The organism is Roseomonas gilardii, from assembly GCF_001941945.1.
GTDB lineage: Bacteria > Pseudomonadota > Alphaproteobacteria > Acetobacterales > Acetobacteraceae > Roseomonas.
Window position 1 is genome coordinate 2,457,062 of sequence record NZ_CP015583.1, and the last position, 55,605, is coordinate 2,512,666.

Sequence of the window (55,605 nt, forward strand, 5' to 3'; positions counted from 1 at the left end):
GGTCTGCAACATCGACCTGGTGAAGGAGCAGATCCGCATCGCGGCCGGCGAGAAGCTCGGCTACGGGCAGGAGGAGATCCGCTTCCAGGGCCATGCCATCGAGTGCCGCATCACGGCGGAGGACCCGCTGACCTTCGCGCCGAGCCCTGGCCGGGTCACGACCTTCCACGCGCCGGGCGGGCTGGGCGTGCGGATGGATAGCGCGCTCTATGCCGGCTACAACGTGCCGCCTTATTACGACAGCCTGGTGGCCAAGCTGATCGTCTATGGCGCGAACCGGCAGGAGGCGATTGCCCGCGCCCGCCGCGCCCTGGACGAGACGGTGGTGGACGGCATCAACACGACGTTGACCCTGCACCAGAAGATCATGGACGACCCGGAATTCCAGTCGGGCGACTACACGATCCACTGGCTGGAGAAGTTCGTGGCCCGCGAGTCCGAGGGGGCCTGACCGTTCCGCTTCCGGGTGGGCCGCACGCGGTGCCGCCCGGAAGGGTGAGCCAAGGTCGGTTCGCGGAAACGGGAAGCACGGCGGGTGGTGCAGTGCGGCGCCGGGCATGGCAGGATGGGCGCCGATGAGCCGGCGCGGGATCGCGATCACCCCAGACCTCGTCCTGCGTGCCTATGCCGCGGGGCTTTTCCCGATGGCGGAGGGCCGGGCTTCCGACCGGCTCTTCTGGCTGGACCCGGAGCAGCGGGGCATCCTGCCGCTGGAGGGTTTCCATCTTTCCAAGCGTTTGGCGCGTACGGTGCTGTCCGGCCGCTTCACGGTGACGGCGGACCGGGCCTTCGCCGAGGTTCTGGCGGGCTGCGCCGCCCCGGCGCCTGGGCGCGAGGATTCCTGGATCAATCCCGAGGTGGAGGCGCTCTTCAACGAGTTGCACCGGCTCGGACACGCCCATTCCATCGAGACCTGGCGGGAGGGGCGGCTGGTGGGCGGCCTCTATGGCATCCGGCTCGGCGGGGCCTTCTTCGGGGAAAGCATGTTTTCCCGCGAGACGGATGCCTCCAAGACTGCCCTGGTGCATCTGGTGATCCGCCTGCGGCGGGGCGGCTTCACCCTGCTGGACACGCAGTTCCTGACCTCGCACCTCGCCCGCTTCGGCGCGGTCGAGGTGCCGCAGGCCGACTACAAGGCGCGGCTGGCCAGTTCGCTGCGGGTGCTGGCGCGATGGGAGCGCGAACTGCCCGCCGAGGAGGTCGAGTACTGGGTCCGCACCCTGAGGTCCGGCTCCGGCTGAGACGCGGCCGGGGCAGCGTCGGGGAGTTCCAGGGCTTCCAGGAAGGCCTTGGCCCAGACGCCGACATTCTGGGTTTCCAGCCTGCGGTACATGGCGGCATGCCGCTCCCGCCGCTCCTCCAGCGGCATCTCCAGCGCATTGTGGATGGCCGAGGCGACTCCCACGGGATCGAGCGGGTTGACCTGCAGGGCTTCCGGCATGTTCTCGGCCGCACCGGCGAAGCGGGACAGCACGAGGACGCCGGGACTCTCTGGGTCCTGTGCCGCCACATACTCCTTGGCGACGAGGTTCATGCCGTCGCGCAGCGGTGTCACCAGTCCCACCTTGGAGACCCGATAGAAGCCGGCGAGGCAGTCGCGCGACAGGGCGCGGGCGACGTAGCGCACGGGCGTCCAGTCCGGATCGGCATAGTCGCCGTTGATCGTGCCCGCGAGGCGGTCGATCTCCCGCCGCAGGTCACGGTAGCTCTCGATGTCGTCGCGGGACTTGGCGGCGATCTGGAGATAGGTGACGTGGCCGCGATGCTGCGGGTATTCCGCCAGCAGGGCGGCGAAGGCGCGCAACCGCTCCGGCAGGCCCTTGGTGTAGTCCAGCCGCTCCACGCCGATCACGAGATCCCGGTGCCCCAGGCTGGCGACAAGGCGGCGGGTTTCCGAGCCACGTGCGGCCCGGGCGGCGGTCTCGTTGAACTCCCGGGTGGCGATGCCGATGGGATGGGCCTGCAATCGGGTCTCGCGGCCACGGAAGCGCACCGTCTCATCCGCCGGCACCTGCATGCCGGTGCCCTGGTTCATGCAGTCGATCAGGCCCTGAAGGTCGCGGCGCGACTGCACGCCCACGAGGTCATAGGCCAGCAGGTCGTGCAGGATCTGGTCGGAATCCGGGAGGGCGGAGAAGAGGGCCCAGGGCGGGAAGGGAATGTGGTGGAAATAGCCGATGCGCTGCTTCGCCCCCAGGGCCCTTAACTCCGCGCCCAGAGGGATGAGCTGATAGTCATGCACCCAGATCGTATCGTCGGGACGCAGATGCGGCAGAAGGCGGCGGGCGAATTCGCGGTTCACGTCCCGGTACACCTCCGCCTGCTGGCGGTCATAGGTCAGGAGGCCGAGGCGGAAGTGGAAGAGCGGCCAGAGCACGCCATTGGCATGGCCGACATAGAAGCCGCGATACTGGTCGTCGGTCAGGTCGAAGACGGTGTAGTCAACGCCGGAGCGCCGGACCGTCTTGGCCGGGCCGGGCTCCTCGCCGACGACATGGCCACTCCAGCCGAACCACATGCCGCCGCGAGCCTTGAAGGCTTCCTTGAGAGCAACAGCGAGGCCGCCCGCCGCAGGGGGGTCGTCCCGCTTCGGCACGGCCACACGGTTGGATACGACGACTAGGCGTCCCACAGCCCCTCCTCCCAGATCTTCTTGATCGTCCCGATCGGTGAAATGAACCGCTTCCCCAGGGAAAGAACGACGCGCGGACAGGCTCGGTTTCGCAACGGGGGCTGCATGGGGATGCCTCAGCCCCCGCCGGGCCGACGTGGCCCCTGCCCCGCCTCCAGCGCATCGGCGGCCCGGGCGAGCCAGGCGCGGAAACGGGCGGGCTGGCCGGAGAAGTCCTCCGGGATGCGGTAGCCGATGCCGTCCATGGCATAGGCGGCGGTGATGCCGTCCTCGTCCGTCACGTCGTCGCCCACGAAGATCGGCTTGCGCCCGGCGAAGGCGGCCCGGGCCATGAGCCGGTGGACGGCCTTGCCCTTGTCGGCGAAGCGCGGGCGGACCTCGTAGGCAGCATGGGCCGGGACGACGCGGAAGTCGTCCGGCAGCTCGGCCGCCATGGCTTCCGCCAGGGCATGGGCCGCCTCGCCAGCCTCGGGCGCCAGGCGGTAGTGCAGCACGAGGCCATGGCGCTTGTGCTCGGCCAGGGCGCCGGGATGGGCGGCGGCGAAGCGGTCGGCGGCCTCCCGCCACGCGGCGGGTGGGGATGGCAGCGGCGGCGAGGCCGCGTCCGGCGGGTCGAGCACCGCCCCGTGCTCGGTGGCCACGACGAGGCCGGGCACGGGCAGGAAGCCGCGCACGACCTCCAGCCCCCGGCCCGTCACGATCGCCAGCGCGCCGCCCAGCGCGTTGGACAGGCGCTGGAGCACCGAGGGCAGGTCGGGCGGCACCACCACGAGATCCGGGCGCGCCGCGATCTCGACCAGCGTGCCGTCGAAATCGAGGAAGAGGGCGGATTCGGGACCGGGGAGAGGCGGCAGGCCAGCCTCTGGAATCACGTCAGCCATGAGGCGTCCCTCTTCCGGGGGAAGTGTGGCGGGCGCAAGGCGAATGAGGCGGGAATGACAGATTCTTGTAGGGTCAGACCGTGAATTGTTCCGCGACGATGCGCTCGCTGAGACCGTGATCAGGATCGAAGAGCATGGTCAGCGCCACGCTCCTGTCCTCGCGCACCTCGACACGGGTCACGTCGCGGACCTCGGTGTAGTCGGCCACCGCGGCGACGGGCCGCTTCTCGTGTTCCAGGATGTCGAAGATCACCACGGACTCGGAAGGCAGCAGCGCACCACGCCAGCGGCGCGGACGGAAGGCGCTGATCGGCGTGAGCGGCAGGAGGTTGGCGCCGAGCGGGACGATGGGGCCATGCGCGGACAGGTTGTAGGCGGTGCTGCCGGCCGGGGTGGAGACAAGGATACCGTCGCAGATCAGCTCGGCGAGGCGGATCTTGCCGTCCACGGTGATGCGGATCTTGGCCGCCTGACGTGTCTCGCGCAGCAGGTTCACGTCGTTGATGGCGAGGCCGGTCTGGACCTCGCCCCTGGCATCGGTGGCCAGCATGCGCAGCGGGTGCAGCACCGCCGCCTGCGCGGCAGCGAGACGCTCCGGCAGGTCGTCCTCGCGGAACTCGTTCATCAGGAAGCCGACGCTGCCGCAGTTCATGCCATAGACGGGCAGGTTGCGGCCCAGCAGCTTGTGCTGCGTTTCCAGCATGCAGCCGTCGCCGCCCATCGCCACCACCACCGCGGCCTCGTCCGGCTGCGCGTCGCCATAGCGCGAGATCAGGCGCGCGCGGGCAGCGACGGCCTTCTCCGATCCGGCGCAGAGGAAGGAAATCCGGCCCCGCAGGTCCGGCGGCAGGGGAGACGTGGATTCGGCGCCGTGTGGGCCGGGATTCGGCAGGCCATGGTCGGGGCCCATGTCAGAGGCCCCGGAGATCCAGGCGGAAGCGGCATCCGGGCGACGGCGATCGGCGCATGGTCGGGGTCCTTCGCTCCTGCGGGAGGGACATAGGACGCTGCCCGGACGGCGCCCGCAAGCCCGGCTGGCGGAGCGGGTGCCTCAGAGGGCCTTCCAGAAGAGGGTGGTGCCGTGCGGGACGCCCTGGGCGTCGAGCGCGTAGCCAGGGATGCGACCCGCCTCGGTCCAGCCCATCTCGCGGTAGAGGGCCTCGGCCGGGCCGTCGCTCAGGGTGTCGAGGGTCAGCAGCCTGCGGCCGACGCCGCGTGCCGCCTGCTCGGCCTTGCGCATCAGGGCGCGGGCAATGCCGCGACGGCGGAAGGCCGGGTCCACCAGCAGCTTCGCGATCTCGGCCCGGTGCGGCTGATTGGGCGGCGTGTCGAGGACGAGCTGCACCGTGCCGGCGATCTGCCCCTCCGACCAGGCGGCGAGGAGGAGGCGCTTGCCGGTGGCGACGTCGGAGGAAATGTTGCGCCAAAAGGACCGCGCCGCCTCCCTGGACAGGGGCGGCAGGAAGGAGACAGAGGCGCCGGCATCCACGCAGTCCACCAGGATGGCGGCGAGGCGGCGCTCCGCACTGGCGGCGGCGGCGGCATCCAGCGCCTCCACGACCAGGCCGCGCGCCGGCTTGGCGTAGCGGAATTCCAGCGACTTGGAGATGTCGTCCAGGATGCGGATCGAGCCGGAGCGGACATAGCCCCGCTTCTCGTAGAAGGCATGCGCCGCGTCGAAGCGCGTGTCCGTCCAGAGCACAAGGCGCTCCGCACCGGCATCGAGGCCGCGCTTCTCGCCGATGTCGAGCAGCCTGTGCGCCAGCCCGGTGCCGCGCTGGTCGCGGCGGACATAAACGCGGCAGATCTCCCAGGCATTGTCGGAGCCGAGGGGACGGACGGCGACCATGCCGACCACCTCGCCGCCCTGCTCCGCCGTCCAGACGGCGCCGCCCACCTTGTCGAAATGCGTAACCAGGGCGCGGAGCTCGGGATTCTCGCCATCCACGTCCAGGATGCAGTTCGGGTACTCCGCCCAGGCATCGCCGATCAGGCGGATGAAGCCCTCCGCGTCGCTGTCGGCGCCCTCGCGGATCTGGACGGGCGGAATGGCGGCGGTGCCGTCGCTCACGAAAGTCCCCGGCAGAAACGGTCGATGCGGGCGCAGGCTTCGGCGAGCTGTTCCATGCCCGTGGCGTAGGACAGGCGCAGATAGGGGCTCATGCCATAGGCCGCGCCGGCGACAGTGGCGACGTGCTGTTCCTCCAACAGGGCCATGGCGAAGTCGGTGTCCGTCTCCAGCACCCTGCCGCCCGCCGTGGTGCGGCCCAGGCAGCCACCAATATTGGGGAAGAGGTAGAAGGCGCCCTCGGGCTTGTGGCAGGCGATGCCGGGGATCGTGTTCAGCCGCTCGACGAGGAAGTCGCGGCGCTCGCGATAGGCATGCGCGCGCTCGGCCACCAGTTCCTGCGGCCCCTCCAGCGCCGCGGTGGCGGCCGCCTGGCCGACGGTGGAGACGCCGCCGGTGAGATGGCCCTGCATCGTCACCATGGCCTTGATCAGCGGCGCGGGGCCGCCGGCATAGCCGATGCGCCAGCCGGTCATCGCATAGGTCTTGGAAACGCCGTTCAGCGTCAGCACGCGGTCCTTCAGGCGGGGCTCGACCTCGGCGATGGTGCAGAACTCGAAGCCGTCATAGACGAGGTGCTCGTACATATCGTCGGACATGATCCAGACATGCGGATGGCGCAGCAGCACCTCGGCCAGGGCCTGCATCTCCGCGCGGGAGCAGGCGGCGCCGGTCGGGTTGTTCGGGAAGTTGAGGACCAGCCACTTGGTCTTCGGCGTGATCGCCGCCTCCAGATCCTCCGGCCGCAGCTTGAAACCGTTGTTCTGCGGGCAGGAAACGAAACTCGCGTCGGCGCCGGCCAGCTTCGCCTGCATGGCGTAGCTGATCCAGTAGGGCGAGGGGATCAGCACCTCGTCGCCCACATCGCAGGTGGCGAGGAAGGCGTTGGTGATGATCTGCTTGCCGCCATTGGCGACCATGATCTCGTTCAGCGCGTAGTCGAGCTTGTTCTCGCGGCGGAACTTGCGCTGGATCGCTTCCTTCAGCGCGCGGACGCCGTCCTGCGGCGGGTACTTGGTCAGCCCTTCGAGCGCGGCGCGGTTCGCGGCCTCGATGGCATGCGGGGGCGTGGCGAAATCGGGCTCGCCGACGGTGAGGCTGATGACCTGATGGCCCTGGGCCTTCATCTCGCGCGCCTTGATGGACATGGCCACGGAAGGGGCGACCGGGATTTCCGTCAGGCGGGTGGCAAGGGCGGGCATGGTCGGATCAGTCTCGGCAGGAACGTTGTGGACGGACGGCGCATCGCATCCGGGCGGTGAGGATGCGGCGCGGGTTCCGGGGAAAAGCGGGCGCGATCCGCCACCGGGCGGGGCGGATCGCGCCGGGCATGGGGCTACTTCAGCCCTTCGCAGAACCGCTTGATGCGGTTGCAGGCATCTTCCAGGACCGCGTCCGAAGTCGCGTAGGAGACACGGAAATGGCCGGGGAACATGAAGGCCGAGCCGTGCACGGCGGCGACGCCTTCATCCTCCAGCAGCGCGGTGACGAAATCCTCGTCCGTCTCGATCTTCTTGCCCGAGGCAGTGGTCTTGCCGATGCAGCCGGCGATGTCGGGGAAGACGTAGAAGGCGCCGTCGGGGGTCGCGCAGCGGATGCCGGGGGCCTGGTTCAGCAGGCGCACCACGAGGTCGCGGCGGCGCTCGAAAGCCTGGCGCATGGTCTCCACGCTCTCCTGCGGGCCGTTCAGCGCCTCCACGGCGGCGGCCTGGGAGATGGAGGAGGTGTTGGAGGTGCTCTGCCCCTGCAGCTTGTCCATCGCCTTGATCAGCGCGATCGGCGCGCCGGCGAAGCCGATGCGCCAGCCGGTCATGGCATAGCCCTTGGAGCAGCCGTTCATGGTGACGGTGCGCTCCTTCAGGCGGGGCTCCACCTGGGCGATCGTCTTGAAGGCGAAACCGCCATAGACGAGCTTCTCGTAGATGTCGTCGGTGAAGATCCAGACCTGCGGGTGGCGCAGCAGCACCTCGGCCAGCCCCTTCAGCTCCGCCTCGGAATAGGCGGCGCCGGTCGGGTTGGAGGGGTTGTTCAGGATCAGCCACTTGGTCTTGGGCGTGATCGCGGCCTCAAGCTGCTCCGGCGTGATCTTGAAGCCCTGGTTCTGCCCGGCCGGGACGATCACCGGCTTGCCGCCGGCGAGCGCGATGATGTCGGGGTAGCTGACCCAGCAGGGGGCGGGGACGATGGCCTCGTCGCCATCGTCGATCGTGGCGAGCATGGCGTTGAAGATCACCTGCTTGCCGCCGGTGGAGACGACGATCTCCTCGGGCTTGTAGGTCAGGCCGTTGTCACGCTCGAACTTCGCCGCCACCGCCTTGCGCAGCGTCATGGTGCCGGCGACGTCGGTGTAGCGGGTGTCGCCATCCTGGATCGCCCGGATCGCGGCGTCCTTGATGTTCTGCGGGGTCTCGAAATCCGGCTCGCCGACGCTGAGGCTGATCACGTCACGCCCGGCGGCCTTCAGGGCGCGCGCCTTCTGCGTGACGACGATGGTCTGGGAGGGGGAGATGCGGTCCATCCGCTCGGCGGTCAGCGTCATGGGTCTTCCAGGGCTTTCGAGGTCGGGGATAAGGCGGCGGAACCCTAGTCGCCGCCCCTGCCCCGGGCAACCCGCCCGCGCGTCAGGGCTGCCGCGAGCAGCAAAGCAAGGCCGACGGCGGCCAGGATCAGCACGGCCAGGGCGTTGACCTTCGGCGTCATGCCCAGGCGCAGCATGGAGAACAGAGCCACCGGCAGGGTGGTCGAGGCCGGGCCGGACAGGAAGCTGGCCAGCACGACGTCATCCAGCGACAGGGTGAAGGCGAGCAGCCAGGAGGCCGCCAGGGCGGGCGCCATCAGCGGCAACGTGACGGTGCGGAAGACCGTGGCGGGCGTGGCGCCGAGATCGGCGGCGGCTTCCTCCAGCTCGCGCCCGCCCCGGGCGAGGCGGGCCTGGACCACGACGGCGGCATAGGCGGCGCCCAGCGTGGCATGGGCCAGGAGGATGGTGCCGGCGCCCCTGCCCCGCGGCCAGCCGGTGGCGGCCTCCAGCATGACGAAGAGCAGGAGAAGCGAGAGGCCGGTGACGACCTCCGGCAGCACCAGCGGCGCGCCGGACAGGGCGCCGAGCAGGGCACGGCCCCGGAAGGCGCCGCCGCGCGCCAGGAGCCAGCCTGTGGCGCCGCCCAGCAGCATGGCCAGGGTGGCGGCGCCGGCGGCGATGCGGAGCGAGAGGAAGGCGGCCTCCAGCAGCCGCTCGTCGGCGGCGAGCTCGCGGAACCAGCGCAGGGAGAAGCCGCTCCAGCGGAAGGGCACGGGATCGGCGCTGAAGGCGTAGAAAACCAGCAGCAGGACCGGCAGCCAGAGGAAGGCCAGGCCCAGCCAGAGACCGATGCGCGCCCAGGCGGGCAGCAGGCCCGAGGGCGTCATTCGCCCCGCCCCAGCCGCTGGAAAAGCAGGATGGGCAGCAGAAGGAGCGCCAGCAGGGCGCAGGCCAGGGCGGCGGCCACGGGCCAGTCGCGGTTCTGGAAGAACTCGGTGAAGAGGGCGCGGCCCAGCGGCAGGGCCCCGGGCGGGCCGAGCAGTTCCGGGACGACGTATTCGCCGGCGGCGGGGATGAAGACCAGCAGGAAGGCCGCCAGCGCCCCGGGCAGGACCAGTGGCAGGGTCACGGTGAGGAAGGCGCGTGTCGGCCCGGCACCGAGATCGGCGGCCGCTTCCTCCAGCGACGGGTCCAGGCGGGCGAAGGCGGCATAGAGCGGCAGCACCGCGAAGGGCAGGTAGGCGTGGACCATGCCGAGATAGAGGGCGAGCGGGGTATAGAGCAGGGCCAGGGGCTGCTCGATCAGCCCGAGGCCGCGCAGCAGGCCGTTGATCCAGCCCTCGTCCCGCAGCAGCCCGATCCAGGCGCCGACGCGCAGCAGGAAGCCCGTCCAGAGCGGCAGGAGCACGAGGCCCAGCAGCAGGCGCGACCGGCGGGCGCGGGCGATGGCGAGCGCCATGGGCAGGGCGACCAGCAGGCAGAGCGTGGCGGTGACGGCGGCCAGTTCCAGCGATTGCCAGAAGGCGGCGCGGTAATAGGGATCGCCCAGGATCAGGGCGAAGTTGTCCGTATTGATGCCCTGGTCGTTCCAGGGCGGGTCGAAAGGTGGCAGGCCCTCGCTCTGCCAGGACAAAGCCAGCGCCAGCAGGAGAAGCAGCGGCGCCGCCACCAGCAGGGCGAGCCAGAGCGCGACGGGGGGCAGGAAGAGGCGGCGCATCACTCGGCCAGCGGGACCACGGCGGTGGCATCCCAGCCCAGGCGCAGGATCATGCCGCGTTCCGGCGGCAGGCCGGGCAGCGCGGCGCGGAGCGTGGCGCCGCCGGGCAGGCGGAGCAGGACCAGGCTGTCGCCGCCGCGGAAGGCGGCCTCCTCGACCCGGCCGGTGGCAGTGTTCTCGCCCTCCCGCTCGGTCGGACGCAGGCTTTCCGGCCGCAGGGCGCAGGCGGCGGTGCCTTCCGGCAGCGGCGCCGGGGCACGCAGGGTCGCGGCGGCGGCGGCGCAATCCAGCGCGCCATCGGGGGTGCGGCGGCCTTCCAGGATATTGGCGGCCCCGAGGAAGCCCGCGACGAAGCGCGTGGCCGGGCGGGCATAGATTTCGGCGGGCGGGCCGATCTGCGCGATGCGGCCCTGGGCCAGGACGGCGACCCGATCCGCGAGGGACAGGGCCTCCGCCTGATCGTGCGTGACCATGATGAAGCCCGCGCCGGTCTCGCGCTGCAGGGCGCGGAGTTCGAAGCCGGTGCGCTCCCGCAGATTGGCGTCGAGGGCGGCCAGGGGCTCGTCGAGCAGCAGCAGGCGCGGGCGGCGGGCCAGGGCACGGGCCAAGGCGACGCGCTGGCGCTGGCCGCCGGAAAGCACGTCGGGGCGCCGCCTTTCCAGCCCCTGAAGGTGCAGCAGGGCGACGAGGCGCTCCACGCGCCCCGCGATGGCGGCGCGCCCCTGCCCTTCCCGCCGCAGCCCATAGGCGATGTTGTCGAAGACACTCAGATGCGGGAACAGCGCGTAGGACTGGAACATCATGTTCACCGGGCGCCGGTGCGGCGGCAGCGGAGCGAGATCCTCGCCGTCCAGCAGCACGCGGCCGGAATCCACGCGCTCGAATCCGGCGATCACGCGCAGCAGCGTGGATTTCCCGGAGCCGGAGCCGCCCAGCAGGGTCAGGAACTCCCCCGCCGGCATGGCGAGGTCCAGCCCGTCCAGTGCCGCCAGCGCGCCGAAGCGGCGGGTGACGCCGGACAGGCGCAGCAGCGGTGGTGCGCTCAACCTGGCCTCTCTCAGCGTCCGGCCTTGAAGCGGGTCCAGAGCCGGGCGCGGGCACGCTCGGCGGCGGGGGGCGGGGCGGTGACGGTGAAGGTGCGGGCGATCATCTCCGGCGTCGGGATGACGTTGGGATCGTCCAGCACCGCCTGGCTGAGATGCGCGCGCGAGGCGGGCACGGCATTGGGGTAGCGTACCTGGTTGGTGACGCCGGCGATGACCTCGGGCCGCAGCAGGAAGTCGATGAAGCGCTGCGCATCCTCCGGATGCGGCGCATCGGCGGGAATGGCCAGCATGTCGAACCAGAGCTGCGCGCCCTGCTTCGGTTGCACATAGGTCAGGCCGTCGGCACGCCCGCCGGCCTCGGCCCGGACGCGCGCCTGGATGACGTCGCCGGAATAGCCGAAGACGGCGCAGTACTCGCCATTCGCCAGCGCGTCGGCGAGGGCACCGGAGGAGATGATGGCGCGCACATGCGGGCGGATGGCCAGCAGCGCCTTCTCCGCCGCCGCGAGATCCTCCGCCGCGCCGGAATTCGGGTCCTTCCCGAGCCAGTGCAGCACGGAGGGGATGACGTCGATGCCGCTGTCCATGAAGGCGATGCCGCAGCCGGCGATGCGCTTCGCGTTCTCCGGCTTCAGCAGCAGGTCGAGGCTGTCGAGCGGCGCGTCGGGGGCCAGGGCGCGGATCCTGTCCGGGCGCAGGCCCATGCCGATCGTGCCCCAGAGATAGATAGCGCCATGCGCGTTGCCGGGATCGCTGCTGGCGACGCGCTGGAGCAGCGCCGGGTCCTGGTTGGCGAAGTTCGGGATCTGCGCGCGGTCGAGCGCGCGCAGTGCCTTGGCGCGGACGAGGCGGGCGAAGCTCGGTTCCGAGGTCGGGACCACCACGTCATAGCCGGAGCGGCCGGCGGAGAGCTTGGCCTCCAGCGTTTCCAGGCTGTCGAAGACGTCGTAGCGGACGGTGATGCCGGTCTCCGCCTGGAAGCGCTCGATGGCCTTGGGGTCGATGTAGTCGGTCCAGTTGTAGACGTTGATCACGCGTTCCTGGGCCTGGACTGCCGCAGGAAGGGCCAGGAGGGACAGGAAGAGGCCGAGGGCGAGGCGGCGCACGGGCAGGCGCATGAGGCGGGAAGGCTCCGTGGTCGGGGGATGCGGAAGCAAGCCTAGAACAGCGCCGGGCCGGGCGGAACAGTGCGGATAATAGGAATAAATTCGTTGACATGAGGATACGGTTCCTCTAGGGAGAAACAGCCAACGGGCGAGCCATGTCCGCCCGGTATCCCCCCACATGCCGCAGCCCACCCTCCCCCGGCCGGAGCGCCCCCGCGCCCCGGCCGGCGCGTGGCCGCGCGGCTTTCCACCCAGGGAGCGCCGATGTCCTTCGATGCCAGTTCGCTCACCGCACTGGTCAGTGCGGGTTCCTTCTCGATCTGGGACTACCGCACCGGCGACAGCCGGGCCGCCGTGCTGGCGAGCGGGTATTTCGCGGCCGCCGCGGACCGGCTGCTGCCGGGGCATGTGGTGATCCTGCATTCGGCGGATGGGATGTCCTTCCTGCCGATGCGCGACGGGGGAGCCGTGGGCAACGGGCTGGTGCTGGATTCGGTCTCCGCGCCCCTGCGGCTGAGCCGCACGGCGGCTGGGCGCTTCGGCATCGCCGTCACCGCCCGCCTGTCCTGACCCTTCCCGCCTGATCACCGGTGGGCCGCCCCCGGCGGAGGCCCATCCCATCCCGCATGTCCGGGCGCATGGCCATCCACGGCGCGCCCCGCCTCGCCGCGCCGCAAGAGGAGATCGCATGGCCTTCGCGAGCCCCAGCCTGCTCACGCTCGCCAGCACGGGCAGCATGACGCTCTGGTACTACAGGACCGCCGACACGCGGAGCGCGGTGCTGGCCACCGGCTATTTCGCCGCGGCCGCCGGGCTGCGGAGCGGCGACGTGATCCTGCTCCAGGGCGCCGACGGGCTTTCGCTGCTGCCGGTCCGGAGCGGTAATGCGGTGGGCGCCGGCCTGGTGCTGGGCACGGGCACCGCGCCGCTGGCCCTGTCGCTCCAGGCGACGATGCACTTCGGCATTGGCACCAGCGCGACGCCGGTGCCGCGCGCGATCCGGATCGATGCCGTCACCTCTCCCCTTCCCTGGGGCACGGCGATGAGCCTGGGCGCGAGCGTGGAGGGGCCAGTCGCCCGCCTGTCCTTCCGGATCGTCGATGCGGGCGGCGGCACGGTCTCCGGCCCCGTCACCTCGGCGGTCAGCGGCGGCCGGGCCACGGCGATCCTGGACAGCCCGCCGATCGGCACGGGCTATCGCATCCGTGCCGAGGATGCCGCGGACCCCACGCTGTTCCTGCTCTCTCCGGCCTTCTCCGTGAGCCTGGGCTCCGGACTGCTCGCCGAGGCCAGCGGCACGCTCCTGACCGAGAGCGGCAGCCGCCTGCTGCTCTGACCCCCCCCGCCCCTTCCATCCCACGAAGCCTCCCCGCACAGCACAGGACCCTCCATGCCCGACGCGAAGATCAGCCAGCTCCCCGCCGCCGCCATCTTCTCCGACAGCGATCTCAGCCCGGTGGTACAGGGCGCGACACCGGAAACGCGGCGCGCGACGGTCGCGCAGTGGCGCAGCGCCATGCAGGCGGACCGGCCGCTGCATGTCCGCGACTATGGCGCCAAGGGCGATGGTGCGACCGATGATGCCGCCGCGATACAGGCGGCGATCGATGCCGCCGCCGCCCAGGGTGGCGGCACGGTGCTGCTGGGCCCCCGGCGCTACCTGCTCGCCGCCGCCGGGCTGGACATCAAGCCGAATGTAGTGCTCTCGGGCGCGCTCTCCACGGGCGCGCAACGCGCGGCAGGCGATTACGGCAGCGTTCCCTACGCCTTCCTGCTCGATCCGGCGCAGACCATCCGGCTGCGCCGCAATGCCGGGTTGAAGGGCGTGGCGATCCTGCGCACGGGCCTCGCCGCGCCGGTCGACATGCGCGCCGGCATCAACCTCGTGGCGGGCTTCGCCGGCATCGCGGTCACGGTCGGCGACGGCACGAACGGCAACGGTTCCGACGTGCGCCTGTCGAACCTGCTGATCCTGGGCTTCGACCTCGCGGTGCTCAGCGACTACAACGCGCGGCTGCGGATCGACGATATCGCGGGCGACAATCGCAACGGGCTGCGGCTGCGGCATTCCTACGACATCACCCGCGTGCACAACGTGCATTTCTGGCCCTTCCTGACGGGCAACATCGACGGCGTGGCGCTGAACAGCCGCGACGTATCGGCCGTCGCCGGCAATGCCTCGGGCGCGATCCGCGTCACCACCGCCACGGCGCATGGGCTGGTGACGGGCGACATGGTGAACCTGACCGGGTGCCTGGGCCTGGCCGCCGCGAACGGGCGCTTCACCGTGACCGTCGTCTCGACGAATGCTTTCGACCTCAACGGCACGGCCTATGCCAGCGGCTATGCCGGCGGCGGCAAGGTCTGGATCTGGAACAACCGCCGCACCGGCACCGCCTTCCATCTCGAATACGCCGATGTGGCGGAATTCACCAACTGCTTCGCCTATGGCTACGACACGGGTTTCAACCTGGGCCACAACGTGCAGGCGACGCAGTGCATCGACTGCTCGGTGGACAACCACCTGGACGTGGCCGATCCGCTGACGGTGGGGCTGCGCATCACGGGCGGCGGCGGCACCGCCCCCGATGGCAGCAGCACGATCGGCGCCTTCCGCACCAAATGGATCGGCGGCTTCCTGTCCTCGCAGGGGCGGACGGTGCTGCTGGACCCGGTTTCCTCCACCGAGCAGCACCACATCGTCGGCGCGGTGGTGAACGGCGGCACGCTGCGGACCATCGACCTGCAGCGCGGCGCCCTGACGCTGGAGGCCTGCGACCTCACTACCGGCGGCAACCTGTACGGCACGGGCAATCCGAATGTCGTGTATCTCGGCAGCGAGGCGCAGAACCTGACGCTGCTGGGCTGCGACCTGCGGAGCGCGACCTTCCAGGCGGCCAGCGACGCGGCGATGCAGCGGCTGAGCATGAGCGGCAACCGCGACTCCTCCGGCGTGGCGAAGCTCGCGGGCGGCAGCCTGGAGCTGCACACCGTGCCGAGCGCGAGCGCGGGGCCGACCCGGCGGCTGGACATCGCCGCCGATGGCACGGTGACGGTGCGCCGCCGCTCCGGCAGCCTCGGGGCGCGCGTCAACCTCGCCAACCCCTCGGACCAGGCGGCCTATTTCATCTCCGCCGGGCAGGCGGGGGGCAATCTCGGCCTGGGCGGCGATCCGGGCGTGAACCCGAATGGCGGCATCGACCTGGGCACCACCGGCAACGCCACCGCGCCGATGGTGGTGCAGATCCGGCGGATCTCGGCCAGCCCGGCGGCCAGCGACCGGCTAGGCTACCTCCACTTCAACGGCATGAACAGCGGCGCGGTGGAGACCACCTATGCCCGGCTGGCGGGCATCTCGGACAGCATCGCCGCCGGCACGGAATCCGGCACGCTGGTGCTGGAGCTGCGCCAGGGCGCGAACATGGTCGAGCGGCTGCGCCTTTCGGCCGACGGCACGCTGCTCCTGACCGCGGCGCCGACCGCGGCGATGCACGCGGCCACCAAGAGCTATGTGGACGGGCAGTTCACCGAAAGGCGGCTGCCGCAGGTGGTGCTCTCCGCCGCCACGGCGCTGGGCTTCGCCGCGCACAACAACCGGCTGCTGCTGGCCAATGCCGGGGCCGGGCTGAGCATCGACTACAACGCGGTCGGGCTCGGCTTCTCCTGCATGGTGGTCAACCGCAGCGGCGCCGACCTGGCGCTGGCACTCAGCAACTTCACCGGCAGCGCGCCGGTCAGTTCGGAGGGCTACACGAAGATCAAGGCGAATGGGGTGGCGAGCCTGCTGACCTATTCGCCCGATGGCGGCACCACCCGGTACTGCCATCTCAGCGGGGCGGGCGCGGCCTGATGCTGGGGATCGTCGCCGCCGCGCTGGGGATGGAGGCGGGCGGAAGCGCCTCCTGGCTCACCCTGGTTGGTCCGCGCAGCCTGCACGGCTCGCTCGCCGTCACGCGCGCCTCCACCGCCGGCGGCTACGATGCCGCCGGCAACTACCTGGAGCTAGCCGCCGGCCAGCCACGCTTCGACACGGCGGGCGGGCTGATCGTGGAGGAGGCACGCACCAATGCGATCCGCAACCCACGGATCGAGGGCGCCGCGGCGGGCTCGCCCGGGACGGTGCCGGCCTACTGGACCGTCACCGCCGTGGCGGGGCTGACCCGGACCCTGTCCGCCGGGGTGGAGGCAGGGGCTCCCTATCTGGACTGCAACTTCGCCGGCACCAGCACGGCGGCGGGCTATTGCGTCGTCATGCCGGAACAGGTGGGCGCCGCGGCGGCGGCGGCGGGCCAGAGCTGGACCTGCGGCGTCAACGTCGCCCTTGTGGCGGGCAGCATCCCGAGCGGCGGCAACTGCCGCCTGAGGATGCAGGAGCGTGGCGACAGCAGCTCGCCCGCCACGGATGTCGGCTTCAGCGCGGCAGTGGCGGCGCAGCGCGTCGTCTGCACCCGTCTCCTCACAGCCGCCGGCACGACCAGCATCGTCCCCTCGGTGCTGGCCTATGTGCCGAGCGGGGTCGCCATGAACTTCACGCTGCGGATCTCCCTGCCTCAGCTGGAGCAAGCGACCTTCGCCACCACGCCGGTCCTGCCGCCGGCGGGCAGCCGGGTGGCGCAGGCCCGGGCGGCGGACCAGATCCTGTGCCAGCCAAGTGGTGGCTATGGCGGCAGCGGCACGCTGCTGGTCGCGGCCACTCTGCCGCAGGCCGCGCCCGCTGGGCAGCCGCAGGGGCTGTGGCAGGTCGATGACGGCACGGATGCGAACCGGCTGATCCTGCGCAACACCGGCACGACGCTCACCGCCGAGATCGAGCGCGGCGGCGCCAGCGGCGCGGTGATGACGCTGGGCAGCATCGTGCCTGGCGCCGCCTTCCGGGCAGCCTTCGCCTGGGCGGCCGGAAGCCAGGCAGCCTGCATGACCGGCGGCGCCATTCAGACGGCAGCGGCCACCCTGCCCGCCGGGCTGACGCGGCTGCTGCCCGGGCATGGATCGGGGGGCTGGAACCGGGCGCTGAACGGCTCGGTCCGGCTGCTCCAGTACCTCCCCGCGCGGCTGCCGGACACGCAGTTGCAGGGTCTCGTCAACCAGAGCTGAGAAAGGGCTTCCTCATGAGCGACCTGACCAACTATGCCCGCGACATGCTGGCCCGGACCCTGTGCGGCCGGGCGCCGACCCCGCCGGGTGCGGTCTATGCCGCGCTGGGCAGCGCCGGCAGCGCGACGGGCGGTGTGACCGGGGAGCCGGCGGGCACCGGCTATGCCCGGCAGCGCGTCACCTTCAATGGCACCGGCAGCCAGGCGAATGCGGAGGCGCTGCGCTTCACCTTCACCGCCGCCGCCGGCACGCTGGGCTATCTCGGCCTGTACGACGCCGCCTCGGGGGGCAATCCGCTCACCTTCATGGCACTGCCGCAGCCTGTGGTGATGTCGGGCCCTGGCACGGTCACCATCGCCGCGAGCGGGCTGGTGGTGGCGCCGGACTGATCTCCGGAACCAATCCCGGGCTGCCGTGGGGGCCTCGCCCCTACGGCAGCAGCACCGCCAGCAGGACCAGGACGAGGCCCAGCATCGAAACCGCCCAGACGATGCTGCGCAGCCAGGGGACGCCGGCGGCGTAGAGCGGCAGATAGACCACACGTCCCCAGAAGTAGATCTGCGCGCCCCAGGCCGTCATCGCCCCTTCCCGGCCGGCGAGATGGGCGGCAAGGATCACGGCAGCGAAGAAGGGGAAGGTCTCCATCAGGTTGGATTGCGCCCGGTGCAGCCGGGCCGCGATGCCTTCGGGCGGCCGCTTCTCGTCCCTCGCCCCGGCGGACCAGGCCAGCCCGTTCTGTACCGTGGTCGCCATGGCCGCCAGCAGGAGCTGGACGATGCCCAGCACCACCGTCCATCCCAGAAGCCTCAGTTCCAGTGTCATGCCTGTTGTCCCGCCTCACTGGCATTAGCAACGCGCGGGACCCCGGCCGCGTCACGATGCCAGGGCGGGGCCCGGCCTATTTCAGCCGGGCGATCTCCAGCCTGGGCGGCTCGGCGACGCCTTCCGGCTTCAGTGGCCGGGCCAGTTGCACCCGGTCGCGCCCCGCCTGCTTGGCAGTGTAGAGGGCTTCGTCGGCGGCCTTGAGCACCATGGCGATGGTCTGCCCATGGGCCGGCATATCCGCCACCCCGGCGGAGATGGTGACGCGGGGCAGCACCGTATCCGTGCCCTGGTGCAGCGCCCGCACCCGCTCGCGGATCTCCTCCATCCGCCGGCAGGCGTTCTCCGCGTCGCAATCCGGCATCAGCAGCACGATCTCCTCCCCGCCATAGCGGCAGGCGACATCGCCCCGGCGCAGGTCGCCCTGGATCAGCACGGCCAGGGCGCGCAGCACCGCGTCGCCCGTGGCATGGCCATGGCGGTCGTTGACCTGCTTGAAGTGGTCCACATCGATCATGACCACGGCGACGGGACTGCCACGGCGGTCGGCCTGCCCGGCGAAGCGCTCCGACACCTCCTCCAGGAAGCGGCGGTTGTAGAGTCCGGTCAGCGAATCGCGCAGGGCCTGGTTGCGCAGCTTCTCGCGCAGGGTGAGGTTGGCCAGGGCCATGGACACGCCATCCGCCAGCGCCACCGCCAGGTCGCGCTGCGGCTCCGGCGCACCGGGCAGGCCGGACACGGCGGCGCCGAACTGCATGACGCCATAGACCTCGCCGCGCGCCGTCATCGGAATCTCCAGCCCGGCCAGCCCCGGGGCGACGTGCTCGCAGGGAATGTCGGCGCCGGGGCCGTGGCGGTGCGGGCGGCCGCGCTTGAGCGCCCAGCAGTTCTCTGGCGAGAAATGGTCGGCGCTGGCCAGCTTCGTGCCCTCGGGCCAGACCGCCGTGCAGTCCAGCCGGTCGCGGCTGTTGTTGAAGACATAGAGCGCCCCGGGCACGCCCGGCAGCACCTCCTGCGCCGTGTGCAGCACGACGCGGCGGATGTCCTGCTCGGTCTGGCAGGCCTGGAGCATGTCGCTCATGCGCAGCAGGCTGCGGATCTCGGCGCCCCGGACGTCCATCTCCCGCCGGATGGCCTGTTCCGCCCGGCCGTGGCGCGCGATCTGCCACCAGGCGATCGCCAGGGCGCCCAGGCAGAGCCCGGCCCCCAGCATCACCAGCACCAGGATGCGCGCCTGGACCTGCTGCATGCCGCGGGCGGCCTGCTCGACCTGCGTGGCGCGCAGGCGGACGAAGCGCTCAAGCGCAAGGCGGACCGTTTCGCCCTGGGCCTGCAGGATGCCACGGCGCCCTTCCTCGATCACCGTCTCGCGCTCCCCGGCCTGGAGCCGGTCGAGGATGTCCTTGCGGGCGGCGACGATCCGCGTGATCGGGCCCAGGATCGGTGGGCTGCCGGTTTCCGCCTGGCTCGAATCCACAAGGCTGGCGATGCGGCGGAACTCTCCGCTTTCCAGCACTTCCGTCGCCCGGCCGAAGCGTAGCTGGTCCTGCACCAGACCGAAGAGCGCATAGGCGCGCAGAGCGGATTCGCTGTCCAGCAGGGTGACGGTCAGTTGCCGGGCCTGCGCGCCTTCCGTCCTCAGCCTCTCCATTTCCCCTTCCAGGGAAAGGCTCTGCCGATTGCCCATCGAGGCCGCCACGGCACCGGCCAGCACCGCGAAGGCCGCGGAAAGCAGAAGCCAGCCAGCAAAACGGGTCGGAGAGGCGCGGAGTTTGGTCACCATGGCGCGAGGGTAAACCAATTTAAGATCAACTTTAAGTTGTTATTTACGGTTTCGTTTCTACCTTGATCTGAAGCGCCGGACCGGAGCTTTCCGGTCCTGTTTGACACGCCTCTGTCATGCACCAGCTTTCGCGCCAGCGCCGGACGCGCTAACCCCGCAGCATCATGAACGCCATGCCCGACAGCGCCTCCGCCCAGCTCGCCGATGCCGCACGCGAGGCCCGCGCCGCCGCGCGGGTACTGGCGCGGGTGCCGGGGCCGGCGCGGAACGGGGCTCTGCGTTCCGCGGCGGCGGCGTTGCGGGGGCGGCAGGACGCCATCCTGGAGGCCAATGCCGCCGACCTGGAGGCCGCGCAGGGACTGACCGACGCCTTCCGCGACCGGCTGACCCTCACCCCCGCCCGGGTCGGGGCCATGGCCCAGGGGCTGGAGGAGATCGCAGCGCAGCCCGATCCGGTCGGCCGCGTGATCAGCGAATGGACGCGACCGAACGGGCTGCTGATCCGCCGCGTGGCGCAGCCGATGGGTGTCATCGGTATGATCTACGAGAGCCGGCCCAATGTCGGCGCGGATGCGGCGGGGATCTGCCTCAAGGCAGGCTCGGCCGTGATCCTGCGGGGCGGCAGCGAGAGCCTGCGTTCCGCCCGGGCGATCCATGCCGCCATCGCCGAGGGGTTGCGCGAGGCCGGGCTGCCGGAGGCGGCGGTGCAGATCGCCCCCTCCGCCGACCGGGCCTTCGTGGGCGCCATGCTGCGGGCCTCGGGGCTGATCGACCTGATCATCCCGCGCGGCGGCAAGGGGCTGGTGACCCGGGTGATGGAGGAGGCGCGGGTGCCCGTCCTCGCCCATGCCGAGGGGCTCTGCCACACCTATGTCCACGAGGCTGCCGATCCGGCGATGGCGCGCGCCATCCTGGCCAATGCCAAGATGCGCCGCACGGGCATCTGCGGCGCCACCGAAACCCTGTTGATCGACGCCGCCGTGGCGCCGGCGCTGCTGCCGCTGCTGATCGGCGACCTGCGGGCGCTGGGCTGCGAATTCCGCGCCGACGAGCGTGCGCGGGCCATCCTGCCGGAGCTGAAGCCCGCCACCGGGGCGGATTTCGCCACGGAATGGCTGGATGCCGTCCTGTCGGTGAAGGTGGTGGACGGGGTGGAGGACGCGATCGCCCATATCGCCCGCTTTGGCAGCGAGCATACCGAGGCCATCGTGACGCAGGACGAATCCGCGGCACGGCAGTTCCTGGACGGGATCGGCTCGGCGGTGGGGATGTGGAACGCCTCCACCCAGTTCTGCGACGGCGGCGAGTTCGGCTTCGGCGCCGAGATCGGCATCGCCACCGGCCGGCTACACGCGCGCGGCCCGGTCGGCGCGGAACAGCTCTGCACCTGGCGCTATCAGGTCCTGGGCAACGGCCAGACCCGGCCCTGAGCCCAGGCCTCATCCCCCCGATCCTGTGACACGCCCCTGATGCCTCCGCCGCCCCGGCACGAACACGCGCCCAAGCCGCCTTCCCTGGCCCCCGGGGAGCGACGGTCCTGAGACGGCAACTGGCGGAGCCGGGGGCCTGGGGCGACAACCGGCGACGGCGCATCGGGCTGCTCGGCGGCTCCTTCAACCCGGCGCATCAGGGGCACGAGCACGTGGCGCGGATCGCGCTGCGGGCGCTGCGGCTGGATGCGGTCTGGTTGCTGGTTTCCCCGGGCAACCCGCTGAAGCCGCCGCGCGGCATGGCCCCCTTCCAGCAGCGCCTCGCCTCGGCACGGGCCATCGCCGACGGCGCCCAGGTGATCGCCACGGGGATCGAGGCGAAGCTCGGCTACCGGCGCACCGAGCGTACCCTGGGCAGGCTGCGGCAGCGCTTCCCCAATGCCCGCTTCGTCTTCGTGATTGGGGCGGACAACCTGTGGCAGTTGCCGCGCTGGGGCGGCTGGCAGAGGCTGGCCCGGCACACGCCGCTGGCGGTGCTGCCGCGTCCGGGCTGGACACGCAAGGCTTTGCACGGCAAGGCAGCCTCCGTGCTACGCCATTGGCGGCGACGGCCGGGGGAACTCCTGGCCGGGCCGCCGGGACGGCATGCCGGCTGGACGCTGATCCCGGCGCGGGAAAATGCCCTGAGCTCCACGGATCTGCGGAGCAACGGCCATCACCCGGGCTGGCCCGCCGGCGGCGATTGAACGATGCGGGATGGGTGCTGGCGCCGGGACGGGGCCAGCGTGGCGTTCCCGCTGTATGACACGATGACGGAGAGGAGGCGGCCATAGCCCGCACCCCCAGGAACGAGAGCGAGACCGGGGCCGCCAAGGCACCCGCGACGCGCCGCAAGGCCCCGGCCACGGAGAAGGCGGCCGCGACCAGGACCGCCTCCGCCGGAGCCGCTCCGGCGAAGAGGGCCTCTGCGAAGGTGGCGACCAAAGCCCCAGCGACCAAAGCCACTGGGGCGAAGGCAGCGGCGCCGAAGCCGGCAGCCGCGACCTCCCGCAAGGCGCAGGTCACCGCGGGACCAGCGGCGACCACGGCGCGCACCCGGGCGCCGCGCAAGAAGGTCGCCCCGCCGGTGCTGGAGCGGCTGGTGGCCACGGCCGTCGCCTCGCTGGAGGACGACAAGGCGGAGAACGTGGTGGTGCTGGACATCGCCACCCGCTCCTCCTTCGCCGACCGGATGATCGTGGCGACCGGCCTCGCCGACCGCCAGATCCAGGCCATGGCCACGCATGTCGAGGAAGCGCTGGAGAAGGAAGGGGTGAAGCGCATCCGTTCCGAGACCTCGCCCGACTGGGTGCTGCTCGATGCGGGGGATCTGGTGATCCACCTGTTCAAGCCGGAAGCGCGCGAGACCTATGCCATCGAGCGCATGTGGGGGCCGCATAGCCCCGGCGAGGAGGAGGCCTCCCCGGTCGGGGAGGAGGGCTAACGGCCCGCCCGCCGCTGCTGCTGGCGGTCGGCCGGGCGAAGCCGGGACCGGAGGCGGCACTCTTCGCGCAGCACAACGCCCGGCTGCGGCCCGCCCTGGTGCTCAAGGAATTCGCCGAGGGCAGCGGCAGTCCGGCGGAGATGCGGCGGCGGGAGGGCGAGGCCCTGCTCGCCGCCCTGCCCGACGGCGCCCTGGCCGTGGCGCTGGACCTGGGTGGAGAGATGCCGGACAGCGAGGCGCTGGCCCGGCTGACCGCGCGCTGGGAGGAAGCCGCACGACCGCTGGCCTTCCTGATCGGCGGGGCGGAGGGGCTGGACCCCGCCGTGCTGGCGCGGGCGGACCACCGGATCTCGCTGGGGCGGCTGACCTGGCCGCACATGCTGGTGCGGGGGCTGCTGGCCGAGGCGCTGTTCCGGGCCCAGTGCATCCGCACGGGCCATCCCTATCACCGCGCCTGGCGGCCCTGATCTGACGAGGAACGCATGTCCGCCACCGACGAGGATGACGAGGACGAGGCCCCGCCCGGCATGCCGCCGGGCACGCCCTTCTATATGACGCCCACCGGCCACGCGGCGCTGCGCGAGGAACTGCGGCGGCTCTGGGACGAGGACCGGCCGAAGGTGGTCGAGGTGGTCTCCTGGGCCGCCTCGCTGGGCGACCGCAGCGAGAACGCGGACTACCAGTATGGCAAGCGCCGTCTGCGCGAGATCGACCGGCGAGTGCGCTTCCTGCGCAAGCGGCTGGAGAAGGCGCAGGTGGTCGATCCGGCGGCGCAGGCGCGGCGCGACCAGGTCTTCTTCGGCGCCACCGTCACCTATGCGCGCGAGGATGACACGGAGATCACCGTGACCATCGTAGGCGTGGACGAGACCGATCTCTCCCGGGGCCGGATCAGCTGGGTTTCGCCCGTCGCGCGCGCCCTGCTGGGCAAGCGGGTCGGCGACCTGCCCCGCCTGCGCACGCCCCAGGGTAGCGAGGAGATCGAGGTGGTGGCGATCCGCTACCCCGACCGCTGACCGCGCGGGCCAGGCGTCAGCCCGGCAGGCAGCGCAGGGTGTCGGTGTGGCCGCGCGCCAGAACAGGCTTCGTGCCTTCGGGGCAGGCCAGTTGCCGCTGCCGCGCCGGGGGCAGGCCCTGGAACCATTCATACACGGTGCCGTCGTCTCCACCCCGGCCAGGGCCGGTCGCCAGGCGGCCGCCGCGCCCATCGCAGCGCCCCGGACGGCCGGGCATAGGGCGGCCGCCATGCGGACAGAGCCAGCGCTGAAAGGCCTGCATCTCGGAAGGCGAGAGCCACAGGGTCCGGGCCGGGCGGTCGCGCGGCGCCGCTTCCGCCGTTCCGCAGGGCAGGAGGAGTGGCAGTGCGAGGAGCAACAGGCCGGTGAGGCGGTGAGGTGAGAGGCAGGCAGGAAGGGTCACGGCAACCGCCGGAAAAAGAGGGCGGGGCGCCCGGGCTCGATGGCCCGGTGATACCACCCGTTGCCGCCAGCGGGAAACCGCCTTCCCTCAGCCCGCCTTCTTGCCCCGCGCGATAAGGCTCTCGCAGCGGTTGTCGTCGCCGATGCCGAACTGGATCGTCGGCAGGATCGCCAGCGGCGCGGCCAGGAAGCCGAGGCCGACGGCTGCGCCGGCCCGGATGCCGCCCTCGGTCGGGTCGATGCCCACCGAGGGATCGCGGAAGGTGCCACCGACCACGATCGGCGCCGGGAGTTGCCCCACGGTGAAGTGCTTGGAGTCACTGCGTAGGCTGTAGTCCAGCTTCTCCCGCCCCAGATCCACCGTGCCCTTGCCGGAGATCAGCACGTCCTCCGTGTCCACCAGCAGGGCACGGGTGTTCAGCACGCCGCGGCGCAGGGCGAAGTCCCCTACGAAGCACTCCACCTGGGTCCGGTCCGGCAGCTTGAGCAGGGACAGGACGGCATTGCCCAGGCGCAGGCCGGAAAGGTCCACCAGCAGGGCGCTGAGATTGCCGCCCCCCGCCATGGTCAGGGTCAGGGAGCCATTGCCGCTGCCCAGGATCTCGGCGAGCGACTTGCCGCTGCCGTCGATGACAGCGCGGCCGCCGATCAGCCCCGAGCCCTGGAAGCCCGTGGGCTGCATCAGGCGGGACAGGTCGACGCGCTGGAACTGGACATCCGCCCGCGCACCCAGGGCGCCGTTCTCCTGCGGCGTGAGGGCGATCTCGCCGGAGATGCGGCCCTTGCCGACCGCGAAGCTGACCGGGCTGAGGCGCACCGCGCCATCCGCGATGGTCATGTCCACGGCCATGCCGTCGAAGGGGATCTGCCGGCCCCGGATGCTGTCGGCATGGTAGTTCAGCTTCACATCCGCCATGTTCAGCTTGGGCAGGCTGACCGGCGTGTCCGGCAGCATCCGGCTGCTGCGCTCGTTGCGGGCCAGTTCGCGGCGCTGCTGCGCGCTCTGGCCGGGAGTGGAGGCACGGCCCGGGGTCTCCCCGATGAAGCCGCCCAGATCGGCCAGGTCCACCTGCTTCGAGTGCAGGTTCGCCTCCACCAGCGGCTTCGCGCCGCCGGTGGTGACGGCGATGGTGCCGGACAGGTCGCTGCTGCCGACGCGCCCGTCGAAGTCGCGGAAGCGCACTTTCCCATCAGCGTAGTCGAGATGCCCGGCGATGCGGTAGTTCGGGGTGCGGGCGAAGGGGATACCGGTCAGTGGCTGCAGCAGCGCCATATCCGGCCCTTGCAGCACGAGGTTGACGTCGGCGCCCTGCATGGCGAGCGGGTCCCGGACCGTTCCCTTCAGGGATACGTTGGTCGGCCCGTTGGCGAGTTGCATCTCGATCGGCCAGGGGCGGCTCTGGTCCTGCAGATAGGCCGGGCCGCCGGCCAGGGCCTGGCCGGTGATGCGCTGGCCCGCATAGGTGCCGTCCGCCGTCACGGCGATGCGCGGGTCCTGCGTCTCCTCGTCGCGCGTGGCGATGCCGAGCTGGAAGTCCGCCTTCAACGCCGGGTTCACCACATGGGCATGGCCATCCACGATCCGCAGCACGCCGATGCGCGGGGCGCTGGCGGCCTTGTCCTGCTTCGGCGCGTCCTCGCCGGCCGGCTTGCCGAAATCGAAGGCGTAGTTGGTGCGGCCATCCGCATGAGCCAGCGCGGCGACCTGCGGGCGCTCCACCGTCACCGAGGGAATGACGATGGCGCGGTGGTGCCAGTATTCCATGACATCGACCAGCACGGTGGTGCGCGGCACCTGGGCGAAGGGTTCCTCCGCCTCGAACCCGTCCGGATTGGCGACGCGCAGGTCGTCCACCACGACCTCGGTGACGCGGCCCAGGCGCACGTGCAGATGCGCGATCGTCACCTTGCGGCCAAGCGCGGCGGAGGCCTGGCGCTCCGCCAGGGGGATGAACCAGTCCCAGGACCAGAAGGCGATGACCAGCGCCACCAGCACGAGCGGGATGCCGATCCAGAAGGGCCATCGGGGAAAACGCCGCTGCGCCATGGAGTCTCCGCGGGATGCTGCGGGCCGGTCGCGCCGGCGCATTGTCGAGAGCGATGTGAGCGGTAAAGCGCCAGGTCCGGATCGGGGTTCGTCCGATGCGGGCACTTTTCCGCGAGCTGGACAGGCAGGCGGGACGCCGCTTCAACGCAATGTGAGCCCGCGTCGGTCTGCCCGGTGGAGGCGCCGCGTGGAGCGACGGGCTATGGCGGAATGGTGCGCAAGCTCCTGACCCTGGCGATTCTCCTCCTGCCCGCGGCCTGTGCCACCCCTCCCCCCACCGTCGTCCCGCCCGAGAGGCTGATCCCCGAGGTCCGCGACCCCGGCCGCGCCCCGCTGGTCCATGCCGCGGTCCGCGAATGGGAAGCCTGGGGCAAGCTGGTGCTGACGGGCTGGGAGCCGGTGCTGGACGGCAACGCGATCCCCTCCCCGGCTAATTTCCCCCGTGTCCTGGCCTATTGGGAGGCCGTGCCGGGCAATCGCGGCGTGGCGCGGCAGCACCAGCGGCTGCACGACGCGCTGATGCTGGCCATGGCCCAGGATGGGCAGCCGCCGGTGGAACCGTCCATTTCCCTCTGGGCCTATCCCTTCTGGTCTGCCGCCTTCATCAGCTACGTGATGGAGCAGGCCGGGATGAGCGAGGCGGATTTCACGCCTTCAGCCCGACACGCCGCCTATATCGACGGGCTGCTGTCGCGTGCCTCCTGGGACCCGCAGGGCGCCGCCTTCCTGCCGCGCGCACCGGAGGAATACGCGCCGCAACCGGGCGACCTGCTCTGCGCCGACCGTTCCACCGGCAACCAGTTGCTGAGCTGGACCGAGCGGATGGCGGAGACGGGGGCCTTCCGGCCCATGCATTGCGACGTGGTGGTGTCGGACCAGCCCGGGCTGGTCCAGGCGATCGGCGGCAATGTGCGGGACGCTGTGGTGCTGCGCCGCCTGCCGGCGGACGGAAAGGGCCGGGTGAAGCCGGCGCCCTATGGGGAGGCGGGGTTCTTCGTGGTGTTCGAGAACCGGCTGGGACAGCGCGGCCTGGTCCGGCAGGACGGCGGGGAGAGGCAGGCGCCTCCGGGATGACCGCCGGGGGCAAACCCCGGTTCCGCCCTTATGCAGTCCCAAATCCCACACTCCACCGGAAACTGAGCGTTCCCTGTTCGCAACGGATTGCCGGATCATGAAAGTCGCCGCAAGAAAACATCCAGGCAGAAGCTGGGTGCCGCGACATGATCATGAAAAACCTCGCGCTTCGAGTTCCCGCCCTTTCGCGACTGCATCGCTCGCGCAACACCCTGTTGGGCGAAAGGGACACCCTCGCGGGTGAATTGCAGCAGGCTTCGAACCGGCTGGGCGAGGCGCTGGCGACACTGGATGAGGCCAGGGAGTTCGCAGGCAGCCTGAGGGCCAGCATCGCGAGCCCGTTCCACCATTTCCATGCAACCTTCGACGCGGAGGAGGTCGTGCGCCGCCACGCCGTCCAGGGGCTGCGGCCGGATGCCCGGCATCTCACGAACTTCCTCGGGGTGCTGATCCATCCCAGCTTCTTTCCACAGATCCTGGCGGACAGGGCCGGCCAGATCGAACCGGTCCCAATCCCCGCCAACTGGCACGCGGACATGGCCGAATGGGCGGCCGCGCTCCACGCCGTCGATCTCGCCCGGGACAGCTTCACGGTTCTCGAACTGGGTTGTGGCTGGGGCTGCTGGATGAACAACACCGGGGTCGCGGCCCGGCGCCGCGGGCTGGAGGTCCGGCTTCTGGGCGTGGAAGGCGACAGGGGGCATATCGGCTTCGCGGAGGAAGCCTGTGCCACCAACGGCTTCGCCCCGTCGCAGGTGACGCTTCGCCATGGCATCGCGACGGCAGGCTCCGGCGTCGCCCTGTTTCCGCGCCAGTCGGAGAGCAGCGGGTCCTGGGCGCTGGCGCCGGTCTTCGGCGCCACGGAGGAGCAGCGGCGCCAGGCGGCCGAGGCGGGGACCCATGACGAGCTCCCCATGGTCGCGCTGGAGGAGCTGCTCGCCCCCCATCCCCGCATCGACCTGCTGCACATGGACATCCAGGGCGGGGAGACCGACATCCTGCGGCAGTGCGGCCCCCTGCTGGCGGAGAAGGTCGCCTATCTCGTCATCGGCACGCATTCGCGCCAGATCGAGGGGCAGATCTTCGAGATGCTGCTGGCGGCGGGCTGGAAGCTGGAGATGGAACGTCCCGCGATCCTGCGCCTCGAGGAGCAGGGCCCCTTCGTCACCGTGGATGGTGTCCAGGGCTGGCGGAACCTTGCCCTGAACCCCTGAAACGCGACCGCCGGAGCGGGTGGCAGTCCCCTGCCCTCCCGCCCGGCATGGCGGGCCGGCCGCGCCCCCGAAGCCCTTGCGGAACCCGCCTGCAGCGCGGGCGCCCCCGGCCCGGCAACCGGGTCGCGCGCCGCCCGCTGTTGACAGGGGGATGACGAGGCCGCTACCCGCCTCCCCTTCCTGATCACCCTTCACCACAGGTGCGTGAACCATGGCCCTTGCCTTCGTGTTTCCGGGACAGGGCAGCCAGGCCGTCGGCATGGGCCGCGAGCTGGCCGCCGCCTTCGCGCCGGCGCGCGAGGTCTTCGAGGCGGTGGACGAGACGCTGAAGCAGAATCTGTCGCGCCTGATGTTCGAGGGACCGATCGAGGAGCTGACGCTGACCGCCAATGCCCAGCCGGCGCTGATGGCCGTCTCGCTGGCCGCCCTGCGGGTGCTGGAGAGCGAGGGCGGCTTCGCGCTGCGCGACAAGGCAGCGCTGGTGGCCGGGCATTCGCTCGGCGAGTACAGCGCGCTCGCCGCCGCCGGCAGCTTCGACGTGCCGACCGCCGCCCGGCTGCTACGCCTGCGCGGGGATGCGATGCAGAAGGCGGTGCCGGCAGGGATCGGCGCCATGGCGGCCCTGCTGGGTGCCGAGGCGGAACAGGCCCGCGCCATCTGCGAGCGCGCGGCCCCGGAGCCGGAAACGGGCCGGCGCGAGGTGGCCGAGATGGCCAACGACAATGGCGGCGGACAGGTGGTGATTTCCGGCCACAAGGGCGCCATCGAGCGGGCCATCGAGATCGCCAAGGCCGAGGGGATCAAGCGCGCCATGCTGCTGCCCGTCTCCGCACCCTTCCACTGCTCCCTGATGGGGCCGGCGGCCGAGGCCATGGGCGAGGCGCTGGAGCGCGCCACCGTGAACGCCCCCGCCGTGCCGGTGGTGGCCAATGTGACCGCCGCCAAGGTGACGGACCCGGCGCGGATCCGCGAGCTGCTGGTGCAGCAGGTCACCGGCTCGGTGCGCTGGCGCGAGAGCGTGGCGGCGATGGTGGCCATGGGCTGCGACCGCTTCATCGAGATCGGCGCCGGCAAGGTGTTGACCGGGCTGATGAAGCGCAACGCGCCGGAGGCCACGGCCATGGCCTGCGGCACGCCAGCGGAGATCGAGGCGGTGCTGAAGGCGCTCTGAGCGCCTTTCCGCCGCGGCTTCCCACCACAGCTTCCCCGGCCCGTCTCTCGTTCAGCCCGTCTCGCCCTGGCGGTCTCCGGACGCTACAGAGCCGGCACGACATCGTTCCGGCATCGCCATGGCGGCGCCCCTTCCATGGGCGGAGGGCCACGGGACGCGCACCAGGAATGCGGGCCGGCGGGAATGCCGGCACAACGCGGATCACCCGCCCGGCGGGTTCCGGACTGAGGAGAGCGGTTACCATGTTCCGACTGGACGGAAAGGCGGCGCTGGTCACGGGCGCCACGGGCGGCATCGGCGCCGCGATCGCGCGGGCGCTGCATGCCCAGGGCGCGGAAGTGGCCCTGACCGGCCGGCGCGAGAGCGAGCTCTCGGCGCTGGCCGAGGCGCTGGGCGAGCGGGTGACGGTAATCCCGGCCGACCTCTCCGACCCGGAGGCGCCGGCGGCGCTGGTGGAGAAGGTCGAGGCCGAACTCGGCGGGCTGGACATCCTGGTGAACAACGCCGGGCTGACCCGCGATGGCCTCGCCCTGCGGATGGGCGACAAGGACTGGTCGGACGTGCTGGAGGTGGACCTGACGGCGCCCTTCCGGCTGGCGCGGGCCTCGCTGCGCGGGATGATGAAGCGCCGCGCCGGGCGGATCGTCTCCATCGCCTCCATCGTCGGCGTCACCGGCAATCCGGGCCAGGCGAACTACGCGGCGGCCAAGGCCGGGCTGATCGGCATGAGCAAGTCCCTGGCCCAGGAGGTTGCCACCCGCGGCGTGACCGTGAACGTGGTCGCCCCGGGCTTCGTGAAGACCGCCATGACCGATGCGCTGAACGAGGCGCAGAAGGGCGCCATCATGGGCCGCATCCCCATGCAGAAGATGGGCCTGCCCGAGGACATCGCCGCCGCCGTGGCCTATCTGGCCTCCGATGAAGCCGGCTGGGTGACCGGCCAGACCCTGCATGTGAATGGCGGGATGGCGATGATCTGAGCGGCCCGGGTGGCGCCGCGGCGGGACTCCGCCCGCGCCGCCCGGCCGGCGCCCCCCGGCGGAAAGCGGGCCGCCCCGTCCGCCCTGCTGCCTTTTCCCGATTCGGAGTGGCACGGGATGGGGCAAGGCTGCCACGCTGCGCCGGGATGATGGCAGGGGAATGGCGTTCGGCGCTTTCTATCCCCTAGGCCACCCTAAACTTACGTGATAAGGCCCCCCGCCTGCGCCGCACCGATTGTCCCCGGTTCATTTCCGGGACAGGTTTCCGGCCGGCACGGAATTCAGGCGGGTGCCATCCCGCCACCTACAGAGAGAGCAGCCGCGCATGAGCGAAACCGCCGACAAGGTGAAGAAGATCGTTGTCGAGCACCTGGGCGTCGAGGAGTCCAAGGTGAACGAGGGCGCCTCCTTCATCGACGACCTGGGCGCCGACAGCCTCGACACCGTCGAGCTGGTGATGGCCTTCGAGGAGGCTTTCGGCGTCGAGATCCCCGACGACGCGGCCGAGAAGATCACCACCGTCGGTGACGCCATCAAGTACATCGAGGAGCACAAGACCGCCTGAGGCGGTCTGGGTTCTCCGGGGGAAGCGCAGTGCTCGGTCAGTTGAATGAGCCCCGGCGGGTGGTGGTCACCGGCATGGGGATCGCCAGCCCGCTCGGGCTCGGCGTGGAACATGTCTGGAAGCGCCTGCTCGCGGGCGAGAGCGGCATCGGCCCGATCAGTTCCTTCGACGCGAAGGACCTGCCGGCCCGCATCGCCGGCCAGGTCCCGGCCGGCACGCGCGCCGAGGGCGGCCTGGATCTGAACGAATGGATCCCGGTCAAGGACCAGAAGAAGATGGATCGCTTCATCCATCTGGCGATGGTCGCGGCGGCCGAGGCGGTCGAGGACAGCGGCTGGGTGCCGCAGACCGACGAGGACCGCTGGGGCACCGGCGTGATGATCGGCTCGGGCATCGGCGGGCTTCCCGCCATCTACGAGACCTCGCTGCTGATCAGCCAGGGCAAGGCCAAGCGGATCTCGCCCTTCTTCATCCCCTCCGCGCTGATCAACCTGGCCTCCGGCCATGTCTCGATCCGCTATGGCTTCCAGGGGCCCAACCACAGCGCGGTGACCGCCTGCGCCACGGGCGTGCATGCCCTGGGCGACGCGGCGCGGCTGATCGCGCTGGGCGATGCCGAGGTGATGGTGGCCGGGGGGACCGAGGCCGCGGTGGCGGAGATCGGCGTGGCCGGCTTCTGCGCCGCCCGGGCGCTCTCCACCGGCTTCAACGACCGTCCCACCGAGGCTTCGCGCCCCTGGGACAAGGACCGCGACGGCTTCGTCATGGGCGAGGGCGCGGGTGTCCTGGTCCTGGAGGAGCTGGAGCACGCGAAGCGGCGCGGCGCCAAGATCTATGGCGAGGTGATCGGCTACGGCATGTCCGGCGATGCCCATCACATCACCGCCCCGGCCGAGGGCCATGACGGCGCCTACCGCGCCATGAAGGCCTGCCTGCGCTCGGCACGGATGACGCCCGGCGACATCCAGTACATCAACGCCCATGGCACCAGCACGCCGATGGGCGACGACCTGGAGCTGGAGGCGGTGGAGCGCATGTGGGGCGACGCGGCGGACCGGGTGGCGATGTCCTCCACCAAGTCGGCCATCGGGCACCTGCTCGGCGCGGCCGGCGCGGTGGAGGGGATCTTCTCGCTCCTCGCCATCCGCGACAATGTCGCTCCGCCGACGCTGAACCTGCACGAGCCCTCGAAGCCCAGCGCGATCGACCGCGTGCCGCTCGCGGCGCAGGAGCGGCGGATCGACGTGGCGCTGTCGAACTCCTTCGGCTTCGGCGGCACCAACGCCTCGATCCTGTTCCGCAGGGCCCCCTGAGGCACCACGGAACCTGACGGCCCGGCCCCTCTCCGCGAGGGACCGGGCGGCCGGACCGCGAGGACCGGCCACCGCCGCGTTACCGGCGTGTATCTTTGCCGGCGCGGCTCTTTTTCTCCCCGCCCCGCTCCACTAGCTTCCGGCCCATCGGCGCCGGACCGGCGCTCATGGGCGGCCGCACGGGAACCGGACCGCCTCCCTCTCCCCCGGAACGAGGTTGGGCCTGCCGCTTGCGTCTCCTGCGTTTTTTCCTGCTGTCGCTGCTCGTGCTGGCCCTCCTTGGCGGGGGTGCGGGCTGGTGGGCCTGGAACCGCTACCAGGCGCCCGGGCCGCTGGCCGATGACCGCGCCATCGTGATCCCGCCGGGGGGCACCCAGGCCATCGCGGATACGCTGCGGGACGCCGGGGCGATCGGGGACGAGCGTGGCTTCGCCCTGGCCGCCTGGGCCACGCGGCAGGAAGGGCCGCTGCGAGCCGGGGAGTACCTCTTCCCGGCGCATGGCTCGTTGCGGGAAATGCTGCAGGTGCTGCGCGAGGCGCGGCCGGTGCAGCGCCGCCTCACCATCCCCGAGGGGCTGAACGCCAGCCAGATCGCCTCCATGATCAACGCCGCCGAGGGCATGACCGGCGATGTGCCGGCCCTGGAGGAAGGGGCGGTGCTGCCGGACACCTATGCCTATCAATGGGGCGACAACCGCGCTGGGCTGCTGCGCCGGGCGGAGCGGGCCATGCGGCAGGCCCTGGCGGAAGCCTGGGAGAAGCGGGCGCCGGACCTGCCCCTGGCCACGCCGCGCGAGGCGCTGATCCTGGCCAGCATCGTGGAGCGGGAGACCGGCAAGGCGGAGGAACGGGCCAAGGTGGCGGGGGTCTTCATCAACCGCCTGCGCCGGGGCATGCCGCTGCAATCCGACCCGACCGTGGCCTATGCGGCAGCGGATGGCGGGGTGCTGGACCGTGGCCTGACCCGTGCCGATCTGGAGCGGGACCATCCGTTCAACACCTACCGGAACCGGGGGCTGACACCTGCGCCGATCGCCTCGCCGGGCCTCGCATCGATCCAGGCGGTGCTGCATCCGGAGGACACGGATGCGCTCTACTTCGTCGCGGATGGCACGGGGGGGCATGTCTTCGCCCGCAGCCTGGAGGAGCACAACCGCAATGTCGCCCGCTGGCGGGCGCTGACGCGGACGCCGTCCGCCTCCCCCGCTGCGGTCCCGGGCACCACGGCGCCCTGAAAAGCGCCGCCGGATGGAATGGTTCGGATGAATAATCCGTAACCCGTCCCGGAACACCGCGTTAGGCTGCCGACACGGACAGGAATGCGCGCTTTCCATGGATGCGGAGATCATCGTCGCCCTCCTCGCCCTCACGGGCATGGAGATCGTCCTCGGGATCGATAACCTCGTCTTCATCGCCATCCTGTCGAACCGGCTGCCGGTGGACCGGCGGCGCCCGGCGCGGCTGATCGGCCTGGGGCTGGCGGTGGTGCTGCGGCTGGGCATGCTGGCCGGGGTGGGCTGGCTGATCACCCTGACGCAGCCGCTGTTCAGCGTGCTGGGGCAGGAGGTCTCCGGCAAGGACCTGATCATGCTGGCCGGCGGCTTCTTCCTGATCGGCAAGGCTGTGATCGAGATCCACCACCGGGTGGACCCGGAGGCACAGGCCGAGACCAAGGCCGCGGGGCAGGTCATGGCGAGCTTCGGCACCACCGTGGCGCAGATCATCCTGATCGACATGGTCTTCAGCGTGGACAGCATCCTGGCTGCCGTCGGGCTAACCCAGGTGATGTGGGTGATCGTGGTGGCGATCCTGGTTTCCGTCACGGTGATGCTGCTGTCGATGGATGCCCTCTCCCGCTTCATGGAGAAGAACCCGACGGTGGTGATGCTGGCCCTCGCCTTCCTGGTGATGATCGGCATGGTACTGGTGGCGGAGGGGCTGCATTTCCACATGCCCAAGGGCTTCGTCTATGTCGCCATGGCCTTCGCGGCGGCGGTGGAGGGGCTGAACGTCTTCGCCCGCCGCGCCCAGGGCAAGAGCGCCGGGCCGGCCGTCACGCCGGATGTCCCGCCGGCCGGCGGGACGGCTACCCCCGCCCCTTCGCCGGAGCGGCGCTGAGCCAGCGAACCGGCAGCGCGCCTGCCAGGCGCGCACCGGCATAAAGGAACCAGGGATAGGCGATCCGGCCGCGCCCCCGGGCGATGCCATCCAGGGCTCTACGCGCCGCTTCCTCGGGCGTCATCAGTCCCGGCATGGGGAAGTCGTTGCGGGCCGTCATGGGCGTGCGGATGAAGCCGGGGCAGAGCGCATGCACCCGGACACCACCATGGCGGGCGGTGGCGTCGGTGGCCTCCGCCCAGCGCTGCAAGGCCGCCTTGGAGGCGCAATAGGCCGGGGCGCCCGGCGAGGCCACGAAGGCGGCGATGGAGGCCACCACCGCCACGCGCCCCCGGATGCCGTCGGGGCCGGGCGGCTGGCCCCGCATCCGCTCCAGCGCCGGCAAGGCGGTGTTGAGCGCACCGGTGAGGTTGACCGCGAAGATGCGGGCGACCGCCTCCGCGTCCTCGCCGCCCCCCTTCCCTGGCCCCGCCGAGACGCCCGCATTGGCGATGGCCAGGTCCAGCGGCCCGGCGGCGGCGATCCAGCCCCGCGCGGCATCGGCGTTGCGCACGTCGAAGGCGGCTTCCGTCACCGTGGCGCCCGCGGCGCGACAGCGATCCGCCACGGCGGCGAGGCGCGCGGGATCGCGGCCAGCCAGGTGCAGGCGCCGCCCGGGCCGGGCCAGCGCCAGGGCGAAGGCGGTGCCCAGGCCCGAGGAGGCGCCGGTGAGTGCCACGGACGGCCAGTTCCAGGCATCGTTCCGTCCCATCGCGCGATCCTTCCATCGAATTGTTCCGAGGGGCGTCCTGCCACCGGGCAGGGACTGAAGGCCCTGTGGCCCAGCCCTTTCCGCATGGCGGATTCCCGCCCCCGGACTCGGCGCCAAGCTTGCACCGGGCGCGGCGGCGCGTCATGGACGGCGCCATGTCCATCAACTCCATGACCGGTTTTGCCCGCACCGACGGCACGCTGCCGGACGGCGCCAGCCTCGCCTGGGAGGTGCGCAGCGTGAACGGGCGCGGGCTCGACCTGCGCCTGCGCATGCCCAATGGGTTCGAGGGGTTGGAGGCCCAGTTGCGGGAACAGGCGGCCAAGCGCTTCGGGCGCGGCAACATCAGCGCCACGCTGGTGGTGAAGCGGGAGGACCGCTCGCTCCGGCTGATCCCCGACCCGGAGGCGCTGGAGCGGGTGCTGCGGCTGGCGCAGGAGCTGGCGGCGCGCATCCCCGGCGCCCCGCCGCCCCGGCCGGAGGCGCTGCTGGCCCTGCCCGGCGTGCTGCGGACCGAGGCCGCCGAGCCGGACGAGGCCGCCGACGAGGCGAAGCGGGCCCTGGTGGCCATGGCTTTCGAGGCGGCGCTGGACGGGCTGCGGGAAGCGCGCCGCGCCGAGGGGCGGAAGCTGCATGCCATCCTGTCCACCCTGCTCGACGAGATCGCCGTGCTGCGCGAGCAGGCGGCGGAGGAGGCGGCGCGGCAGCCCGGGGCGCAGAAAGCGCGGCTGATGGCCACCCTGGCGGAGCTGCTGGAAGGCGAGCGCCGGGTGCCGGAGGACAGGCTGGCCGCCGAGGTGGCGCTGCTGGCCAGCCGCTCCGATGTCCGGGAGGAGCTGGACCGGCTCGGCGCCCATGTCGAGGCGGCGCGGGCCCTGCTGCGGGAAACCGTGCCGATCGGGCGGCGGCTGGAGTTCCTGACGCAGGAATTCGGGCGCGAGGCGAACACGCTGGGGGCGAAGTCGGCCTCGCTGGCGCTGACGCGCCTGTCGCTGGAGCTGAAGGCCGCCGTGGAGCGGCTGCGCGAGCAGGCCGCCAATGTCGAATGAGGCCGGGGTGATGCGCGGGAGGCGGGGATGGCGGTGAAACGGTTGCGGCGCGGGATCTGCCTGGTGCTGGTGGCCCCCTCGGGGGCGGGCAAGACCTCCGTCTCCCGCGCCCTGCTGGAGCAGGAAGAGGCGCTGTCGCTTTCCATCAGCGCCACCACCCGGGCGCCGCGGCCCGGCGAGGTGGAGGGCGTGCACTACCACTTCCGCACCCCCGAGCAGTTCGAGGCGATGGAGCGAGCCGGCGAGATGCTGGAAAGCGCCACCGTCTATGGCCGCCGCTACGGCACGCCGCGTGCGCCCGTGCTGGAGGCGCTCGCTGCCGGGCGCGACGTGCTCTTCGACGTGGACTGGCAGGGGCACAAGCTGATCCGGGCGGCGCTGCCGGACGACGTGGTCGGCGTCTTCCTGCTGCCGCCGAGCCTGCCGGAGCTGGAGCGCCGGCTGCGCGGGCGGGGGCAGGACAGCGACGCGGAGATTGCCCGGCGCATGGAAGCGGCGCTGGAGGATGCGTCGCACTGGCGCGATTTCGACCATGTGCTGGTGAACGACCACTTCGCCGACACGCTGGCGGTGGTGCGCGGCATCCTGGCGGCGGCGCGGACGCGGCGGGCGCGCAACCCCTGGCTTGGCGATTTCGTGGCCGAGCTTGGCGGCCCAGTTGGTGACGCAGTTGGTGGCCCAGCCGGCGGCCCGGATCCTGCTAAGGCGGAATAGGCCGGGGCGAACAGGGCCAGGATGGATGGAGCGGTGACGATGAGGATGCCACGGGCGCGATGACAGTTGTTCTCTCGATCATCGGTCCGGTCTTCATCACCATCCTCCTCGGCTACCTGGCCCGGCTGACCAACCGGATCTCCGCCGAGGGCGTGCGCGGGCTGAACGACTTCGTCTTCATGCTCGCCCTGCCGGCCCTGCTCTTCGAAGGGGCTTCGACCTCCGGCGGGCTGGGGCCGACCCTGGCCGTCTCGATCGCCTATTTCACCGCCTGCCTGCCCGTCTATGCACTGGCCGTGGTGCTGGCGCGGCGGCTGCGCGGGCTGCGGCTGCAGGAGGCCGGGCTGGTGGCGCTGGATGCCAGCTTCGGCAACCTGTCGATGGTGGGCATCCCGCTGATCCTCTCGGCCTTCGGGCCGGAAGGGCTGCGGAACCTGCTGGCGATCCTGGCCTTCCACTCCATCCTGATCCTGCCCATCGCCACGGTGATCGCGGAGATCGGGATGAACGCGAAGGCCTCGCCCTTCGCGATCCTGCGCTCCACCCTGACCTCGCTGCTGCAGAACCCGATGCTGCTGGCGGTGGCGCTGGGCGGGCTGTGGTCGATCTTCCTGCCGCCGCCGCCCGACATGATCCGGCGGCTGCTGCACCTGCTGGGACAGGCGGGCTCACCGGTGGCCCTGTTCTGCCTGGGGGCGAGCCTCACCAGCTTCAATCTGCGGCGCGACTGGCCTGACGCGGTGCTGGGTGTGGCCATCAAGTTGCTGGTGCTGCCGCTGGCGGTCTGGGGGGCGGCGCTGTTCTTCCGGCTGCCGCCGCTCGGCACCGCCGTGGCGGTGGTGGCGGCCGCCATGCCGACCGGGGCCACGGCCTTCATCCTGGCGCGCCGCTATGCCACCGGCATGGACCGTTCCGGCGCCACGGTGCTGCTGGCCTCGGCCCTGTCGGTGGTCACGCTGAGCGTCCTGATCGCGCTGTTCCACCCGCACTGAGGCCCCCGCCCCGCCCCCACCCATTGCGGCCGGGATCATGCCGCGACTGTGCAGCGGCGGGCCCGCAACCCCGGAACCCGGCCATGTGTTCGCAGGCCGTGAGTTTGCGGCCCTCGGGTGGCGGCATGGAAAGGGGGGCGCGATGGCGCGGGAGATGGTGACGGGCGCGCTGAGCGTGGTGATCACGGGGGCTTCGGCGGGCGTGGGGCGGGCGACGGCCCTGGCCTTCGCCCGGCGCGGCTGGAACATCGCCCTGATCGCGCGGGAGGCCGAGGGGCTGGAGGATGCCCGGCGCGAGGTGGCGATGGCGGGCGCGCGGCGGGTGATCACGCTGCCGCTCGACGTGGCGGACGCGGCGGCGGTGGAGGAGGCGGCGGAGCGCGTGGCCCGCAGCTTCGGCGGCATCGACGTCTGGGTGAACAACGCGATGGTGACGGTGATGTCTCCCGTCGCGGCGATGTCGCCGGAGGAGTTCCGCCGCGTCACCGAGGTCACCTATCTTGGCCAGGTGCATGGGACCATGGCGGCGCTGCGCCAGATGCGGCAGCGCGACCAGGGTGTGATCGTGGCGGTCGGCTCCGCGCTCTCCTATCGCGCCATCCCGCTGCAATCCGCCTATTGCGCGGCCAAGTTCGCGGTGCGGGGATTCATGGATTCCCTGCGCGTCGAGTTGCTGCACGACCGCAGCCGCATCCGCCTGACCATGGTGCAGCTTCCGGCGGTCAACACGCCGCAGTTCGAATGGGCGCGCAACCGCATGGGCGAGCGTGCCCAGCCGGTGCCGCCGATCCACCAGCCGGAGGCCGTCGGCGAGGCGATCTTCGCCGCGGCGGTGCAGCCGAAGCGGGAGGTGTGGCTGGGCTGGCCGACCCTGAAGGCGATCCTCGGCGGCATGGCGGTGCCCGGGCTGGCGGACCGCATCCTGGCGCGGCAAGGCTATTCCAGCCAGTTGACCGGCGAGGCCCTGCCAGCCGGCCGGCAGGACAACCTGTTCCGGCCGGTGGCTGGGCCGCACCGGACCCGGGGGCGCTTCAGCAGCCGTGCATCCAGCCGGGTGCATGCGATCGAGCCCACCCTGCTGCGGGCGGTGATCGGGGGGGCAGTCCTCGCCTTGCCGGCGCTGGCCTGGATGGCGGGGCGGCGATCCGGAGCACGGCACCGGATCGGGACCTGACCGCGCCATCATGCCCGGAAGGATCGAGGACTACGCGCTGATCGGCGATCTGGCGACGGCGGCGCTGGTGGGGCACGACGGGTCGATCGATTGGCTCTGCTGGCCGCGCTTCGATTCCGATGCGGTCTTCGCCGCGCTGCTCGGCACGCCGGAGCATGGGCGCTGGCGGATCGCACCGGACTGGGAGGGCGGCGAGCGGCCCCGCATCCGGCGTGCCTATCGCGACGGCACGCTGGTGCTTGACACGGAGTTCCGCACCGGCAGTGGCGCCGTCCGCCTCACTGACTTCATGAACGTGCGCGACGACGGCGTCTCGAACCTGGTGCGGGTCGTCACCGGGCTGCGCGGCGAGGTCGCCATGCGGGGGGAGCTGGTGCTGCGCTTCGACAACGGGCGCGTCATTCCCTGGGTGTCGCGGCTGCCGGACGGCACGGGCATCCGGGCGGTGGCGGGGCCGGACCTCGTGGTGATGCGGGCCGGCGTGCCGGTGCGCGGCGAGGACATGCGCAGCGTCTCTCGCTTCGTGGTGAAGGCGGGGGAGAGCATTCCCTTCGTGCTCTCCTATGGCGCCTCGCATCTGCCCGCCCCGCCGCCCCAGGTCGCGGAGGAGCGGCTGGCCGAGACGGAGACCGGCTGGCGGCAATGGGCCAGCCGTTGCGCCGAGGCCGGTCCTTGGACGGAGGCGGTGCGCCGTTCCGTGGTGACGCTGAAGGCCCTCACCTACCGCCCCACGGGCGGCATCGTGGCGGCGCCCACCACCTCCCTGCCGGAGAAGCTGGGGGGGTCGCGGAACTGGGACTACCGCTTCTGCTGGCTGCGCGATTCGACCCTGACGCTGATGGCGCTGCTCCGCGCCGGCTATGTGGAGGATGCCGCAGCCCGTACATGATCTGGATCTGGTCCGTGCCGTGGCGGGGAGCCCGGACCAGATCCAGATCATGTACGGGCTGGCGGGCGAGCGCCGCCTGACCGAATGCGAGGCGGACTGGCTGCCGGGCTATGAGGATTCGCGGCCGGTGCGCCTGGGCAACGCGGCCTACCGGCAGTTGCAGCTCGATGTCTTCGGCGAGGTGGCGAGCACGCTCTACCTGGCGCAGCGGCACGGGATGCCCTTCGACCGGCAGGCCTGGTCGCTGCAGCGTGCGCTGACCGATCATCTGGCGAAGGTCTGGAAGCAGCCGGACGAGGGCATGTGGGAGGTCCGCAGCGGGCCGGAGCAGTTCACCTTTTCCAAGGTCGCGGCCTGGGCGGCGGTGGACCGGGCGGTGCGCAGCATCGAGCGCTTCGGCCTGCGCGGCCCGCTGAAGCGGTGGCAGGCGCTGCGGCAAAAGATCCACGAGGATGTTTGCCGGCGGGGCTTCGACACGGAACTGGGCAGCTTCACCCGCGCCTATGGTTCGGGGGACCTGGATGCGAACCTGTTGCTGCTGCCGGCGGTGGGATTCCTGCCCTATGACGACCCGCGCGTGCTCGGCACCATCGCGGCGGTGGAGAAGCGGCTGCTGCGGGATGGATTCCTGCTGCGCTACGCCACCCAGGAAACGCGGGACGGATTGCCCGGTGACGAAGGGGTCTTCCTCGCCTGCTCCTTCTGGCTGGCCAATGCCTATGACCGGACCGGGCGCCGGCGCGAGGCGCTGGAGCTGTTCGAGCGGCTGCTGGACCTGCGCAACGATGTCGGCCTGCTGTCGGAGGAGTACGACCCGAAGGCACGTCGCCTGATCGGCAACTTCCCCCAGGCCTTCTCCCACATCGCCCTGGTCAACACGGCCTATACGCTGAACGGGCAGCCCGATGGCGGCCGGGGCGCCGGCGATGGCGGCAAGGCGGGCCGCTCATCGCCGCTGGCGCCCGGTGCCAGGAGTAGTTCCGCGGACAGGTCGGAGCCGCCCGGGGGGATGCGACCCGCCCGGGCCCGCCGCAAGGCGGCTAGTGCAGAGTGAACTGGCCATCGACATAGCGGAACTCGGCGGGACGCCAGAGCGCCGCCGAGGCGACGCGCACCGAATGCAGCGGCCCCTCGATCTCCCGCTGCCAGAAGTCGATGAAGCGGTGCAGTTCCGGGAAGCCGGGGGCGTGGTCGAGTTTCTGCCAGACGAAGCTCTGCAGCACGGCGGGATGATCGGGCAGGCGATAGAGCAGCTCGGCGGTGGTGACGCGGGGTTCCGGGAAGCGCACGAGGTTCCCGATCTCTCGCAGGATCATGCGAAGCATCTCTCCTCAGGCCGCGGCTGATCGCGGCTGTCATCATCCTGCCATGGAAGGTGCTGGCGGGATCAAGAAAAAATCCGCTCTTATCAATCGATTAGCACTCATTCGCCGGAATTGCTGCCGAACACCTTGACGGCGGGTGGGGTGCGGCCCTAGATCGCTGGCACTCGGCGGGGGCGAGTGCTAACAGCGCCCGTATCCCGGCGGAGCTTATGAATCCGAGACCACGGTTTCCAAAGGCTTAGGAGCGTTCCTGATGAACTTCCGCCCTCTGCACGACCGCGTCCTCGTTCGCCGCGTCACGGCTGACGAGAAGAGCGCTGGCGGCATCATCATCCCCGACACCGCCAAGGAGAAGCCGCAGGAAGGCGAGATCGTCTCCGTCGGCACCGGCACGGTGAGCGACAAGGGTGAGGTCCGCCCTCTCGACGTCAAGGCCGGCGACCGCATCCTGTTCGGCAAGTGGTCGGGCACCGAGGTGAAGCTGAACGGTGAGGATCTCCTGATCATGAAGGAGTCCGACATCATGGGTGTGATCGGCTGACGCCGCACGCCTTCGTCGCTTCCCTTCCCCATTCAGATACAGAGGTAGAGCAAGATGGCTGCTAAAGACGTCAAGTTCGGCCAGAACGCCCGCGACCGCATGCTGCGCGGCGTCGACATTCTCGCCGATGCCGTGAAGGTCACGCTGGGCCCCAAGGGCCGCAACGTCGTGATCGACAAGTCCTTCGGCGCGCCCCGCATCACCAAGGACGGTGTGACGGTCGCCAAGGAAATCGAGCTGGCCGACAAGTTCGAGAACATGGGCGCGCAGATGGTGCGCGAGGTCGCTTCCAAGCAGAACGACCTGGCCGGTGACGGCACCACCACCGCGACCGTGCTGGCGCAGGCGATCGTCCGCGAGGGCGCGAAGTCCGTGGCCGCCGGCCTGAACCCGATGGACCTGAAGCGCGGCATCGACAAGGCCGTGGCGATCGTCGTCGAGGACCTGAAGTCCAACTCGCGCAAGATCACCACCTCTGCCGAGGTCGCCCAGGTCGGCACGCTGTCCGCCAACGGCGAGTCCGAGATCGGCGAGATGATCGCCCAGGCGATGGAGAAGGTCGGCAACGAGGGCGTGATCACGGTCGAGGAAGCCAAGGGCATCCAGACCGAGCTCGACGTCGTCGAGGGCATGCAGTTCGACCGTGGCTATGTCTCCCCGTATTTCATCACGAATGCGGAGAAGATGATCGCGGAGCTGGATAACCCCTACATCCTGATCCACGAGAAGAAGCTGTCCCAGCTGCAGCCGATGCTGCCGCTGCTGGAGGCCGTGGTGCAGTCCGGCCGTCCGCTGATCATCGTGGCCGAGGATGTCGAGGGCGAGGCCCTGGCCACCCTGGTCGTCAACAAGCTGCGCGGTGGCCTGAAGATCGCCGCCGTGAAGGCCCCGGGCTTCGGCGATCGCCGCAAGGCGATGCTCGAGGACATCGCGATCCTGACCGGCGGTCAGGTCGTGTCCGAGGATCTCGGCATCAAGCTCGAGAACGTGACGCTCGACATGCTCGGTAAGGCCAAGACGGTCCGCATCGAGAAGGAGAACACCACGATCGTCGACGGCGCCGGCTCCAAGGAGGACATCCAGGGCCGCGTGGAGCAGATCAAGGCGCAGATCGAGGAGACCACCTCGGACTACGACCGCGAGAAGCTGCAGGAGCGCCTGGCGAAGCTGGCGGGCGGCGTGGCCGTGATCCGCGTCGGTGGTTCCACCGAGGTCGAGGTGAAGGAGCGCAAGGACCGCGTCGATGACGCGCTGCATGCGACCCGCGCCGCGGTCGAGGAAGGCATCGTGCCGGGCGGCGGTGTTGCCCTGGCCCGTGCGACCGCCAAGCTGGCGAACGTGACGGTGGACAACGACGACCAGCGCGTGGGCGTCGAGATCGTGCGCCGCGCGATCCAGGTGCCGCTGCGTCAGATCGCCGAGAATGCCGGCCAGGACGGCGCGGTGGTCGCGGGCGACGTGCTGCGCAAGACCGACAGCTACGACTACGGCTATGACGCGCAGACCGGCGAGTACAAGCAGCTGATCGCCGCCGGCATCGTGGACCCGACCAAGGTCGTGCGCACCGCGCTGCAGGACGCCGCTTCCGTGGCCGCGCTGCTGATCACCACCGAGGCGATGATCGCCGAGAAGCCTGAGAAGAAGGCCCCCGCGGGCGGTCCTCCGGGCGGCATGGGTGACATGGACTTCTGATCCTTACCGGATCGGGGTTCGGGAAGGGGGCGGTCCGCAAGGGCCGCCCCTTTTCCTTTTGCGGGCAGGGAGGACCGACAGTGGAAAGGCTGACGGGGCGAGTGATCTGGTATCAACCGGCCAAGGGCTATGGCTTCATCCAGGCCGATGACGGCGGGCCGGATGTGATGGTGCATGCCACGGCGCTGCGGGCGGCCGCGCTGGATGAGCTGGAGAAGGGGCAACGCCTGTCCTTCGTTGTGGAGGACCGCGATGGCCGTCGGGGGGCAGTCGCGATCGGCCTGATGTTGGACCAGGCGGAACGCTAGCCTCGGTTCGCCGCTGCCCCATCGCGGCAGTGGTGTTCTTGACCGGTCTCTGGGGCTCTGGTTTCCTTGCTCCCGGGCTTGATCGGAGCCTCCGTGTCCGCGGAAAGGGCTGCGCCCACGCTCGCAGAAGGTGGCGTCACGTCTTTTTCACCCTTTCCTGCCTGGCTGGCGGACACAGGCTTGAGGAAGGGGCCTCCCTTGTCCGATCCATCGGTCTCCACGCCTGCGTCCGGCGGTCCGCGCCCCGCGATGCCATTCCGGCTGAACCTTGAACAGCAGCGAAAGCGCGCCAGGGAGCTGCTGCGGCAGTTGCGGGGCGGTGAGGCCGGGGCATGGCAACGTTTCCGCCTGCACCACCCAAGTGCCGTGGCGGATGGCGCCGCCGCGATGACGCGGCTGAGCGAGGCACAGCTTGTCATCGCGCGAGAACTCGGCTTGCCGAGCTGGCCCCGGCTGAAAGCACATATCGAGGCCATGGAGCGCAGTTGGGCGAGCATCCGGCGCGGCGGCGATGCGCCGGACCGCGACATGCCGACTCTACACTTCCGCTGCGGCAGCGATATCGGACCGGCACTGTGGGAGGCCGGCTTCGCCGGAGACTTCCTGGAATACTCCGATCCCTTCTGCCAGGGGCCGGTCCTGCCCGGACCGGACTGGCTGGAGCAGCGGGCGGAGTTCCTGGCGCGCTCCTACGGTGCAGGCACCGGCATGAACCGGAATGATATCACAACAAAATTGCGACAGGCGGAGGAGGCGTTGGCTGATGCGCCGGTACGCTACCAGCGGATCGTGCTCTGGTTCGAACACGACACCTACGACCAGTTGATCCTGGCGCGCTGCCTCGCGCATTTCGCCGGAGCGGCGCCGGCATGCCTGGAACTGGTTTCCCCTGCCCGTTACCCGGGCGCGGCGCGCTTCATCGGGTTGGGCCAGTTGCCACCGGAGGCGCTACGTCTGTTGTGGGAGAAGCGCGTCTCCGTTCCCGAGGAGGCCCTGCATTCGGGACGGATGGTTTGGGACGCCTTGCGTCAGCCGGCGCCGGGGAGGCTGGCCGATCTGGGCAGGGCGGGGACTGCGGGCATTCCGCAACTCGGCCGGGCGGTGCTGCGGCACTGCCGGGAACTGCCCTGGGTCGAGGATGGGCTGAGCTTGACGGAGAGGCTGATCCTGCAACTTCTGGCGGAGGAACCGCAGTCGGTAGGCCAGGTGTTCGAGCGGCTGATGCTGGAGCGGGAACCACTGCCCTGGATGACGGACCTAATGATCCACGACACGGTGGAGCGAATGCGCCGCGTGAGGCAACCGGTCTTCCTCGGCAGTTTCCGCGATGGCAAGGAAGGATGGCCCCAGGAGCAACTTGCCATCACGCCATTGGGGCGCGCCGTGCTGGCCAGGGGCGTGGACTGGATGTCGCTGGCGCCCCCGGCCCGGTGGGTCGGTGGTGTGCCGATCGGGGGGGCCGAAGCCGTCTGGCGGTGGGATGACTGCTCGTCTTCCGTCAGGCTCATGGAAGACCGGCTCTCCGGGACTGCGTGAGCTGCCTCAGGCGGAAGGGGCTTCCTCCCAGACCCTGAGGGCGGCGGCCCGGTTCAGGATGCTGCGGGCGCGTTCCGCCTGATCCACGTTGGCGGGCTTCACCACGACGATGGCTTCGGCATGCTCGGTGGTGGCGGTGCCTTCCGTGCCGCTGGCCTGGGAGGCCAGCTCGCTGAGTCCGCCCGCCCCTGCCCCGGCTGCGATGGCCGCGCCGACCGCCGGGGCGGCGGCGCCCCCGGTGGCCACGACCACGCCCGCCGCCGCCAGACCGGCCGCGGCGGCGGCCATGCTGTTGCGCATGGTGCGGAGGTTGCGGTGCTCGTCCTCGCGCAGCGGCTCGTCGCCGCTGTCCTCGGGCATGGTCTCGCTCTGTGGAGCGGGCGATGGGGCCTCAGCCGGCGTCGGCGGCGGCGCGGGATCGGCATGGCGCACGGAGATCTGGGCACGGGGGATGGCCTCGCCCTCCAGATAGGAGAGGGCTGCCTCGACCGCCTCCTTGTCGCGGAAGCTGGCCAGGATCGTGGGCTGGGCCGGCGTGGCGGATGACTCGCTCATGGTTCTGCTCTCCCGCGCTTGGACGGAAGGCAAACGTCCTTTGCCAGGCAACCGTTGCGGGGAACCGGCATTCCGGCGCCCCGCCTATGGGTATCCGCGGGGCGGGGGGGGTCAGATGACCTGGTAGCGGGCCTTGGCGGCGCGCTCGATGGCGCCGGCCACGAGGCGGTCGATGTCCAGGCCGATGCGGAAGTCCTGCAGGAAGCGCAACTCGTCCTGGGTGGCGTCGCCATCGGCGGCGACGATCTCGCAGGCGAGGAGATAGGCGGTCTCGCGCAGGCGCTGCGGCAGGGCGTCGCGGATCAGCGCGACCACCTCGTCCAGCCCATCCGTGTCACCGAGCAGGTTCAGCACGATCTCGGTGACGGTCTCGATGCCGCTGACGTGGAAGTCGCTGAAGACCGGCAGTTCCTTGACCAGGCGCGACATGGTGGCGAGTTCGGCGTCGGTCATGTGGCCGTCGCAGGCGCTCATCACCACCATGGCGCCGACCAGGGCCTCCTGGGCCGAGAGACGGACGGGGGTTGCCTGGAATGAACTCATGTCGAGGGGCATGTCCGTTGAGGCTCCTATAGCCGGATCGTCTCGCAGCCTGAGGCACGTCCCGTCAATGCCAGCCGCATCAAGGGGTCGCGAGCCATGCGGAAAGCCGTGGCCGGCACCTCTTCCGGGCCTCATCCTACCAGGAATTCGCGGGTCCGGCGGGTGGCTTCGGCCAGGCCGACGCGGTGGGTCACGACGCCGTCCGGCAGGCCCGCGAGGAGGCGCGAGGGCGCCCGCGAGTCGAGCAGCACGAAGACGCCCCGGTCATCGGCGCGGCGGACGAGGCGGCCAAAGGCCTGGCGCAAGCGGTGGCGGGCGACGGCATCGTCCCATTCCTTCGGCCGGCCGCCGGACAGGTGCAGGCGGCGCTCTCGGTGCAGGATGGTGGGGCGCGGCCAGGGCACGCGGTCGAAGACCAGAAGGCGCAGGGAGCGTCCGGGGACGTCCACACCGTCGCGCAGGGCGTCGGTGCCGAGCAGGCAGGAATCCTCCTCGGCGCGGAAGACATCGACCAGGGTGGAGTTATCCATCGCGTCCACATGCTGGGCGTAAAGCGGGATGCCCGCCTTTTCCAGCCCGGGCGCGATGCGGTCATAGGTGTTGCGCAGGCGGCGGATGGCGGTGAAGAGGCCCAGCGCGCCGCCGCCCGAGGCGCGGAACAGGGCCTCCATCGCGGCGGCCTGCTGGCCGGTGTCGCGGCCGATATCGGTCACCACCAGCGACAGAGTCTGGGCACAGTAGTCGAAGGTGGAGGGCACGGCGGCCCGCACAGCCGGCAGGGGCAGGTGCGAGGCGCCGGTGCGGGCTTCGGCGGCCTCCCAGGCGGCCTCGGGGTCGGGCTGGCCATCACCGGCCAGCACCACGTCGCGCAGCGTCGCGGAGGTGATCAGCAGCCCGTGCGCCGGGGCGGCGACCGCCAGGGCGAAGGGCTCGGTGGGGTCGAGGTGGTGGCGGTGCATGGCCGCATCGACCTCTCGCCCCTCCCGCCGGGTGATGGCGAGCCAGTCCACATGCACCGGCCGGGCGCCGGGCTCGGGCGCCGGGATGGAGAGGCGGCGGAGCATGCCGCCCCAGGCAACCAGCGGCACCACGGCGCGGCGGTCGAGGTTGCGGCGGGCGGTGTCGAGGCGGATGCGGTCGCCCACCTCCAGCTCCGCCTCCGGGTCTTCCAGCAGCGCGGTCAGGCGCTCGTGCAGCCCGCGCAGCGGGGCGAGGAGGCGTTCGAGGCCGGCCAGGAGTTCCGCCCCGGCCTCGGGCAGGCCGGGATTGAGCGGGTGCAGGTCGCATTCGGCGTCATAGAGCGGGTCGGCCTCGGCAGTGCGGGCCAGGACCTGCCGGCGGACCTCGGCCATGAAGCGTTCCCCGGCGTTGCGCGGCGCACCGTCATGCAGGCGGTTGGGCCAGCCGGGGGCGGGCAGCACCGTGCCGGCCTCCAGTGCGGCATCGACCAGGGGCGAGAGGGCGGGATGGTCGGAAAGCACCTCCTCCAGCCGCCGGCGCAGGCCGCGGGCGCGGCCCCTGCCCCCTTCGGCGCCCAGGAGCCAGCGGCGCAGCTCGGACATCTCGGCGCCGGAGATCTCGGCGGAGAAGGCGGCATCGGCGGCGTCGAAGACATGGTGGCCCTCGTCGAAGACATAGCGCACGGCGGGACCGTCCTCGCCGCCGCCCAGCGCGGCCTGGACCATGACCAAAGCGTGGTTGGCCACCACCAGCTTCGCCCCGGCGGCGCGGCGGATGGAGTGCTCCACGAAGCAGCGGCGCCAGTGCGGACAGCCGGAATGGATGCATTCGCCGCGTCGGTCGGTGAGGTTGGCCACGGCGCCGAAGGGGAAGAGCTCGGCGATCCAGCCAGGGAAGTCGCCGCCCTGCATGTCGCCGTCCCGCGTCGCCAGCGCCCAGCGCGAGACCAGGGCGATGGCCAGGAGGCGGGAAGGCATCAGGCCCGCCGTGGCTTCCTCCAGGTTCAGCAGGCAGAGATAGTTCTCGCGCCCCTTGCGGATCACGACCTGGCGCTTGCGCTCCTCCGGGTCGGGGTAGAGGCGGGCGAGTTCCCCGTCGATCTGGCGCTGCAGGTTGCGGGTGTAGGTGGAGATCCAGACCGGGGCGCCGTTGCGCTCCGCCCAGAGCGAGGCCGGGGCGATATAGCCCAGCGTCTTGCCCGTGCCGGTGCCGGCCTCGGCCAGAACGACATGCGGGGCGCCGGGCATCTCCCGCGCCGCGAAGGCCAGGGCGGCGGCCGAGGCGAAATCCGCCTGGGCGGGGCGCTGCTCGGCATCCGGGCCGAGGATCTCGGCGAGGCGGGTGCGGGCCTCGGCGGCGGAGACAGGCAGCGAGCCGGGGGGCGTGGGCGGGGCGCTGTCCTCCCAGTCCGGCAGGCGGCGCCAGACCTTCAGCGGGTCGGAGGAGGGGCGCGCATCCTCCTTGCCCAGCGCCGCCATCACGGAATCGGCCCAGGGCCAGTCCATCCCCTCCCGCAGCCGGGCGGCGAGGATGGCGGCGTCGCGGTTCAGCGGCACGTTCCGCGCGGCGGAGAGGCGACGGAGGATCAGCGTGGCCAGTTCCGGCAGCAGGATGACGGCGGATTCGTCGTCCACCGGCATCTCCTGCCCCAGCGCCATGGCGAGGCCGCGCGGCGTCGGCGCGGCGGGCTGGGACGGCAGGGCGAAGGCGAAGAGCTCCAGCAGGTCATAGGCCACGGGGAAGGGCGGCAGGCCGAGGCGGCGCGCCGTGGCCGGGGCATGGACCAGCAGCGGCGGCGGCAGGTCGGCCAAGCGCCGGGGCAGGTCGGCGGCGGAGACCATGTCCAGCTCGCCATCCGGGGTCAGGATCGTGGCGTGGCCGAGGCCCGCAACCAGGGCCGGTGCCTCAGGCAGCAGGAGGCGAGGCACGCCCATGCGGGAGGAGTTCACCCTTTGATCCTAGCAGGGCCCGGCGGCGGCGTCTCGTGCGGGGCGATGGGGGCGGCTCCGCTCAGGCCGCCTGCGCCGCCTCCCCTTCCTGGCGGCGGTCATAGTCACGCTGGGCCTCGACCACCGCGCTGATATGGGTCTCGGCCCAGATCCGCAGGGCGTCCACCGTTTCCGCCAGGGTCCGGCCCAGCGGGGTGATGGCGTATTCGACCGTGACCGGGACAGTGGCGAAGGCCCGGCGGGAAACGAGGCCGTCGCGCTCCAGGCTCCGCAGGGTCTGGGCCAGCATCTTCTGGGAGATCCCTTCGATCCCACGCCGGAGCTGGTTGAAGCGCCGGGGCTCGGTCTGCAACAGGATGAGGATCAGCACCGCCCATTTGTCGCCGATGCGGTCCAGCACCATGCGCGTCGGGCAGGTCGGGCTGAAGCTGTTGCCCCGGATGGGAGGGGAGCGGTCCGTCAGGGTGGTTTCTCCGGAGTGATCAGCATCCCTGAAAGTGCCTTCTTTGCAGGCGGTTTCCAATGGTTATCTGGTACCCGGAGAATATCACCGAACATGGGAGTTCGCGCATGAAGATCGCTTTGATCGGGGCCACCGGGCAGGCGGGATCGGAAATCCTGGCCGAGTTGTCGCGGCGCGGGCATGAGGTGACGGCGATCGTGCGGCACCCGGAGAAGATCCCTTCGCTGCCAGGCGTGACCGCGGCGAAGGGGGATGTCTTCGACCGGGCGGGGCTGACGGCGCTGCTGCGCGGGCATGATGCGGTGGTGAGCTCGGTGCATTTCACCCAGAGCGACCCGGAGATCCTGATCGCGGCGGTGAAGGAGGCCGGGGTCGGGCGCTACCTCGTGGTGGGCGGGGCCGGCAGCCTGGAGGTGGCGCCGGGCGTGGCTTTGATCACGACTCCGGAATTCCCCGAAGCCTATCGCGCCGAGGCACAGGCCGGGGCGGATTTCCTTGCCCGGCTGCGGCGGGAGGAGGGGCTGGACTGGACCTTCCTGTCCCCTTCCGCCCTCTTCTTCGGGGGGCCGCGGACCGGAACCTTCCGGCTGGGCCAGGACCGGCTGCTGGTGGACCAGGACGGAAAGAGCCGCATCTCCTTCGCCGACTTCGCCATCGCCATGGCGGACGAGATCGAGACGCCGAAGCATTCCCGGAGCCGCTTCACGGCCGGCTACTGAGATCACGGGGCGAGGAGAGGGAAGGAAAAGTCCCTCCCCTCCCCTTGGCCCTGTCCCTGTGCCGATGCAGCCCCCGCGATCCCGGCCTAGGCGGGACGGGTCGCGGCGCCTAAACCGGTCACGCCCTACGGAAGCACCGCGGGCTGGATCCTCCTTTGGGGGCTTCCTTTGACCGTTCCTTCGCCGGTATCAGCGTCCCGCCATGTCACACAGCTCCGATCCCCATCTCCGCGGCACCCGCGCCTGGCCCTTCGAGGAGGCGGCGAAGGTCGCCGACCGCGTGGCGGCCTCCGGCAAAGGCGCCGCGCTGTTCGAGACGGGCTATGGCCCCTCCGGCCTGCCGCATATCGGAACCTTCGGCGAGGTGGCGCGCACCACCTGGGTGCGGCGTGCCTTCGAAGCGATGACCGGCCTGCCCTCCCGCCTGCTGGCCTTCAGCGACGACATGGACGGGCTGCGCAAGGTGCCGGACAACGTGCCGAACGGGGAGATGCTGCGGCGGTATCTCGGCCAGCCGCTGACACGGATTCCCGACCCTTTCGGCACGCATGACAGTTTCGGGGCGCACAACAACGCCCGCTTGCGCGCCTTCCTCGACAGCTTCGGCTTCGAATACGAGTTCGCCTCCTCCACCGACTATTACAGTTCCGGTCGATTCGATGCCGCGCTGATCCGGATGGCCGAGGAGCACGAGGCAGTGCTCAAGGTCATCCTGCCGACGCTAGGGCCGGACCGGCGGGCGACCTATTCGCCCTTCCTGCCGATCCACCCGAAGACCGGCGTGGTGATGCAGGTGCCGATGGAGGAGGTGCGCCCCGCCGACCGCACCCTGGTCTGGCGGGACCCGGAGACGGGGGAGCGGTTCGAGACGCTGCTCACGGGAGGCCACTGCAAGGCGCAGTGGAAGGCCGACTGGGCGCTGCGCTGGTACGCGCTGGGCGTGGACTACGAGATGTCGGGCAAGGACCTGATCGACAGCGTGAAGCTGTCCTCGCAGATCTGCCGCGTCCTGGGGGCCGAGCCGCCGGTGGGCTTCACCTATGAGCTGTTCCTCGATGCCGGGGGGCAGAAGATCAGCAAGTCCAAGGGCAACGGGTTGACCATCGAGGAATGGCTGGAATACGGGCCGCCGGAATCCCTGTCGCTCTTCATGTACAACTCGCCGAAGAGCGCCAAGCGGCTGCATTTCGACGTGATCCCGCGCGCCACGGACGACTACCTGGCGCATCTGGACAAGCTCCGCGCGAACGCGGATGCGGCGAACCCCGCCTGGCACATCCAGGGGGGCAAGGCGCCGAACATGGGGGCGAGCCCGATCCCCTTCTCGATGCTGCTGAACCTCGCCGTGGTGGCGAATGCCGAGACGCCGGAGATGCTCTGGGGCTTCGTCCGCCGCTACCAGCCCGAGGCGACGCCGGAGAGCGAGCCGATGCTGGCGCGGCTGATGGAGCACGCGCTGGCCTATTACCGGGATTTCGTGAAGCCGACCAAGCGCTACCGCGCGGCGACGCCGGGCGAGCGGGCGGCGCTGGAGGTGCTGGCGCAACTGCTGCGCGAGAACCGGGAGCGGCTGGAGGCCATCCCGGCCGCCGAGCGCGGCGCGGCGATCCAGGATCTCGTCTATGATGCCGGACGGCGCGAGCCCTTCCTGCAGACGGGCAAGGACGGGCGTCCGGGCGTGTCGATCGCCTGGTTCGAGGCGCTGTACCAGGTGCTGCTGGGGCAGCAGAAGGGGCCGCGCTTCGGCGGCTTCGTGGCGCTCTACGGCATTCCGGAAACGATCGCGCTGATCGAGGAGGCGCTGGCACGGCCCGCGCCGGAAACCGCAACCGAAGGGGAGCAGGCAGGGGCGTGAAGATCCCGGCGGTCGTCAGGAAGCACGGGGCGACGGCGTTCGGCCTCATCCTGCTCATCGTGGCGGTCTATGTCGTGCAGCGGGAGTTTCGGGACCTGAAGGTCTCGGATGTCTATACCGCCCTGCAGGCGACCTCGGGCCACAAGCTGTGGCTGGCGCTGGGTTGGACTCTGCTCGCCTTCGCGGTGCTCACGGTCTACGACCGGCTGGGCAGCGTCTATGCGGGCAAGCCGATCTCCTACAGCCGGACAGCGCTGGCGGCCTTCTGCGCCTATACGCTGGCGCATAATATCGGCTTCGCCGCAGTGTCGGGGGCGGCGGTGCGCTACCGCTTCTATGCCGCCTGGGGGCTGACCTCGGCAGAGATCGCGCGGGTGATCGCCTTCACCAGCCTGACCTTCGGGCTGGGCGGCTTCGCGCTTGGCGGCCTCGTGCTGATGACGCATCCCGAGGTGCTGCCCTGGGTGGGCGAAGGCGAGCTGATCCCGAGCTGGGCGGCGCAGTTCGTGGCGGTGCTGATGTGGCTGATCGTCGGCACCTATGTCGTGCTGGCGCGCTTCGTGCCGCATTTCCACCTCTTCGGGCACAAGGTGGACCTGCCGGGTCTGAAGCTGGCCGTGGCGCAGGTCCTGCTGGCCAGTGTCGATGTCGCGGTCACGGCGATGATCTTCTACGTGCTGCTGCCGGCGCCGATGCCGGGGGCGCCTCCCCTCACCTTCCTGATGTTCATGGGCATCTACGTCGCCGGCTACACCGCCGGGCTGGCGGCGAGCGTGCCGGGGGGGCTGGGCGTCTTCGACGGCTTCATGCTGCTGAGCCTGAGCCCCTGGATGCCGGCGCCGGAAGCGCTGAGCGCGCTGCTGCTGTTCCGGCTCTACTACTACATCGTGCCGCTTTTCGTGGCCGGGGTGCTGTTCCTGGGCTTCGAGCTGGCTCAGCGGCGCGCCAAGGGCCTGCCCCGCATCCAGGTGGAGGCGAGGATCGCCGACTCCCTGGAGGCGCCGGCGCTCGCCATGCTGACCGGGCTGTGCGGCCTGCTGCTGCTCTTCGTCGGCGCCCTGCCGGTGCATGCGGGCAACGAGGCGATCGCGCGCTGGCTGGGCGAATGGGTGGCGCTGGCCAACCAGTTTGCCGCCTCGGTGGTGGGGACACTGCTGATCGCGGTCTCCTGGGGACTGCTGCGGCGGCTGCGGCTGGCCTGCTATGCCGGGCTGTTCCTGCTGCTGAACGGCGCCGCGATCCTGTTCGTGCGCAACGATCCCTGGCCGGTGATCGGGGTGGTGCTGCTGGTCTTCGTGCTGCTCGCCTTCATGCAGAGGAGCTTCTACCGCGATGCGCGGCTGACCGGGGAGCCGCTCAAGGGAAGCCGCATCCTGTCGCTGGTCGCGGGCATCGTCTGCGGCCTGGCCCTGGCGACCGTGGCCTATCGGGAGCCGGTCGGCACCTCCTCCTGGTGGGAGGTGGTGCTCTCGGCCTCCATGCCTTCTCCGCTGCGCTTCGCCGTGGGCGTGTCCGCCGCGCTGATGCTCTATGCGGTGTTCCGGCTGCTGCGCCCGGCACGAGTGCGGCCCGCCGATTACGACATGGCAAGCCAGCAGAGGCTGCGTTCGCTCGGGGCGAGGCTGCCGCGCCAGGGAGCGCAGCAGGAGCTGGGCGCGATCTTCGCCGAGGGTGGCAAGGCGGGATTCGCCTTCCGCCGCTATCCCGATCTCTGGCTGGGGCTGGGCGACCCGCAGGGCGAGGAGAAGGCGCGGATCGCGGCGGTCTGGCGGTTCCGGGACCTTTGCGACGCGGCGGGCGTGGAGCCGGCCTTCGCCGATATCGGGGCCGGGATGAAGCGGACCTACGAGGATGCCGGGCTGACCATCGTTCCCCTGCCGGACGGGCGCAGCATCGCCTGCATCGCCGATCGCGATCCGGAGCGCGTCATCGCGCTGGCCGAGACCGTCTGATCCGGCACGGGCCGCCGCACCGCCGCATCCGGCGATGCGGGGCGGAGCGCGGGGGCCGGGCCGGACTTCCTACTGGCTGGCCCCCTACTGGCTGGCCCAGACGATGCGGTGCATCCAGGTGATCTCGGCCAGATCGAAGCTGTAGTTGGGGTGCGCCGGGTTCAGGCTGGCCAGCTCGACCTTCCGGGCCGATTGCCGCAGTAGTTCCTTGGCCATGACCTCCCCGCCTCGGGTGCGGACCACCACTCGGTCGCCGCGCCGGATCGGGGCGGCAGGCGAGACAATGATGGTGTCGCCGTCGCGGAACACAGGTTCCATGGAATCGCCCGAGATCTCCAGCGCATAGGCGTTTGGGTCGGGGATCTCCGGCACGCTGATCTCGTCCCATCCGGCGCCGGACGGGAAGCCGCCATCGTCGAAGTAGCCGGCGCTGCCGGCCTGGGCGAGGCCGATCAGCGGGATGCGCCGCACCGGCCGCACGGCGGCGGAGCGGAAGTTCATCGGCGTGCCGCTCACCAGGCTGGCGAAGGCATCCAGGCTGGTGGCGGTGGCCTCCAGCACCTTGGCGACGCTTTCCGTCGAGGGCCAGCGCGCACGGCCATCCGGCCCGGTGCGCTTGGACGGGTTGAAGGCGGTGGGGTCGAGCCCCGCCTTGCGCGCCAGACCCGAGGCCGACAGGCCGTTCTCGGCTGCCAGCGCATCGATGGCGCGCCAGATGTCGTAGTGCTGCATGAGGCAATTATCCTAGGCAGGAATTCTGCTGGCAATAGGAAATACATCTTAAGGAGGCGTTGACGATGCCCGTTTAGAGGGTGATATTCACATTTAGTTCAACCATAAGGCGAGGACAGCCCCCGATGACCACCGCCGCTTACAGAAATCGCATCCCGCACAAGCGTCTGGCGATCCCGAGGACCGAACCCTTCCGCCATGCCGAGGAGGCCTGGTTCTGGACCATGTCTGCCCTGATCGCCCGTCGCGACGGCGCGCGCATCGTCGCCGGGCGGGGACAGGTGCAGCGTCCTTGTGAGCCAGACGACGTGGTGAAGTGCCTGGACAGGCTCTATCGCCAGCGGCGCATCGACCTGACGCATGCGAGGATCCTCCGGATCTGGGGGGAGCGGGGGGAGGCGCCGGACCCGAGTTCCGTGCGCG

The 55,605-nt window shown here is 70.8% G+C and carries 55 protein-coding genes (2 of these 55 only partly in view); 34 read left to right on the top strand and 21 right to left on the bottom strand.

What is annotated here, in order from left to right:
- Both accC and aat read left to right on the top strand, forming a co-directional pair.
- Positions 1 to 451, top strand: partial view of an acetyl-CoA carboxylase biotin carboxylase subunit gene (gene accC / locus RGI145_RS11230; RefSeq protein WP_075798399.1) — the end only. It extends 902 nt beyond the left edge of the window; 451 of the gene's 1,353 nt are visible here — the last part of the coding sequence; its start codon lies off the left edge, out of view; it ends in the stop codon at positions 449 to 451.
- A 124-nt stretch (positions 452 to 575) separates the two neighbouring features.
- Positions 576 to 1,241, top strand: a complete 666-nt coding sequence (gene aat / locus RGI145_RS11235; RefSeq protein ID WP_083670616.1) for a leucyl/phenylalanyl-tRNA--protein transferase — start codon at positions 576 to 578, stop codon at positions 1,239 to 1,241.
- Here aat and RGI145_RS11240 read toward each other — a convergent pair.
- From RGI145_RS11240 to RGI145_RS11285, 10 genes are all read right to left on the bottom strand, one after another.
- Positions 1,130 to 2,632 carry an alpha,alpha-trehalose-phosphate synthase (UDP-forming) gene (locus RGI145_RS11240; RefSeq protein ID WP_237183046.1) on the bottom strand — a complete coding sequence of 501 codons (1,503 nt, stop codon included), beginning with the start codon at positions 2,630 to 2,632 and terminating at the stop codon, positions 1,130 to 1,132. The two genes, aat and RGI145_RS11240, sit on opposite strands and share 112 nt — an antisense overlap.
- 116 nt (positions 2,633 to 2,748) lie before the next feature.
- Positions 2,749 to 3,513, bottom strand: coding sequence for a trehalose-phosphatase (otsB, locus tag RGI145_RS11245; protein ID WP_075798402.1), 765 nt, complete (start codon positions 3,511 to 3,513; stop codon positions 2,749 to 2,751).
- Positions 3,514 to 3,586: 73 nt separating this feature from the next.
- Positions 3,587 to 4,423 carry an NAD kinase gene (locus tag RGI145_RS11250; RefSeq protein WP_208863865.1) on the bottom strand — a complete coding sequence of 279 codons (837 nt, stop codon included), beginning with the start codon at positions 4,421 to 4,423 and terminating at the stop codon, positions 3,587 to 3,589.
- 141 nt (positions 4,424 to 4,564) lie between these two features.
- Positions 4,565 to 5,584, bottom strand: coding sequence for a GNAT family N-acetyltransferase (locus RGI145_RS11255; RefSeq protein WP_075798403.1), 1,020 nt, complete (start codon positions 5,582 to 5,584; stop codon positions 4,565 to 4,567).
- Positions 5,581 to 6,783, bottom strand: a complete 1,203-nt coding sequence (locus RGI145_RS11260) for a pyridoxal phosphate-dependent aminotransferase (protein WP_075798404.1) — start codon at positions 6,781 to 6,783, stop codon at positions 5,581 to 5,583. Before RGI145_RS11260 ends, RGI145_RS11255 begins: the two co-directional genes overlap by 4 nt.
- Positions 6,784 to 6,917: 134 nt before the next feature.
- Positions 6,918 to 8,120 (bottom strand): pyridoxal phosphate-dependent aminotransferase, encoded by a 1,203-nt coding sequence (locus RGI145_RS11265; RefSeq protein WP_075798405.1) that lies wholly within the window; start codon positions 8,118 to 8,120, stop codon positions 6,918 to 6,920.
- Positions 8,121 to 8,164: 44 nt separating this feature from the next.
- Entirely contained in the window at positions 8,165 to 8,989 is an 825-nt protein-coding gene (locus RGI145_RS11270; RefSeq protein ID WP_075798406.1) for an ABC transporter permease, read from the bottom strand.
- Positions 8,986 to 9,819, bottom strand: a complete 834-nt coding sequence (locus tag RGI145_RS11275) for an ABC transporter permease (protein ID WP_075798407.1) — start codon at positions 9,817 to 9,819, stop codon at positions 8,986 to 8,988. Before RGI145_RS11275 ends, RGI145_RS11270 begins: the two co-directional genes overlap by 4 nt.
- The gene (locus tag RGI145_RS11280; RefSeq protein WP_208863866.1) at positions 9,819 to 10,865 is read right to left on the bottom strand and encodes an ABC transporter ATP-binding protein; all 1,047 of its coding nucleotides are present in this window, start codon (positions 10,863 to 10,865) and stop codon (positions 9,819 to 9,821) included. Before RGI145_RS11280 ends, RGI145_RS11275 begins: the two co-directional genes overlap by 1 nt.
- A gap of 11 nt (positions 10,866 to 10,876) precedes the next feature.
- Positions 10,877 to 11,983 carry an extracellular solute-binding protein gene (locus tag RGI145_RS11285; protein WP_075798409.1) on the bottom strand — a complete coding sequence of 369 codons (1,107 nt, stop codon included), beginning with the start codon at positions 11,981 to 11,983 and terminating at the stop codon, positions 10,877 to 10,879.
- Between the two features lie 252 nt (positions 11,984 to 12,235).
- On the opposite strand from RGI145_RS11285, the gene RGI145_RS11290 reads away from it, so the two are divergent.
- From RGI145_RS11290 to RGI145_RS11310, 5 genes are all read left to right on the top strand, one after another.
- Entirely contained in the window at positions 12,236 to 12,541 is a 306-nt protein-coding gene (locus RGI145_RS11290; RefSeq protein WP_075798410.1) for a hypothetical protein, read from the top strand.
- A gap of 118 nt (positions 12,542 to 12,659) precedes the next feature.
- Entirely contained in the window at positions 12,660 to 13,307 is a 648-nt protein-coding gene (locus tag RGI145_RS11295) for a hypothetical protein (RefSeq protein ID WP_075798411.1), read from the top strand.
- Positions 13,308 to 13,361: 54 nt separating this feature from the next.
- Positions 13,362 to 15,821 carry a glycosyl hydrolase family 28-related protein gene (locus RGI145_RS25435; protein ID WP_075798412.1) on the top strand — a complete coding sequence of 820 codons (2,460 nt, stop codon included), beginning with the start codon at positions 13,362 to 13,364 and terminating at the stop codon, positions 15,819 to 15,821.
- Complete coding sequence (locus RGI145_RS11305) at positions 15,821 to 17,065, top strand: hypothetical protein (protein ID WP_075798413.1); 1,245 nt, start codon at positions 15,821 to 15,823, stop codon at positions 17,063 to 17,065. The genes RGI145_RS25435 and RGI145_RS11305 overlap by 1 nt, the downstream gene beginning before the upstream one ends.
- Positions 17,066 to 17,079: 14 nt before the next feature.
- Entirely contained in the window at positions 17,080 to 17,454 is a 375-nt protein-coding gene (locus RGI145_RS11310) for a phage tail fiber protein (protein WP_075798414.1), read from the top strand.
- A 40-nt stretch (positions 17,455 to 17,494) separates the two neighbouring features.
- On the opposite strand, the gene RGI145_RS11315 is transcribed toward RGI145_RS11310, so the two are convergent.
- The gene (locus tag RGI145_RS11315; RefSeq protein ID WP_075798415.1) at positions 17,495 to 17,887 is read right to left on the bottom strand and encodes an MAPEG family protein; all 393 of its coding nucleotides are present in this window, start codon (positions 17,885 to 17,887) and stop codon (positions 17,495 to 17,497) included.
- Between the two features lie 76 nt (positions 17,888 to 17,963).
- A complete protein-coding gene (locus RGI145_RS11320; RefSeq protein WP_075798416.1) occupies positions 17,964 to 19,670 on the bottom strand; it encodes a GGDEF domain-containing protein in 1,707 nt (568 codons plus the stop codon).
- Positions 19,671 to 19,843: 173 nt separating this feature from the next.
- On the opposite strand from RGI145_RS11320, the gene RGI145_RS11325 reads away from it, so the two are divergent.
- From RGI145_RS11325 to greB, 5 genes are all read left to right on the top strand, one after another.
- The gene (locus RGI145_RS11325; protein WP_075798417.1) at positions 19,844 to 21,100 is read left to right on the top strand and encodes a glutamate-5-semialdehyde dehydrogenase; all 1,257 of its coding nucleotides are present in this window, start codon (positions 19,844 to 19,846) and stop codon (positions 21,098 to 21,100) included.
- A 161-nt stretch (positions 21,101 to 21,261) separates the two neighbouring features.
- Positions 21,262 to 21,846, top strand: coding sequence for a nicotinate-nucleotide adenylyltransferase (locus RGI145_RS11330; protein WP_237183287.1), 585 nt, complete (start codon positions 21,262 to 21,264; stop codon positions 21,844 to 21,846).
- Between the two features lie 227 nt (positions 21,847 to 22,073).
- Complete coding sequence (rsfS, locus tag RGI145_RS11335; RefSeq protein WP_075798419.1) at positions 22,074 to 22,583, top strand: ribosome silencing factor; 510 nt, start codon at positions 22,074 to 22,076, stop codon at positions 22,581 to 22,583.
- A 17-nt stretch (positions 22,584 to 22,600) separates the two neighbouring features.
- Positions 22,601 to 23,050, top strand: coding sequence for a 23S rRNA (pseudouridine(1915)-N(3))-methyltransferase RlmH (locus RGI145_RS11340; RefSeq protein WP_083670618.1), 450 nt, complete (start codon positions 22,601 to 22,603; stop codon positions 23,048 to 23,050).
- Between the two features lie 15 nt (positions 23,051 to 23,065).
- Positions 23,066 to 23,599, top strand: a complete 534-nt coding sequence (greB, locus tag RGI145_RS11345) for a transcription elongation factor GreB (RefSeq protein WP_075798421.1) — start codon at positions 23,066 to 23,068, stop codon at positions 23,597 to 23,599.
- A gap of 16 nt (positions 23,600 to 23,615) precedes the next feature.
- On the opposite strand, the gene RGI145_RS11350 is transcribed toward greB, so the two are convergent.
- Positions 23,616 to 24,002 (bottom strand): hypothetical protein, encoded by a 387-nt coding sequence (locus RGI145_RS11350; RefSeq protein WP_075798422.1) that lies wholly within the window; start codon positions 24,000 to 24,002, stop codon positions 23,616 to 23,618.
- 87 nt (positions 24,003 to 24,089) lie between these two features.
- On the bottom strand, positions 24,090 to 26,048 hold the full coding sequence (locus tag RGI145_RS11355) for an AsmA family protein (protein WP_075798423.1): 1,959 nt from the start codon (positions 26,046 to 26,048) through the stop codon (positions 24,090 to 24,092).
- A 210-nt stretch (positions 26,049 to 26,258) separates the two neighbouring features.
- Here RGI145_RS11355 and RGI145_RS25755 point away from each other — a divergent pair, with 210 nt between their 5' ends.
- From RGI145_RS25755 to RGI145_RS11395, 8 genes are all read left to right on the top strand, one after another.
- Positions 26,259 to 27,122 carry a DUF2272 domain-containing protein gene (locus tag RGI145_RS25755; RefSeq protein ID WP_237183047.1) on the top strand — a complete coding sequence of 288 codons (864 nt, stop codon included), beginning with the start codon at positions 26,259 to 26,261 and terminating at the stop codon, positions 27,120 to 27,122.
- Positions 27,123 to 27,367: 245 nt separating this feature from the next.
- Positions 27,368 to 28,336 (top strand): FkbM family methyltransferase, encoded by a 969-nt coding sequence (locus RGI145_RS11365; RefSeq protein ID WP_208863867.1) that lies wholly within the window; start codon positions 27,368 to 27,370, stop codon positions 28,334 to 28,336.
- 211 nt (positions 28,337 to 28,547) lie between these two features.
- Positions 28,548 to 29,507, top strand: coding sequence for an ACP S-malonyltransferase (gene fabD / locus RGI145_RS11370; protein ID WP_075798425.1), 960 nt, complete (start codon positions 28,548 to 28,550; stop codon positions 29,505 to 29,507).
- A 242-nt stretch (positions 29,508 to 29,749) separates the two neighbouring features.
- Positions 29,750 to 30,487, top strand: coding sequence for a 3-oxoacyl-[acyl-carrier-protein] reductase (fabG, locus tag RGI145_RS11375; protein ID WP_075798426.1), 738 nt, complete (start codon positions 29,750 to 29,752; stop codon positions 30,485 to 30,487).
- 325 nt (positions 30,488 to 30,812) lie between these two features.
- Positions 30,813 to 31,052, top strand: a complete 240-nt coding sequence (locus tag RGI145_RS11380; protein WP_019463379.1) for an acyl carrier protein — start codon at positions 30,813 to 30,815, stop codon at positions 31,050 to 31,052.
- A gap of 74 nt (positions 31,053 to 31,126) precedes the next feature.
- Positions 31,127 to 32,365, top strand: coding sequence for a beta-ketoacyl-ACP synthase II (gene fabF / locus RGI145_RS11385; protein WP_051417835.1), 1,239 nt, complete (start codon positions 31,127 to 31,129; stop codon positions 32,363 to 32,365).
- Positions 32,366 to 32,595: 230 nt separating this feature from the next.
- Positions 32,596 to 33,600, top strand: a complete 1,005-nt coding sequence (gene mltG, locus RGI145_RS11390; protein WP_083670620.1) for an endolytic transglycosylase MltG — start codon at positions 32,596 to 32,598, stop codon at positions 33,598 to 33,600.
- Positions 33,601 to 33,697: 97 nt separating this feature from the next.
- Positions 33,698 to 34,483: a TerC family protein gene (locus RGI145_RS11395; RefSeq protein ID WP_075798428.1), complete on the top strand. Its 786-nt coding sequence runs from the start codon at positions 33,698 to 33,700 to the stop codon at positions 34,481 to 34,483.
- Here RGI145_RS11395 and RGI145_RS11400 read toward each other — a convergent pair.
- Positions 34,452 to 35,234: an SDR family NAD(P)-dependent oxidoreductase gene (locus RGI145_RS11400; RefSeq protein ID WP_075798429.1), complete on the bottom strand. Its 783-nt coding sequence runs from the start codon at positions 35,232 to 35,234 to the stop codon at positions 34,452 to 34,454. The genes RGI145_RS11395 and RGI145_RS11400 overlap by 32 nt on opposite strands.
- A gap of 155 nt (positions 35,235 to 35,389) precedes the next feature.
- Here RGI145_RS11400 and RGI145_RS11405 point away from each other — a divergent pair, with 155 nt between their 5' ends.
- The 6 genes from RGI145_RS11405 to RGI145_RS25980 all read left to right on the top strand — a co-directional run bounded on the left by RGI145_RS11405 (position 35,390) and on the right by RGI145_RS25980 (position 41,106).
- Positions 35,390 to 36,283: a YicC/YloC family endoribonuclease gene (locus RGI145_RS11405; RefSeq protein ID WP_075800003.1), complete on the top strand. Its 894-nt coding sequence runs from the start codon at positions 35,390 to 35,392 to the stop codon at positions 36,281 to 36,283.
- A gap of 27 nt (positions 36,284 to 36,310) precedes the next feature.
- Positions 36,311 to 36,997, top strand: coding sequence for a guanylate kinase (gene gmk, locus RGI145_RS11410; protein ID WP_156878497.1), 687 nt, complete (start codon positions 36,311 to 36,313; stop codon positions 36,995 to 36,997).
- Positions 36,998 to 37,056: 59 nt separating this feature from the next.
- Positions 37,057 to 37,989, top strand: coding sequence for an AEC family transporter (locus RGI145_RS11415; protein ID WP_075798430.1), 933 nt, complete (start codon positions 37,057 to 37,059; stop codon positions 37,987 to 37,989).
- A 142-nt stretch (positions 37,990 to 38,131) separates the two neighbouring features.
- Positions 38,132 to 39,163: an SDR family oxidoreductase gene (locus RGI145_RS11420; protein ID WP_075798431.1), complete on the top strand. Its 1,032-nt coding sequence runs from the start codon at positions 38,132 to 38,134 to the stop codon at positions 39,161 to 39,163.
- A gap of 10 nt (positions 39,164 to 39,173) precedes the next feature.
- Positions 39,174 to 40,052, top strand: coding sequence for a glycoside hydrolase family 15 protein (locus tag RGI145_RS25975; protein ID WP_075798432.1), 879 nt, complete (start codon positions 39,174 to 39,176; stop codon positions 40,050 to 40,052).
- Positions 40,033 to 41,106, top strand: a complete 1,074-nt coding sequence (locus RGI145_RS25980; protein WP_075798433.1) for a glycoside hydrolase family 15 protein — start codon at positions 40,033 to 40,035, stop codon at positions 41,104 to 41,106. Before RGI145_RS25975 ends, RGI145_RS25980 begins: the two co-directional genes overlap by 20 nt.
- Here the strand turns inward: RGI145_RS25980 and RGI145_RS11435 are convergent.
- Positions 41,093 to 41,368: an usg protein gene (locus RGI145_RS11435; RefSeq protein ID WP_027280434.1), complete on the bottom strand. Its 276-nt coding sequence runs from the start codon at positions 41,366 to 41,368 to the stop codon at positions 41,093 to 41,095. The genes RGI145_RS25980 and RGI145_RS11435 overlap by 14 nt on opposite strands.
- 262 nt (positions 41,369 to 41,630) lie before the next feature.
- Between RGI145_RS11435 and groES the strand changes: the two genes are divergently transcribed.
- The 4 genes from groES (at position 41,631) to RGI145_RS11455 (ending at position 45,454) form a co-directional block, all read left to right on the top strand.
- Complete coding sequence (gene groES / locus RGI145_RS11440) at positions 41,631 to 41,918, top strand: co-chaperone GroES (RefSeq protein WP_019460690.1); 288 nt, start codon at positions 41,631 to 41,633, stop codon at positions 41,916 to 41,918.
- 54 nt (positions 41,919 to 41,972) lie between these two features.
- Entirely contained in the window at positions 41,973 to 43,610 is a 1,638-nt protein-coding gene (groL, locus tag RGI145_RS11445; protein ID WP_075798434.1) for a chaperonin GroEL, read from the top strand.
- 80 nt (positions 43,611 to 43,690) lie between these two features.
- A complete protein-coding gene (locus tag RGI145_RS11450; RefSeq protein WP_075798435.1) occupies positions 43,691 to 43,918 on the top strand; it encodes a cold-shock protein in 228 nt (75 codons plus the stop codon).
- A gap of 93 nt (positions 43,919 to 44,011) precedes the next feature.
- Complete coding sequence (locus RGI145_RS11455) at positions 44,012 to 45,454, top strand: DUF1835 domain-containing protein (RefSeq protein ID WP_237183048.1); 1,443 nt, start codon at positions 44,012 to 44,014, stop codon at positions 45,452 to 45,454.
- A 6-nt stretch (positions 45,455 to 45,460) separates the two neighbouring features.
- On the opposite strand, the gene RGI145_RS11460 is transcribed toward RGI145_RS11455, so the two are convergent.
- The 4 genes from RGI145_RS11460 to RGI145_RS11475 all read right to left on the bottom strand — a co-directional run bounded on the left by RGI145_RS11460 (position 45,461) and on the right by RGI145_RS11475 (position 49,864).
- Positions 45,461 to 46,009 (bottom strand): hypothetical protein, encoded by a 549-nt coding sequence (locus RGI145_RS11460; RefSeq protein ID WP_075798437.1) that lies wholly within the window; start codon positions 46,007 to 46,009, stop codon positions 45,461 to 45,463.
- Between the two features lie 111 nt (positions 46,010 to 46,120).
- Positions 46,121 to 46,564, bottom strand: a complete 444-nt coding sequence (locus tag RGI145_RS11465) for a tellurite resistance TerB family protein (protein WP_083670622.1) — start codon at positions 46,562 to 46,564, stop codon at positions 46,121 to 46,123.
- 119 nt (positions 46,565 to 46,683) lie between these two features.
- Entirely contained in the window at positions 46,684 to 49,446 is a 2,763-nt protein-coding gene (locus RGI145_RS11470) for an ATP-dependent DNA helicase (RefSeq protein ID WP_075798438.1), read from the bottom strand.
- Between the two features lie 76 nt (positions 49,447 to 49,522).
- Complete coding sequence (locus RGI145_RS11475; protein ID WP_075800005.1) at positions 49,523 to 49,864, bottom strand: winged helix-turn-helix transcriptional regulator; 342 nt, start codon at positions 49,862 to 49,864, stop codon at positions 49,523 to 49,525.
- Positions 49,865 to 50,031: 167 nt separating this feature from the next.
- Between RGI145_RS11475 and RGI145_RS11480 the strand changes: the two genes are divergently transcribed.
- From RGI145_RS11480 to RGI145_RS11490, 3 genes are all read left to right on the top strand, one after another.
- A complete protein-coding gene (locus RGI145_RS11480) occupies positions 50,032 to 50,643 on the top strand; it encodes an NAD(P)-dependent oxidoreductase (RefSeq protein ID WP_075800006.1) in 612 nt (203 codons plus the stop codon).
- Positions 50,644 to 50,845: 202 nt separating this feature from the next.
- Positions 50,846 to 52,498: a lysine--tRNA ligase gene (locus RGI145_RS11485; RefSeq protein WP_075798439.1), complete on the top strand. Its 1,653-nt coding sequence runs from the start codon at positions 50,846 to 50,848 to the stop codon at positions 52,496 to 52,498.
- Positions 52,495 to 54,450: a lysylphosphatidylglycerol synthase domain-containing protein gene (locus tag RGI145_RS11490; protein WP_075798440.1), complete on the top strand. Its 1,956-nt coding sequence runs from the start codon at positions 52,495 to 52,497 to the stop codon at positions 54,448 to 54,450. The genes RGI145_RS11485 and RGI145_RS11490 overlap by 4 nt, the downstream gene beginning before the upstream one ends.
- An 84-nt stretch (positions 54,451 to 54,534) precedes the next feature.
- Here the strand turns inward: RGI145_RS11490 and RGI145_RS11495 are convergent, their stop codons facing one another.
- Positions 54,535 to 55,182: a S24 family peptidase gene (locus RGI145_RS11495; RefSeq protein ID WP_075798441.1), complete on the bottom strand. Its 648-nt coding sequence runs from the start codon at positions 55,180 to 55,182 to the stop codon at positions 54,535 to 54,537.
- A 125-nt stretch (positions 55,183 to 55,307) separates the two neighbouring features.
- Between RGI145_RS11495 and RGI145_RS11500 the strand changes: the two genes are divergently transcribed.
- Positions 55,308 to 55,605, top strand: partial view of a hypothetical protein gene (locus RGI145_RS11500; RefSeq protein WP_075798442.1) — the 5' portion only. It continues 143 nt past the right edge of the window; the window shows 298 of its 441 coding nt (coding positions 1-298); it begins with the start codon at positions 55,308 to 55,310; the stop codon falls past the right edge of the window.

Coding starts and splice junctions, on each gene's coding strand:
- aat (WP_083670616.1), top strand. CDS start 576: ATGAGCCGGCGCGGGATCGCGATCACCCCAGACCTCGTCCTGCGTGCC.
- otsB (WP_075798402.1), bottom strand. CDS start 3,513: ATGGCTGACGTGATTCCAGAGGCTGGCCTGCCGCCTCTCCCCGGTCCC.
- RGI145_RS11250 (WP_208863865.1), bottom strand. CDS start 4,423: ATGGGCCCCGACCATGGCCTGCCGAATCCCGGCCCACACGGCGCCGAA.
- RGI145_RS11260 (WP_075798404.1), bottom strand. CDS start 6,783: ATGCCCGCCCTTGCCACCCGCCTGACGGAAATCCCGGTCGCCCCTTCC.
- RGI145_RS11265 (WP_075798405.1), bottom strand. CDS start 8,120: ATGACGCTGACCGCCGAGCGGATGGACCGCATCTCCCCCTCCCAGACC.
- RGI145_RS11270 (WP_075798406.1), bottom strand. CDS start 8,989: ATGACGCCCTCGGGCCTGCTGCCCGCCTGGGCGCGCATCGGTCTCTGG.
- RGI145_RS11275 (WP_075798407.1), bottom strand. CDS start 9,819: ATGCGCCGCCTCTTCCTGCCCCCCGTCGCGCTCTGGCTCGCCCTGCTG.
- RGI145_RS11285 (WP_075798409.1), bottom strand. CDS start 11,983: ATGCGCCTGCCCGTGCGCCGCCTCGCCCTCGGCCTCTTCCTGTCCCTC.
- RGI145_RS11290 (WP_075798410.1), top strand. CDS start 12,236: ATGTCCTTCGATGCCAGTTCGCTCACCGCACTGGTCAGTGCGGGTTCC.
- RGI145_RS11295 (WP_075798411.1), top strand. CDS start 12,660: ATGGCCTTCGCGAGCCCCAGCCTGCTCACGCTCGCCAGCACGGGCAGC.
- RGI145_RS25435 (WP_075798412.1), top strand. CDS start 13,362: ATGCCCGACGCGAAGATCAGCCAGCTCCCCGCCGCCGCCATCTTCTCC.
- RGI145_RS11305 (WP_075798413.1), top strand. CDS start 15,821: ATGCTGGGGATCGTCGCCGCCGCGCTGGGGATGGAGGCGGGCGGAAGC.
- RGI145_RS11310 (WP_075798414.1), top strand. CDS start 17,080: ATGAGCGACCTGACCAACTATGCCCGCGACATGCTGGCCCGGACCCTG.
- RGI145_RS11315 (WP_075798415.1), bottom strand. CDS start 17,887: ATGACACTGGAACTGAGGCTTCTGGGATGGACGGTGGTGCTGGGCATC.
- RGI145_RS11320 (WP_075798416.1), bottom strand. CDS start 19,670: ATGGTGACCAAACTCCGCGCCTCTCCGACCCGTTTTGCTGGCTGGCTT.
- RGI145_RS11325 (WP_075798417.1), top strand. CDS start 19,844: ATGCCCGACAGCGCCTCCGCCCAGCTCGCCGATGCCGCACGCGAGGCC.
- greB (WP_075798421.1), top strand. CDS start 23,066: ATGTCCGCCACCGACGAGGATGACGAGGACGAGGCCCCGCCCGGCATG.
- RGI145_RS11355 (WP_075798423.1), bottom strand. CDS start 26,048: ATGGCGCAGCGGCGTTTTCCCCGATGGCCCTTCTGGATCGGCATCCCG.
- RGI145_RS25755 (WP_237183047.1), top strand. CDS start 26,259: ATGGTGCGCAAGCTCCTGACCCTGGCGATTCTCCTCCTGCCCGCGGCC.
- fabD (WP_075798425.1), top strand. CDS start 28,548: ATGGCCCTTGCCTTCGTGTTTCCGGGACAGGGCAGCCAGGCCGTCGGC.
- fabG (WP_075798426.1), top strand. CDS start 29,750: ATGTTCCGACTGGACGGAAAGGCGGCGCTGGTCACGGGCGCCACGGGC.
- RGI145_RS11380 (WP_019463379.1), top strand. CDS start 30,813: ATGAGCGAAACCGCCGACAAGGTGAAGAAGATCGTTGTCGAGCACCTG.
- fabF (WP_051417835.1), top strand. CDS start 31,127: ATGGGGATCGCCAGCCCGCTCGGGCTCGGCGTGGAACATGTCTGGAAG.
- RGI145_RS11395 (WP_075798428.1), top strand. CDS start 33,698: ATGGATGCGGAGATCATCGTCGCCCTCCTCGCCCTCACGGGCATGGAG.
- RGI145_RS11400 (WP_075798429.1), bottom strand. CDS start 35,234: ATGGGACGGAACGATGCCTGGAACTGGCCGTCCGTGGCACTCACCGGC.
- RGI145_RS11405 (WP_075800003.1), top strand. CDS start 35,390: ATGTCCATCAACTCCATGACCGGTTTTGCCCGCACCGACGGCACGCTG.
- gmk (WP_156878497.1), top strand. CDS start 36,311: ATGGCGGTGAAACGGTTGCGGCGCGGGATCTGCCTGGTGCTGGTGGCC.
- RGI145_RS11415 (WP_075798430.1), top strand. CDS start 37,057: ATGACAGTTGTTCTCTCGATCATCGGTCCGGTCTTCATCACCATCCTC.
- RGI145_RS11420 (WP_075798431.1), top strand. CDS start 38,132: ATGGCGCGGGAGATGGTGACGGGCGCGCTGAGCGTGGTGATCACGGGG.
- RGI145_RS25975 (WP_075798432.1), top strand. CDS start 39,174: ATGCCCGGAAGGATCGAGGACTACGCGCTGATCGGCGATCTGGCGACG.
- RGI145_RS25980 (WP_075798433.1), top strand. CDS start 40,033: ATGCCGCAGCCCGTACATGATCTGGATCTGGTCCGTGCCGTGGCGGGG.
- RGI145_RS11435 (WP_027280434.1), bottom strand. CDS start 41,368: ATGATCCTGCGAGAGATCGGGAACCTCGTGCGCTTCCCGGAACCCCGC.
- groES (WP_019460690.1), top strand. CDS start 41,631: ATGAACTTCCGCCCTCTGCACGACCGCGTCCTCGTTCGCCGCGTCACG.
- groL (WP_075798434.1), top strand. CDS start 41,973: ATGGCTGCTAAAGACGTCAAGTTCGGCCAGAACGCCCGCGACCGCATG.
- RGI145_RS11460 (WP_075798437.1), bottom strand. CDS start 46,009: ATGAGCGAGTCATCCGCCACGCCGGCCCAGCCCACGATCCTGGCCAGC.
- RGI145_RS11465 (WP_083670622.1), bottom strand. CDS start 46,564: ATGCCCCTCGACATGAGTTCATTCCAGGCAACCCCCGTCCGTCTCTCG.
- RGI145_RS11470 (WP_075798438.1), bottom strand. CDS start 49,446: ATGGGCGTGCCTCGCCTCCTGCTGCCTGAGGCACCGGCCCTGGTTGCG.
- RGI145_RS11475 (WP_075800005.1), bottom strand. CDS start 49,864: ATGGTGCTGGACCGCATCGGCGACAAATGGGCGGTGCTGATCCTCATC.
- RGI145_RS11480 (WP_075800006.1), top strand. CDS start 50,032: ATGAAGATCGCTTTGATCGGGGCCACCGGGCAGGCGGGATCGGAAATC.
- RGI145_RS11485 (WP_075798439.1), top strand. CDS start 50,846: ATGTCACACAGCTCCGATCCCCATCTCCGCGGCACCCGCGCCTGGCCC.
- RGI145_RS11495 (WP_075798441.1), bottom strand. CDS start 55,182: ATGCAGCACTACGACATCTGGCGCGCCATCGATGCGCTGGCAGCCGAG.